This window comes from Micromonospora sp. NPDC007208 (assembly GCF_042869175.1).
In the GTDB taxonomy this organism is placed as follows: Bacteria; Actinomycetota; Actinomycetes; order Mycobacteriales; family Micromonosporaceae; genus Micromonospora; species Micromonospora foliorum.
This window is the reverse complement of record NZ_JBIAFG010000003.1, coordinates 94,923-151,725: the sequence shown is the minus strand read 5'-3', so window position 1 is coordinate 151,725 and position 56,803 is coordinate 94,923. Positions and strand designations below refer to the sequence as shown.

Here is a 56,803-nt window from a genome sequence, read left to right as displayed (position 1 = left end):
CCGGCTCGGTGCCGAGGTGTCCGAGCTGGTCGCGGCGTTCCCGGCGTACCCCCGTGGCTGAGCCCGGGGTGGTCGAGCCGGGCACCGACCGGCGGTGGCGGCTGCGGCACCTCCCGGTGCTGCTGGCCGCGTCGGCGGCGCTCGCCGCGGTCGCCGCCGTGGTGGGTGGGGTGACCGGCGGCGGGACGGCCGCGCTCGGCGCGGCGGCCGGCGTGGGCGTCACGGTGCTCAGCTACACCCTCACCACGGTGGTGCTGGCCCGGGCGGATCAGATCAACCCGCAGTTGCTGCTGCCGCTCGGCCTGGGCCTGTATGTGCTGAAGTTCAGCCTGCTGGGTGTGGTGCTGGTGGCGGTGGCGTCGACCGGTTGGCCCGGTTTGATCCCTCTCTGCCTCGGCATCGTCGCCGGGGTGGCAGTGTGGACGGCGGTGCACATCTGGTGGCTGACCACGGTGCACGCCCGCCGGGCGCCCAACTGACCTGGCGGTCGTCCCACCCTTCGGACGCGCCGAAATGTGTCGGCCTCCGGTCATTTTCCGACGGGCGGAAGGGGAGTAGCGTGCCCACAGACGACGGCGCCCACGAGAAGCCCACACAACGACGGTTGTGCGGGGGGTGAGGCACAGCCTCGTCTTCCCGGCTGATATCGTTCGCCCCGTCATGGCTGGTGACCAAACCCCCCGTCCCGCCGGCGAACCGGACGATATTCCGTCCGGCGCCGGTCAGGGTTGGACCGCGCTCAGCTACCTCATCGGAGGAATGCTCGTGTGGGGTTTCATCGGCTGGCTGGTTGACCAGTGGCTCGACACCGGCGGCGTCGCCACCGGGATCGGCGTCGTGCTCGGTATGGCCGGGGGAATCATCCTCGTCGTCCGCCGGCTCGGCACGCCTACTTAGGAAGGGACGCGGTGTTCGGACAGGCGAACGTTCTGGCAGCGGGCCAGGCGGCATTCCCACCCACGGTGGAGGACTTCTACCTGCCCAGCATCCTGCCCTGGGGTGCACACGACTCCTACTGGGTCACCAAGATCACGGCGATGGTCTGGATCGCGGTCGGCGTCCTGATCATCTTCTTCCTGGCGAGCTACCGGAACCCGCAGCTGGTGCCGACCAAGAAGCAGTGGTTCGCCGAGTCGATCTACGGCTTCGTGCGTAACAACATCGCGGTCGACATGATCGGGCACCAGGGCGTGCGGTTCGCCCCCTACTTCACGACGCTGTTCTGCTTCGTGCTGCTGACGAACGCGTTCGCGATCATCCCGTTCTTCCAGATCTCGCCGAACTCGCACATCGCCTTCCCGGCGATCCTCGCGATCATCAGCTACGTGCTGTTCAACTACATCGGCATCAAGAAGCACGGCTTCGTCAAATACTTCAAGAACTCGCTGATCCCGCCGGCACCCTGGTACATCCTGCCGCTGCTGATCCCGATCGAGCTCTTCTCGACCTTCATCGTCCGGCCGTTCTCGCTGGCCGTCCGTCTCTTTGCGAACATGTTCGCCGGTCACATGCTCCTGCTGGTCTTCACGCTCGGCGGCTTCGCGATGCTGAGCGCCAACGCCTGGCTGGCCCCGGTCTCGGTGCTCTCCTGGGTGATGACCATCGCGCTCACCTTCCTGGAGTTCCTGGTGATCGTCCTGCAGGCCTACGTCTTCACCGTCCTCACCGCCAGCTACGTGCAGGGCGCGCTCGCCGAAGAGCACTGATCCACCCGCACCATCCGTTGTCGTCCCGCGTGAGAGTCACGCGTGATAACCAGGAGGAACCACACCAATGGACGCTAGCGTTCTCGCCGAGGTCACCGGTAGCACCGCTGCCATCGGCTACGGTCTCGCCGCCATCGGCCCGGGCATCGGCGTTGGCCTGGTCTTCGCTGCCTACATCCAGTCGACCGCCCGCCAGCCGGAGTCGTCGCGCATGACCCTGCCGTACGTCTGGATCGGCTTCGCCGTCATCGAGGCGCTCGCGCTGCTGGGCATCGCCTTCGGCTTCATCTGGGCCGGCTCCGCAGCCTGATCCACCCTTTGACCGGGAGGTAACCATGATTTTCCTCGCCGCTGAGGGTGGTGAGTCGACCCACAACCCGATCATCCCGCTCTGGCAGGAGATCGTGGTCGGTTCGGTCGCCTTCGCCGTGCTCTGCTTCGTGCTGATGAAGTTCGTCTTCCCGCGCATGGAGCAGACGTTCCAGGCTCGGGTCGACGCGATCGAGGGCGGCATCAAGCGCGCCGAGGCCGCCCAGGCCGAGGCGAACCAGCTGCTCGAGCAGTACCGTGCCCAGCTTGCTGAGGCCCGGACCGACGCCGCCAAGATCCGTGACGACGCGCGGGCCGACGCCGAGGGCATCCGGCAGGACATCCTCGCCAAGGCGCGGGAAGAGTCCGACCGGGTCATCCAGGCGGGCAAGGACGCGCTCGCCGCCGAGCGGGCCACCATCGTGCGCGAGCTGCGCGCGGAGGTCGGCACGATCGCGGTGGACCTGGCCAGCAAGATCGTTGGCGAGTCGCTGGCCGACGAGGCGCGGCGTAAGGGCACCGTCGACCGGTTCCTGAACGGTCTCGAGAGCACGGGGGCCCGCTGATGCAGGCCGCCAGCCGGGAGTCGTACAAGGTCGGGGCCGAGCATCTCGACGCGTACGTCCGCGGCAATGACGCGGTCGCGGTGGCACACACCGCGAACGACCTGCTCGCCGTCGGCGGGCTGCTGCGACGGGAGCCGCGGCTGCGCCGGGCGCTCTCGGACCCGGCCCGATCCGGCGCGGACCGCGCCGACCTGCTCGGCGGGATGCTGCGCGGCAAGGTTGGCGACGGTGCGGTCGAACTGCTCGCCGCGCTGGTGTCCGGCCGTTGGTCGACGCCGTCGGAGCTGCTCGACGCCGTCGAGCGACTCGGCGTGGAAGCGGTGCTGGCCAGCACCGAGGCCGCCGGCGACCTGGGCGAGGTCGAGGACGAGCTGTTCCGTTTCGGGCAGGTCGTCGCCAACGAGCCCGAGCTTTCGGCGGTGCTGTCCAACTCCGCGGCACCGGTGGACCAGCGCGGGGTCCTGGTCGGCCAGCTGTTGGCCGGCAAGACCCGCCTGGCCACCGTTCGCCTCGTCGAGGTGGCGCTGTCCGGCTTCGGGGGGCGTTCCTTCAGCGGATCGCTCACCCGGCTCGTGGAACTCGCCGCCGAACGGCGGGACCGTCAGGTGGCGTACGTCACCGTGGCGGCCCCGTTGAGTGACGAGGAGGAGCGCCGGCTGGGTGCGAGCCTCGCTGCGATATACGGTCGAGAGGTCTCCGTCAAGCAGACGGTGGACCCCCACGTCCTGGGTGGCGTGAGCGTGCGGGTCGGCTCCGACCTGTACGACGGCACCATCCTGCGCCGCCTCAACGAGACCCGCAACGCGCTCGCGAAGCGCTGATCGGCTCGCCGTCCAGCGGCTGAGCGGCTCCGCCGCCCAGCGTTGGGGGCGGCTCCGTCGCTCAGCGCTCGGATTGACAGACGCCATTCGGACCGGTCGGTACTAGGTATCCCGGGCCCCTGAATTTTAAGGAAGCAGAGGATGGCCGAGCTGACCATCTCGACGGAGGAGATCCGCGGCGCCCTGGAGCGCTACGTCTCTTCCTACTCGTCCGACGTCTCCCGCGAGGAGGTCGGCACCGTCGCCGACACCGGTGACGGTATCGCCCACGTCGAGGGCCTCCCTTCGACCATGACCAACGAGCTCCTGGAGTTCGAGGACGGCACGCTCGGCGTGGCGTTGAACCTCGACGTCCGGGAGATCGGTGTCGTCGTTCTCGGTGACTCCGCCAAGCTCGAGGAAGGGCAGCGCGTCAAGCGCACCGAGCGGGTTCTCTCCGTTCCGGTCGGCGACGCCTTCCTCGGTCGCGTGGTCAACGCGCTCGGCGAGCCGATCGACGCGCTCGGCGACATCGCCAACGAGGGCTTCCGCGAGCTGGAGCTGCAGGCTCCGAACGTGATGTCCCGGCAGTCCGTCGACGAGCCGCTGCAGACCGGCATCAAGGCCATCGACGCGATGACCCCGATCGGTCGGGGTCAGCGGCAGCTGATCATCGGTGACCGGAAGACCGGTAAGACCACTGTCGCCCTGGACGCCATCCTCAACCAGCGGGACAACTGGCGCACCGGCGACCCGAAGAAGCAGGTTCGCTGCATCTACGTCGCCATCGGCCAGAAGGCCTCCACGATCGCCTCCATCAAGGGGCAGCTCGAGGAGGCGGGCGCGATGGAATACACCACCATCGTCGCCTCGCCGGCCTCCGACCCGGCTGGCTTCAAGTACCTCGCCCCGTACACCGGCTCGTCCATCGGGCAGCACTGGATGTACGGCGGCAAGCACGTCCTGATCGTCTTCGACGACCTGAGCAAGCAGGCCGAGGCGTACCGAGCCGTGTCGCTGCTGCTGCGTCGTCCGCCGGGCCGTGAGGCGTACCCGGGTGACGTTTTCTACCTGCACTCCCGCCTGCTGGAGCGCTGCGCGAAGCTCTCCGACGAGCTGGGTGGCGGCTCGATGACCGGTCTGCCGATCATCGAGACGAAGGCCAACGACATCTCGGCCTTCATCCCGACCAACGTCATCTCGATCACCGACGGCCAGATCTTCCTGGAGACCGACCTGTTCAACCAGGGCGTCCGTCCGGCGATCAACGTCGGTACCTCGGTCTCCCGGGTCGGTGGCGCCGCACAGGTGAAGCCGATGAAGAAGGTCGCCGGTTCGCTGCGGCTCAACCTGGCCCAGTACCGCGAGCTGGAGGCGTTCGCCGCCTTCGCCTCCGACCTGGACCGGGCCTCCCGCGCCCAGTTGGACCGCGGTTCGCGTCTGGTCGAGCTGCTCAAGCAGCCGAACTACTCGCCGTTCCCGGTGCAGGAGCAGGTCGTCTCGGTCTGGGCCGGCACCGAGGGCAAGCTGGACGACGTTCCGGTCGGTGAGGTGCGGCGCTTCGAGTCCGAGTTCCTCCAGTACCTGCGGCACAAGCACCAGGGTGTGCTGGCCGGCATCGCCGACAACCAGTGGAACGATGACATCATCGGCTCGCTGGACAGCGCGATCGCCGAGTTCAAGCAGGTCTTCCTCAACAAGGACGAGGATCGTCGGGTCAACGACGCGCCGGCCGCGCCGCTTGAGGGCGACGAGAACCGCGAGACGGTGACCCGCTTCCGCGACGGCGCGACCGACCGCCCGGCCGAGAGCTGATCCCATGGCGGCCCAGGTACGCGTTCTTCGTCAACGGATCCGCTCGGCGAAGTCGATGAAGAAGATCACCAAGGCGATGGAGCTCGTGGCGACGAGCCGGATCGCCAAGGCTCAGGCCCGGGTGCAGGCGTCCCTGCCGTACGCCCAGGCCATCACCGGTGTGCTCACGGCGCTGGCGTCCAACGCGCGGATCGACCACCCGCTGCTCACCCCGCGCGAGCGGGTGCGGCGGGCTGGCGTCCTGTTGGTCACCAGCGACCGTGGCCTGGCCGGCGGTTACAGCTCCAACGCGATCAGGATGGCCGAGTCGCTGATCGCGCGGCTCAACGCGGACGGCAAGGAGCCGGTGCTCTACGTCATCGGGCGTAAGGGCGTCGGGTTCTACCGGTTCCGCGACCGGCCGATCGAGGCGAACTGGACCGGGTTCAGCGAGCAGCCGTCGTTCGAGGACGCCCGTACCGTTGGTGAGACGCTGATCAAGGCGTTCACGGCCGGTGCGGACGACGCCGACGGCGGCGCAGGAGCGGACGGGGTGCTCGGCGTCGACGAGTTGCACATCGTCTACACCGAGTTCCACTCGCTCATGACGCAGAGCCCGGTCACCAAGGTCATCGGTCCGATGCAGGTGGAGGACCGGCCGCGCTCCGAGGGGTTGCTGCCGGCGTACGAGTTCGAGCCGGAGGCGGAGGCGCTGCTCGACGCGCTCCTGCCGAGGTACATCAACACGCGGATCTACGCGGCGTTGATCGAATCGGCGGCGAGTGAGTCGGCGTCGCGTCGGCGGGCGATGAAGAGCGCCACCGACAACGCCGAAGAGATGATCGAGAAGTACACGCGCGAGATGAACTCGGCTCGCCAGGCCGGGATCACCCAGGAGATCAGCGAGATCGTCGGCGGCGCCAACGCGCTGGCCGCGTCGGGAAGTGAAGTGTGATGACTGCACCAGTAGAGACCAAGACGGCCACGGGTCGCGTGGTCCGGGTCATCGGCCCGGTCGTCGACGCCGAGTTCCCGCGCGACGCCATGCCGCCCCTGTTCAACGCCTTGAACGTGAAGGTGAACCTGTCCGGCGGTGAGAAGACGCTGACCCTGGAGGTCGCCCAGCACCTGGGTGACAACCTGGTCCGTGCCATCTCGATGCAGCCGACCGACGGCCTGGTCCGTGGCGCCGAGGTGCGCGACCGCGGCGAGCCGATCACGGTGCCGGTGGGCGACGCGGTCAAGGGCCACGTGTTCAACGCGATCGGCGAGGTGCTCAACCTCAAAGAGGGCGAGACCCTGACCCCGGACGACCACTGGGGTATCCACCGCAAGGCCCCGGCCTTCGCGGACCTGGAGCCGAAGACCGAGATGCTGGAGACCGGCATCAAGGTCATCGACCTGCTCGCCCCGTACGTCAAGGGCGGCAAGATCGGCCTGTTCGGCGGCGCGGGCGTGGGCAAGACGGTGCTCATCCAGGAGATGATCACCCGTGTTGCCCGTAACTTCGGTGGTACCTCGGTGTTCGCCGGCGTGGGTGAGCGCACCCGTGAGGGCAACGACCTCATCGCCGAGATGACCGAGTCCGGCGTCATCGACAAGACCGCGCTGGTCTACGGCCAGATGGACGAGCCGCCGGGCACCCGGCTGCGGGTGGCGCTCTCGGCGCTGACCATGGCCGAGTACTTCCGGGACGTGAAGAAGCAGGAGGTGCTGCTCTTCATCGACAACATCTTCCGCTTCACGCAGGCCGGTTCGGAGGTGTCCACCCTGCTCGGCCGTATGCCGAGCGCCGTGGGTTACCAGCCGACCCTGGCCGACGAGATGGGCGAGCTCCAGGAGCGGATCACCTCCGTCCGGGGCCAGGCCATCACCTCCATGCAGGCGATCTACGTGCCGGCGGACGACTACACCGACCCCGCCCCGGCCACCACGTTCGCCCACCTGGACGCGACCACCAACCTGGAGCGGTCGATCTCCGACAAGGGCATCTACCCGGCCGTGGACCCGCTGGCGTCCTCGTCCCGGATCCTCGCCCCGGAGTTCGTCGGCAACGAGCACTTCCAGGTGGCCACCGAGGTGAAGCGAATCCTGCAGCGCTACCGCGACCTGCAGGACATCATCGCCATCCTCGGTATCGAGGAGCTCTCCGAGGAAGACAAGATCACCGTGCAGCGCGCGCGGCGAATCGAGCGCTTCCTCTCGCAGAACACCTACGCGGCGGAGCAGTTCACCGGCGTGCCGGGCTCGACGGTTCCGATCAAGGAGACCATCGAGGCGTTCCGGAAGATCAGCGAGGGTGAGTACGATCACTTCCCCGAGCAGGCGTTCTTCATGTGCGGCGGTCTCGAGGACCTGGAGCGCAAGGCTGAGGAGCTGATGAAGGGCTGACCAGCCCCCATCCAACCCGTAGCAAAAAGACTGCCCCGGCAATGCCGGGGCAGTCTTTTGTTCATGTTCGCGCCTTACCATCGTCGCGGTCCGTTACTCGTGGTCGTCACCCCCACGGCTCCCGAGCTACGGTTCGTTCCGCGCTCACCTGAACGAGCGTTGATCTTTGCAACCTTTCGGCGACGTGCGCCCGTCTTCCTCGTCGTGGGCGTAACGAACGGAGATGCTCGTGGGTAAGGCCGGCAAGAGTGGCCGCAAGCCGTCCATCTGGCGAGGTGTGCCGCGATGGGCCAAGATCTGCACGGTGTTCGGCACCGTGCTGACCGTGCTCAGCGGCGCCGTGCTGGTCGGCACCGAGGTGCTCATGGCCCGCTACGAGGGGTCCGTCGGCAAGGCCGACCTCTTCGGCGACCAGGCGGCGGGTGCCCAGGCGAAGAAGAGCGACATCAAGGGTCCGCTCAACATCCTGCTCGTCGGCATCGACCCGCGTACGCCGACGGCCGCGCCACTGGCCGACTCGATCATGGTGCTGCACGTGCCGGCATCGATGGACCGGGCCTACCTGTTCTCGCTGCCACGTGACCTCTACGTGCAGATCCCGGCTTTCAAGAAGGCCGACTTCCCGGGCGAGACCACCAAGATCAATGCCGCCATGTCGTTCGGCAGCAAGGTGCCGGGGGCCAACCCCGACGCGGCACGGGGCTTCGAGCTGCTGGCCGCCACCGTGCAGAAGGTGACAGGCATCAAGCGCTTCGACGCCGGCGCGATCATCAACTTCACCGGCTTCCAGAAGATCGTCGACGCCATGGGTGGTGTCGACATGTACATCGAGCGTGACGTGAAGTCCGAGCACAAGCAGCCGGACGGCAAGCCGCGGCCCGGCAACACCCGTGGTGAGGGCTACGTCGGCCCGCAGGCCCTCTACAAGAAGGGCAACCGGCACCTGAGTGGGTGGCAGGCGCTTGACTACGTTCGGCAGCGCTACCCGAAGAACGGCGTCCCGGATTCCGACTACGGCCGGCAGCGCCACCAGCAGCAGTTCGTCAAGGCCATGGTCGGCCAGGCGTTCAGCGCCGACGTGGTGTCCAACCCGATCAAGCTGGACAAGGTGCTCCGCGCCGCCGGCCAGTCGCTGATCTTCAACGGTCGGGGTAACAGCGTGGTCGACTTCGGGCTCGCCCTGAAGGACATCCGCCCGAACACCATCGAGATGATCAAGCTCCCCGGTGGTGGAGTCTTCGACGGTAAGAGATATCTCGGCGAGCAGTTCCAGGAGGGCGTCCCGGACTTCTTCGACGCCCTGCACAACGAGCAACTCGACCCGTTCCTGCTCGAGCACCCGGAATTCGTCAACAAGGGCAAGTAGCACAAGGGCAAGTAGTCAGGGCGCCGTTGTCCCCACCCGCGTTGGGCGGGCCGCGTCGTCAGGCTAGACTTTCGGCAATCCGTAGCCGCAGCAAGGAGACAGCGTGGCACAGCAGCTTCACGTCGAGCTCGTCGCCGTCGAGGAGAAGGTCTGGTCCGGTGACGCCGAGATGGTCGTCGCCCGGACGACCGAGGGCGAGCTCGGTGTCCTGCCGGGGCACGCGCCGCTGCTCGGCCAACTCGCCGAGCCCGGCCAGGTCCGCATCAAGCTCGCTGGCGGTGAGCAGGTCGCCTACGAGGTGGCCGGCGGCTTCCTCTCGGTGAGCGCCGACGGTGTCACCGTGCTGGCCGAGAGCGCAACCCCGGTCTCCGCACAGAGCCGCTGAGCCACACCGGGGATGGAGATCGTCGAAGGATTCGGAATCGGCGTTGTCGTCATCCTCGGCGCGCTTCTGATCCTCTTCGTCCGGCGAGCTCTGGTCACCCGCAGCGGTGGCATCATCCGGCTCAGCGTCCGGGTCTCCACCATGCTCGACGGCCGTGGCTGGTCGCCCGGCTTCGGCCGGTTCGCCGGTGACGAGCTGCGCTGGTACCGAATGTTCAGCTTCGCGATCCGGCCCAAGCGGGTGCTCTCCCGCAAGGGGCTGGCCGTGGAGCGCCGCCGGTTGCCCGAAGGTCAGGAACGGTTCTCCATGCCGGCCGACTGGGTGATCCTCCGCTGTACCAGTCACCACGCACCGGTGGAGATCGCCATGGCGCGATCGACCGTGACCGGTTTTCTCTCCTGGCTCGAGGCCGCCCCTCCGGGGGCGGTCTCGCCGCGTATGGCCTCCCAGGACTGGCCGGCCGCCTGAGGGTGCGGGTTGATCCTCACCGTGACAAGGCCGGCCCCGGGGCGAGGCGGGCCTGGGCAAGGCAGGTTTGACCCGGCTAGCCGTTAGGTTGTAGCGCGCGCCGGCAGTGGTAGACCAGCGCAGGGGGCAGGTTGCGCCAGACCGTCCGCCCCACGGTCACCTCCTCAAACCGGTCGTCGAGCAGCCGGCGGAACCGGCGCGCGGCCGGGGTTGGCAGAGCGTGTCGGTAGGCGAAGGTGGTGAACACTCCGCCCGCGCCCAACGCACGGCATACCGCGCCCATGACAGTCCTTTGCCGCTGCGCGGTGAACACCGCCCACGGCAGCCCACTGACCACGACGTCGGCGTACGGACTGCGTTGGGTGGCGAGCAGGCCGTCGAGTGCTGCCGCGTCACCGTGTACCACCTCCACCGCCGGGTACCGGTCAGCCAGTCGGGCGGCGAACCGGGGGTTCAGCTCCACTGCCAGGTGGTGCCCGCGTCCGTCGAGTCGCCGCTGGATTTCCCGAGTGAAAGGGCCGGTGCCTGGGCCCAGCTCCACCACCAGGGGATGCCCGGTGCGGGGGATCGAGGCGGTGATGTCCCGGGCCAGCCCCGTCCCGCTGGGTAGTAGTGCGCCGACCAAGAGGGGGTGCCGGGCGAACTGGGTCACGAAGCTCCCGCTGTCGGTGATCATGTCGACCGAGGCTAGGCCGGGAGCGGCTGGAGAAGATCGTTCGGCGAGCCGGTCCGCCGGCCACTCGGAGGAGGCACCCGCCCGCTGGGCGGAGCGACCACCCGGAGGAGGTGGCCGGGCCAACGGGAGGACCGGAGGATGGCCGATGGCTCCGTATGGTGGCCAGGTGACGGCTGGTCGACGCGGTTGGTGGCCCGAGCTGCTGCTCGGAGTGGTCGCGGCCGGGCTCGGTCTGGCGACCACTCGCCTGGTCGCGCCGGTCGTGCCCCGCGAGGTGTGGGCCGGTGTCTTCGCCGTGCTCGCCGGACTGGGTCTGGTAGGGGTACGCCGCCTGCCCTGGCCGGTGCTGGTCGCCGAGTGTGCGCTGTTGGTCATCGCCGACGCCACCACCAGGACCGGCACCGACACCCCGCAGCTCGCGGCGGCGATCGCGCTCGGTTTCGTCGCCTACCGGGCCGGCTGGCCGGCTACCGCGGTGGCGTTCGCGCTGTTCTGTTCGGTGACTCTCGTCAACGTCCTCGACCCGGGTAACGCCGTGGTCCTCACCGGCGCGCAGGGCGTACTCCGGTTCATCATGCTGACCGGTATCGCCGCCGCTCCGGTGGCTTTCGGCCGCTACCTGCGCGGGGTACGCCATGGGGCGTTGGTTGCCGAGGAGCGGGCTCGGGAAGCTGAGGTTCGTCGGGCCGTGGAGACTCGGGCCGCCCGTCTGGCCGAGCGCGCTGGCATCGCACGAGACCTACACGACATCGTGGCGCACCACATCGCGGCGATCGCTCTGCGCGCCGGCTCCGCCCGGTACGCGGTCGAGCGTACCGGCGACGCGGGCGAGGCTGTGCTGGCGTTGGGCGACCTGCGGGACACCGCTGGGCACGTGCTGGACGAACTGCGCGAGCTGCTGGAGGTGCTGCACGACCCGGACGCGGTCGAGTCGGGTGCCCCGCAGGTGGAGCCGGAGCAGGTGATCGCCGACGCGGCCCGCCGGGTCCGAAAGGCCGGGGTGCTGGTCCGGGTGACCGTCGCCAAGACGCTGGCGGGTGTCCCACTGGTGGTCGGCACCACCGCCGCCCGGGTGGTGCAGGAGGCGCTGACCAACACGCTCAAACACGCCGGTCCTGGCGCGACCGCGTCGGTCGAGGTGCGGTCCGCCGAGGGAAGCCTTGTGGTTGAGGTACGCGACAGCGGCCCGTCCCGGCCCCGGCCGGCGCTGCCACCGTCGGGGTACGGACTCAGCGGTATGCGCGAGAGGGTCGGGCTGCTCGGTGGCACGCTGAGCGCGTCGGCCACCGTTGACGGCGGGTGGCTGGTTCAGGCCCGGTTACCGATCAGGGAGAACGCGTGATCAGAGTACTCGTGGTCGATGACCAGACGTTGGTCCGGGCGGGCGTCGGGCTGCTGCTGCGGACTGCCGGGGAGTTCGAGGTGGTGGGTGAGGCCGGGGACGGGCTGGAGGCGGTTCGGCTCGCCGAGCGGCTGCGTCCGGACGTGGTGCTGATGGACCTGCGGATGCCCCGGATGGACGGCATCGAAGCGACCCGCCGGATCCTGGACCGGCAGCCAGCCGCCCGGGTGCTGGTGCTCACTACCTTCGCCGACGACGCGAACGTCTATGGCGCGTTGGGTGCTGGCGCGATCGGTTACCTGGTCAAGGACGGCGAGCCGGAGGAGCTGATCGACGCCGTGCGCCGGGCAGCCGCGGGCGAGTCGCTGCTCGCCCCACCGGTGCTGGCCCGGATCGTCCAGCGGGCGATCGTCGCGCATGAGCAGGAACACCGGCCGGCGCCGGACCGGCCCGGTCCGGGGCTGACGCTCCTCAGTCGACGGGAGCGCGAGGTGCTCGCGCTGGTCGGCGCCGGGCTCTCCAACGCGGAGATCGGTGCCCGGCTCCATCTGGGTGTCACCACCGTCAAGACGCACGTCTCGGCCGCGATGGAGAAGCTTCACCTGCGTAACCGGGTGCAGTCCGCGGTGGTGGCACACCGGCTGGGTCTGGTCGACGACGACTTCAACCCGGTGACCGGGATGGGCGGCACCGCTGAGCACCATCCGGGGGTTACCTAGGGGCAGCGGCGGCCACCCGGAGGATCTGGGCCGGCCGGCGGGAGGACGTCAGGATGCGTCGTGCGCAGGACAGTTTGCCTGTGACCTTCGACTTCCTTCCTGACCTGCTCAGCCGGCTCCCGCCCGGCCCGGTGCTGCTGGTCGCCGCCGCAGTGCTAGCGGGGGAGGTCGGCCTGCTCGCCGGCCTCGTGTTGCCGGCGGCCACCACCATGCTGACCGTTGGCCTGCTGGCTCGCACAGGGCAGCCGCACCTCGGCGTTGCGCTGGTCGTGACCACGCTGGCCGCCTTCGTCGGCGATCAACTCGGCTACCTGGAGGGACGTCTGCTCGGGCCCCGACTGCGGACCGGGTGGATCGGACGGCGGATCGGGATCGAACGCTGGGGCCGGGCGGAGTCGCTGGTGGCCACCCGGAGCGGCATGGCCATCCTGTTCGGCCGGTGGACCGCGTTCGTTCGGACCCTGGTACCCAGGGTGGCCGGTGCGGTCGGCGTGCCGTACGGGCGGTTTGTGGTGTTCAACGCCATTGGGGTGCTGACCTGGGTGCCGGGCACCGTGCTTGTCGGTTACACGGTCGGGGGTCTACCTACCGGGGCTCTCACCGGTGCCGGCGCGCTGCTGGCCGTGGCCGCCGCCGCACTGCTGATGGCCCGGCGTGCCCGGCGGGCTCGGGTCCGCCGGGCGACGTCGGCCCGGTCCTGTGCCGGGTCGGCCCACCGACGTGGCGGGCCGGGCGGCCGATCGGACAGCTCCCTTCGACCCGGCCCGGGCCGGGGTGTTCGCAGCCGGCGGGGCGCGTTCGACGGCACCTGCCGTTGACCGGGGTCCGGTCGGGGTCGCCTGAGCGCTCCGAGGAGTCGGCCTCAACCGTGCGTGGGGGCGGTCAGAGTGGGAACCCACACCTCGACGTGGTGCGGAGCACCGACGTTCAGCGCTTGCCGCCCGGCACCCATAGCACGTCTCCTGCCGGATTTGCCGTTCTTGACAGGATAAAGAGCAGATCGGAGAGCCGGTTGAGATACTTTGCCGGGAGCGTGCTGGTTCGTTCCGGATCGTGGCTGACCAGCGCCCACGCTGCCCGTTCGGCACGCCGGGCGACGGTCCGCGCCACGTGCAGCAGCGCCGCGCCTGCGGTGCCGCCGGGGAGGATGAAGGAGTCGAGCTTGCTCAGGCGTGCGTTGTACTCGTCGCACCAGCCCTCCAGGCGCTCGACGTACTCCTCGGTCACCCGCAGCGGCGGGTACTTCGGCTCCGGCTCGACCGGGGTGGACAGGTCGGCACCGACGTCGAACAGGTCGTTCTGCACCGACGCCAGCACGCCGCGAAGCTCCTCGTCGAGGTTCCCCAGCGCGAGCGCGACGCCGAGCGCCGCGTTGCACTCGTCGACGTCCGCGTACGCGGCGATCCGCGGATCGGTCTTCGGCACCTGCTCGTTGTTGCTCAGCCTGGTCATGCCGGCGTCGCCGGCCTTGGTGTAGATGCGCGTGAGGTGGACGGCCATGACGCACAGCCTACGGATTCCCGACCTGACGATCCCGGCGCGGCCGGACAGCACCGCCGGCTGGCCGCTGGTGGTGGGCCCCGGCGACGCCGGCGATCCGGCGGTCAACGATGTCGACGTCATCCGGGTCCACGGTGACGCCCGGCTGGCCGGCACCGTGCACGTGGTCGGTGCCAAGAACTCGGCGTTGAAGCTGATGGCCGCCGCGCTGCTCGCGCCGGGCCGCAGCGTGATCACCAACGTCCCCCGGATCACCGACATCGCGATCATGGGGGAGGTGCTGCGTCGGCTGGGCTGCGACGTCCAGTTCGACGCGGACGACCCGGTCGACCCGATGGTCGCCCGGGGCGGCGTGGCCCGGTCCCGGTCGGTGACGATCGACGTGCCCGAACAGCCGGGCGCGGAGGCCGACTACGACCTGGTCCGACGGTTGCGCGCGTCGATCTGCGTGCTCGGCCCACTGCTGGCCCGTCGGGGGTACGTGCGGGTGGCCCATCCCGGCGGCGACGCGATCGGGTCGCGGGGGTTGGACATGCACATCTCCGGGCTGACCCGGATGGGCGCGGAGATCTCCGGTGAGCACGGGTTCGTCATCGCCTCCGCCCCGCACGGGCTACGCGGCGCGGACATCGTGCTGGATTTCCCCAGCGTCGGCGCGACCGAGAACCTGGTGATGGCGGCGGTGCTGGCCCAGGGCACCACGATGATCGACAACGCGGCCCGGGAGCCGGAGATCGTCGACATCTGCACGATGCTCAACCAGATGGGCGCGCGCATCGTCGGCGCGGGCACGTCCACCTTGCGGATCACCGGCGTGCCAGGTCTGCGTCCGGTGCGTCACGCCACGGTGGGGGACCGGATCGTCGCCGGCACCTGGGCGTTCGGCGCCGCGATGACCCGGGGCGACGTGACGGTGACCGGGCTGGACCCGGCCTTCCTGGAGGTCGCCCTGGACAAGGTGGTGGCCGCCGGCGGGCTGGTGGAGACCCGGGGGGACGGCTTCCGCGTACGGATGGACGAGCGGCCCCGGGCGGTGGACGTGGTGACGCTGCCGTACCCCGGCTTCGCCACCGACCTGCTGCCGATGGCGATCGGCCTGGCGGCCGTCAGTGACGGCGCCTCCCTGATCACCGAGAACATCTTCGACGGCCGGTTCATGTTCGCCAACGAGATGATGCGGCTCGGCGCGGACATCAAGACCGACGGGCACCACGCGGTGGTCCGGGGACGGGATCGCCTCTCCGGTGCCCCGGTGCGGGCCACCGACATCCGGGCCGGAGCGGGGTTGATCATCGCCGGGCTCTGCGCCAAGGGGTTCACCGAGGTCTCCCACGTGCACCACGTAGACCGGGGCTACCCGGACTTCGTGGCCGACCTGCGGGCGCTCGGGGTGGCGGTCGAGCGGGGCACCACGCCGGAGGAGCCGGCACTGGAGATCTGAGGCCGGCCGCCGCGATCCGGCCCGACCGCCACTTAGCCATCGTTCAGGCTCGCCGACTAGGGTGCAGGCAGGCACTCAATCGCAGCGAGGGAGAAGTAGATGGCGGGTCGACTCGCGGTCGTCGGGGCCGGGTTGATGGGTTCCGGCATCGCCCAGGTGGCGGCGCAGGCGGGCTGGCAGGTGACGCTGCGCGACCTGGACGACGCGGCCACCACCCGAGGTCTGGGCGGCATTCGGAAGTCACTGGAGAAGTTCGCTGAGAAGGGCAAGATCGAGGCGTCCGAGGTCGAGGCGACGTTGGCTCGGATCACCCCGACCACCGACCTGGAGGCGGCGGCGGACGCGGACATCGTGGTCGAGGCGGTCTTCGAGCGGCTGGAGATCAAGCACGAGGTGTTCCGCGCCCTGGACAAGGTCTGCAAGTCGGACGCGGTGCTCGCCACCAACACCTCGGCCATCCCGGTCACCCAGATCGCCGCGGTGACCGAGCGGCCCGAGGCGGTCGTCGGCACCCACTTCTTCTCCCCGGTGCCGATGATGCAGCTCTGCGAGCTGGTGCGCGGTTACAAGACCAGCGACGCCACGCTGGACACGGCGCGGGCCTTCGCCGAGGAGATCGGCAAGACGGTCGTCGTGGTCAACCGGGACATCGCCGGCTTCGTCACGACCCGGCTGATCTCCGCCCTGGTGATGGAGGCGGTCAAGCTGGTGGAGTCCGGCGTGGTGTCCGCGGAGGACCTGGACACCGCCTGCCGTCTGGGCTTCGGGCACGCGATGGGCCCGCTGGCCACCACCGACCTGACCGGGGTGGACGTGCTGTTGCACGCGTCCAAGAACATCTACACCGACACCGCCGACGAGAAGTTCTTCCCGCCGGAGCTTCTCCAGCGGATGGTCACCGCCGGCGACCTGGGCCGCAAGACCGGCAAGGGCTTCTACACCTACTGAGTTGTGGCGGCCGGGGCGGCTTCCGCCCCGGCCGGCCGCTCAGCCGTCGCGCTTGGTGGTCCAGCGGAAGGTGGTCAGGCAGAGCACCACGCCGATCACGCACCACAGGGCCAGCACCACCGCCACCCGGCCCAGCTCGAACGAGCCGCCCGGCTCCTGGGCGCCGAAGCTCTCCGGCAGGAACACCGACCGCAGGCCCTGGCACATCCACTTGAGCGGGAACAGGGCCGCCACCTGCTGCATCCAGGTGGGCAGGTCGGTGAAGACGAAGAACACCCCGGAGATGAACTGGAGCACCAGGGCGACCGGGGTGACCACCGCCGAGCCGCTGCGGGCGGTGCGGGCCAGCGACGAGATCGCGATGCCGCACAGGGTGCACGCGGTCACCCCGAGCACGGCGACCCAGCCGAAGGTGAACCACTTCTCGGCGGTGCCCGGGAGGTCGAGGTCGAACAGCGCCACCGCGACGGCCAGCAGTAGGGCCGTCTCGGCGATGCCGATCGCCACCACCATGATCACTTTTCCGGCGAACCAGACCCACTTCGGCATCGGCGTGCCCCGGTAGCGCTTCAGCACGCCCCGGTCCCGCTCGATCGGGATCCAGATGCCGAGGTTCTGGAAGCTCACCGTCATCAGGCCGGTCGCGATCATGCCGGTGATGAAGTACTGGGTGAACTTGACCCCGCCGCCGATCGTCCCGCCGAAGATCGACGCGAAGATCAGGATCATGATGATGGGGAAGCCCATCGTGAAGACCACCGACTCCCGGCTGCGCAGGAACTGGGTGATCTCCAGCCGGCCCTGGCGCAGGGCGAGCGCGCCGGCACCCGGCCGGCGGCCCGGGGTGGCGGCGACCGGTGTCGGCGGCTTCGTCGTGGTCGTCATCGCGCGTGTCCGATCATGGTGAGGTAGACGTCCTCCAGGGTCGGCCGGGTCACCGTGAGCCCGGGGACCTCGCCGCCGTAACGCGCGGCGAGGTCGGCCACGAAGGCCGTCGGCGTCGCGCTCTGCGCGCTCTCCAGCGCCCCTTCCGGGGTACGCCAGGAGACCGTCGCGAGGGCCTCCTGGCGATTGCCCAGCCGGTTGGGAGCGGCGACCTCGACCAGCCGACCGCCGGCGATCACGCCGACCCGGTCGGCGAGGGCCTCGGCCTCGTCCAGGTAGTGGGTGGTGAGCACGATTGTGGTGCCGGCGGCGGCGAGGTCGCGGATCAGCTCCCAGAACTCGCGGCGGGCCTCCGGGTCGAAGCCGGTGGTCGGCTCGTCGAGGAAGAGCAGCTCGGGACGGCCGATGATGCCCAGGGCCACGTCCAGCCGGCGCCGCTGCCCACCGGAGAGGGTGTGCGTACGGGCTTTCGCCTTGCCGGCCAGCCCGACCCGCGCGATCACCTTGGCCGGGTCGTCGGCGTCGGGGTAGAAGCCGGAGAAGTGCCGGACCACCTCGGCCACGGTCAGCTCGTCGAACTCGCCGGTGCCCTGGAGCACGATGCCGACCCGGGACCGCCAGTCGGCATCCGGTTGGGCCGGGTCCACGCCGAGGACGGTGACCTCGCCGGCGTCGCGGCGGCGGTAACCCTCCAGGATCTCCACCGTGGTGGTCTTGCCGGCGCCGTTCGGGCCGAGCAACGCGAACACCTCGCCGCGGTGGACATCGAGGTCCACGCCCGCCACCGCCACGTTGTCGCCGTACGCCTTGCGCAGCCCACGGACGGAGATGGCCAGCTCGTCTTCCATGCCGTCCAGTGTGCGTCCTGACCGGGGCGGCTCGCTGCCCGGGGTGTGGTGGTCAGCCCCACTGCGCGTACTTGACACCCGGACGTCCGCGACATGGACCTGTGTGGTTTTCCACAACCCGTTTTACTGAACGGTAACTTAGACTCCGGCCATGGATGAGACGCCATCTGCGAGCCGGTTGCCCGAGCGGGACCGCCCGTGGGTGATGCGCACGTACGCCGGCCACTCGTCGGCCGCCGCCACCAACGCGCTCTTCCGCCGCAACCTCGCCAAGGGGCAGACCGGCCTGTCGGTCGCCTTCGACCTGCCCACCCAGACGGGGTACGACCCGGACCACGAACTCGCCGCCGGTGAGGTCGGCCGGGTCGGCGTGCCGGTGGCCCACCTCGGCGACATGCGGGCGCTCTTCGACGGTCTGCCGCTCGCCGACACGAACACCTCGATGACCATCAACGCCCCGGCGATGTGGCTGCTCGCCCTGTACGGCACCGTCGGCCTGGAGCAGGGCGCCGACCTGGCCCGCTGCGCCGGCACGACCCAGAACGACATCATCAAGGAGTACCTGTCCCGGGGGACGTACATCTTCCCGCCGGCGGCCTCCCTGCGACTCACCGCCGACGTGGTGGCGTACACGCTGCGGGAGATGCCCCGGTGGAACCCGGTCAACATCTGCTCGTACCACCTCCAGGAGGCTGGCGCGACGCCCGTGCAGGAGGTCGGCTTCGCGCTGGCCACCGCGGTCGCCGTGCTGGACGCGGTCCGTGACTCCGGCCAGGTGCCGGCCGAGCGGATGGGCGACGTGGTGCAGCGGATCTCGTTCTTCGTCAACGCCGGGGTGCGCTTCGTCGAGGAGATCGCCAAGATGCGCGCGTTCGGCGTGCTCTGGGACGAGATCACCCGGGACCGGTACGGGGTCACCGACGCCCGGCAACGGCGGTTCCGTTACGGCGTGCAGGTCAACTCGCTCGGCCTCACCGAGGCGCAGCCGGAGAACAACATCCAGCGCATCGTGCTGGAGATGCTCGGCGTGACGATGTCCCGCGACGCCCGCGCCCGCGCGGTCCAGCTGCCCGCCTGGAACGAGGCGCTCGGCCTGCCCCGCCCGTGGGACCAGCAGTGGTCGCTACGTATGCAGCAGGTCCTGGCGTACGAGTCGGATCTGCTCGAATATCCCGACCTCTTCGCCGGCTCGCACGTGATGACGGCGCTGGTCGACGAGGTCGTCACCGGGGCGCGGGTCGAGCTGGACAAGGTGCTGGAGCTGGGCGGCGTCGTCGCCGCCGTGGAGACCGGCTACCTCAAGAGCGCGCTGGTCGCGTCGCTGGCCGAACGCCGCCGGCGGATGGAGTCCGGCGCCGACGTGGTGGTCGGCGTCAACCGGTACACCGAGACCGAGTCCTCCCCGCTGACCACCGCCGGTGCGGGCGCCGTCGAGCAGGTCGATCCCGCCGTCGAGGCGGCCGCCACGGACGGCGTACGCCGGTGGCGGGCCGACCGGGACGCGGCCGTCGTCGACGCGGCGCTGGCCCGGCTCCGCGCGGACGCCGCGACCACCACCAACCTGATGCCGGCGACCCTGGAGTGCGTGCGGGCCGGGGTGACCACCGGCGAGTGGGCCGGCGCGCTGCGCCAGGTCTTCGGCGAGTACCGGGCGCCGACCGGCCTCGCCGGCGCCACCGGCGGCGGCGGTGAGCCGGGCCTCGTGGCGGTCCGCGAGCGGGTCGCCGCCACCGCGCGGGAGCTGGGCAGCGGCCGGCTGCGGCTGCTGGTCGGCAAACCCGGCCTGGACGGCCACTCCAACGGCGCGGAGCAGATCGCGGTACGCGCCCGCGACGCCGGTTTCGAGGTCGTCTACCAGGGCATCCGGCTGACCGCGGGGCAGATCGTCGCCGCCGCCGTGGAGGAGGACGTGGACCTGGTCGGGCTCTCCGTGCTCTCCGGCTCGCACCTGGCCGCCGTGCCCGCGGTGCTCGACGGGCTGCGCGCCGCCGGCCGGGCGGACCTGCCGGTGGTGGTGGGCGGCATCATCCCGGCCGGTGACGCGGACACCCTCCGGGCGGCCGGGGTCGCCCGGGTCTTCACCCCGAAGGACTTCGCCCTCACCGGCATCATCGACGACCTGGTGACTGTCATCCGTCGCGCCAACGACCTGCCCTGATCGAGCGCTGTCCCGGCCGGTCGCCGACCGGCGTAGGCCGCCGGCCGGCGTTGGTCAGCGGCCGGCGTAGGTCATGCAGTCGGCCATGTCGTTGTCCGGGCCGACCCGGATGGACGCGGCGTGGCACTCCAACTGCTCGTTGTGCCGGCAGTCGGAACGCTGGCAGGCACCCACCTGCGCAGTCAGGTTCTCCACCCCGCCCCGCACGGGCGACTCGACGAAGGTGTGGCAGTGGGCGTGATCCATGCTGCCGATGGTGATCGCGAAGGCGTGGCAGTCACCCGACCGGTTGTACGCGCACGCGGCGACCACACATTCCTGGACTCGGGGCATCTCCAACGCTGCGGTCATGCCGACCTCCTCTAGGCTCTTGCCCCGATCCTAGGCTTTTGTCGGCCCGGGGAACCCGGTATGGCGGGCCGCCGATCAAGGGTCAGACGCGGAAGCCGGCGGCGCGGGCGGCCTCTCGTTCGCGGCGTCGTTCGGAACGACGGCGGACGAACCAGAAGGTGAAGAAGACCAGGCCCACCAGGAAGACGAGCACCAGCACCGGCAGGATGATCGCCACCAGGGAGACCACCACACTTGTGGCGTCCTCGGCGGTGCTGGCGACCGGGGCGCCGAACCCGGCGGTGGTCGCGTTGATCACCGGGCGGGCCGCGGACTTGAGCAGGTGCACGCCCAACGCCAGCAGGACGCCGGTGACGACCGGCACCCACTGGTGGGACGAGAAGAAGCTCCCCGGGTCGCTGACCGTCACCGTCTCCGACGAGGAGCCGGCACCGAAGGCCAGACCACCGGCGGTGGGCCGGACCACGGTCTGCACCACGTCGTTGATGTGGTCGACAACGGGGACCTTGTCCGCCACCATCTCCACGGCGAGCAGCACTGCCATGATGGCGATGACCCAGCCGTTGCCGAGCCAGGTCCAGCCGCTGGGCAGGTCGATCAGATCGGTGTAACGGCCGAGCAGACCGAGGATGAGCAGGGGTATGTAGGCGTTCAGCCCCGCCGAGGCGGCGAGACCGGTGCCGGTGAGGACTTCGAACACGAGTTCAGCATCGCATCGACGCGCCAGTGCCGCTCGCTGGCGACCGGGGGGTGCTCGGCTACCCTCGTCGGGTGCGGTTGGTCATTGCGAAGTGCTCGGTGGACTACGTCGGACGGCTCTCGGCTCACCTGCCGCTGGCCACCCGGTTGCTGATGGTGAAGGCGGACGGGTCGGTGTCCATCCATGCCGACGACCGGGCGTACAAGCCGTTGAACTGGATGAGCCCGCCGTGTCGGCTGGAGGAGGCCCCCGGTGTGTGGCGGGTCGTCAACAAGGCTGGCGAGGAGCTGCGGATCACCCTGGAGGAGATCTTCCAGGACACCTCGTACGAGTTGGGTGTGGATCCGGGCCTGCGCAAGGACGGGGTGGAGGCGCACCTACAGGAGTTGCTGGCCGCCAACCCGTCTGCCCTGGGTGAGGGGTTCACGCTGGTCCGCCGCGAGTACATGACGGCGATCGGCCCGGTCGACCTGCTGTGCCGGGACGCCAACTCGGGCTCGGTCGCCGTTGAGGTCAAGCGGCGTGGCGACATCGACGGCGTGGAGCAGTTGACCCGCTATCTCGAGCTGATGAACCGTGACCCGCTGCTCAGCCCGGTCGTCGGGGTCTTCGCCGCCCAGGAGATCAAGCCGCAGGCCCGGGTGCTCGCCACCGACCGGGGCATCCGGTGTGTGGTGGTGGACTACGACAAGCTGCGCGGCATCGTGAAGGACGAGCTGACCCTCTTCTGACCCGCGCACTATCCGGTGCGCACCGCGATCAGTGACTTCGGCAGGCCGAACACCCGCTCCACCAGCATGGTCGAGTCGGGGAAGTAGTGGCGCATCTGCGAGCGGTCCAACAGCTCGGTCCAGAGCACCTGGTGGATGGCGGCGTCGTGGCTGCGGGTCGGCTTGTGCCCCAACGGCCAGCGTCGGGCGAGCGCGGTGCGCAGTCGTACCGGCAGGAACTGCATTCCCGGGGCGATCCAGTGTGGCTCGATCGGGAAATAGCGGTAGGGCGTCTGCACCCAGTGCCGGTCGGCCAGTGAGCGGGCGGCGGCGGCGAAGCGGATCCGGCGTTCGTGCCCGCCCACATGCTCCAGCACGGAGTTGGAGAAGACCAGGTCGTAGCTGCCCTTGGCGAGGTGCGGGGGCAGGTCGCAGGCGTCGGCCTGCTCGACGTGGGCCCAATCGGGGACGACGGCGGGCGGCTGCTCCAGGTTGACGACGGTCACCCGGGCCGGCCGGACGGCAGCGCGGTGCCAGGTGCCGAGCCGACCACCGAGGTCGACCACGTGCATGTCGCCGATGTCGGGAAAGGTGCGTGCCAGCCAGTCCGAGCGGTGCCGACGCCGCCGGGCGGCCCACGACTGCTCACTGTCGACAAGGCGGTAGCGCAATCGATTGGGGCCCATTTAACGCAATGTACCGCCGTGCTCACTGCGTATAAACATGCGGATACGCCGATCTTTCTTGATGATCGGTTATCCGACACTCACCTTCCGTACAACGCCTTGATCGTCTTGACGAGCCGGGCCACATCCGTGGGGGTGCGGTCGAAGGTCATCGACGGCAGCAGCGACCGGGCGCGACGTCGGGTGATGGCCTTGGACCGGCCGAACTCACGCAGGCCGTCCTCCCCGTGGATCCGGCCGAAGCCGGAGTCGCCGACACCACCGAACGGCAGGGTGGACATGCCGGCGAAGGTCAGCGTGGAGTTGATCGAGGCCATCCCGGAGTGCAGCCGCCGGGCGATGGCCACCGCACGCCGCCGGCCGAAGACCGAACCCCCGAGGCCGTACGACAGGGCGTTGGCGCGGCTGACGGCCTCGTCGGCGTCGCGGACCCGGCTGATGGTCAGCGTGGGGCCGAAGGTCTCCTCGCGGACCGCGGCGGACTCCTCCGGGACGTCCACCAGCACGGTGGGGTGGACGTACGGCGGCTGGACGGCGCTCGGGCCGCCGAGCACGGCGCGCCCGCCGGAGGTGATCGCGGCGTCGATGTGCCGGCGGATCACGTCGATCTGCTGGGGCATGGTGATCGGGCCGATGTCGGTGCCCTCCGGCCCCACCGTCAACTGACCGGCGCGGGCCACCACCTTGTCGACGAAGGCGTCGAAGACGGCGTCGACGGCGTACACCCGCTCGATGCCGATGCAGGTCTGGCCCGCGTTGGTCATGCCGCCCCAGACGCACGCCTCGGCGGCCGCGTCCAGGTTGGCGTCGCTGTCGACGATCATGGCGTCCTTGCCGCCGCCCTCGATGAGTACCGGGGTCAGCGTCTCCGCGCAGGCGGCCATCACCTTCCGGGCGGTGGCGGTGGAGCCGGTGAAGGCCAGCTTGTCGACGCCGGAGCGGCACAGCGCCGCGCCCACGTCGCCCAGCCCGTGCACGGCGGTGAACACCGGCTGCTCGGGCACCACCTCGGCGAAGCTGTCCACCAGCCACTGGCCGACGGCGGGCGTGTACTCGCTCGGCTTGAGCACCACGGCGTTGCCGGCGGCGAGGGCGTACGCGGCGGAGCCGATCGGCGTGAAGACCGGGTAGTTCCACGGGCCGATCACGCCGACCACCCCGTACGGCTGGTATTCGAGGTGCGCGGAGAACTCGGCGAGGATGAGCCGGGACCGCACCCGGCGTGGACCGAGCACCCGGCCGGCGTTGCGGGCGGCCCAGTCGATGTGCTCGATAGCGGTGACGATCTCGACGATGGCGTCCGCGACCGGCTTCCCGCCCTCGACGTGCACCAGCTCGGCCAACTGCTCGATGCGCTTGGCGAGCAGGGCACGCCAGCGCAGCATCCGCTGGCGGCGGCCGGTGAAGCCGAGACCGGCCCACCACTCGCCGGCGGTGCGGGCGCGGGCGACGGCCTGCCGCACGTCGGCGTCGGTGGCGACCGGGAGGCGACCGGCCTCAGCGCCGGTCGCCGGGCTGGTGGAAACCAACTGGCCCGCGTCGATGACCGGAACGCCCGGGATATGCACTGCCGTCATGGCGGAAGTCTAGACCCGAGGATTACTCGCCGGTAGGGTCCCCGATTCGGGACCGGGGGACCGGCGTCGCACCGACCCGACCGATCGTTGATCCATGCAGGTCAAGGCGTTGGTGACGGATGCGGCCCGCCCGAATCGTCGAACGGCAGGTGGCCGGGAGGTGACGAGAGGCTGACCGGCCGGTCGGTACTGACGACTACCGTCTGATGGCAGGCTGACGCGCGGAGTGACGGTGTGGGGTGGAGGGCTGACTGTCCATGGAGGAACATCCAGAACTGATGCCGCTGTTGACGGTCTCGGGTGGACCGATGCGCGGAGCGAGCTTTCGCATGCGAACCGAACCACAGGTGATCGGCCGCGCGCCGACCGGTCAGGTGGTCATCAACGACCCGCACCTGAGCCGTCGTCACGCCGAGGTGTGGCTGGCACCGGAGGGCCCCTCGCTACGGGACCTGGGCTCCACCAACGGCACCTGGCTCAACGACCGGCGGATCAGCGAGGTGGAGCGACTCTCCGACGGTGACGTGATCCGGCTGGGCCGTACCGAGCTGCGCCTCTTCGACCCCGGCGTGGCGCTCACCGATCCGGTGGGGCTGAGCTTCGGGCCGTCCCGGCGCGACGTCCGACCGACGCTGCCGCTGCCGCTGGCCGCGCCACCGGGCACGCGTCGCTGACCGCCTGGCGGTCGACCACACCGGGCGGCACCACCGGATGGCGGTCCGACACCTGGACCGGCGGGGACACGCGTGGCACCATGCCGCGGATGGAGACCGAGCAGCGGACCGTGACGGCGAACGGCATCACCCAGGCGGTACGGGTCGCCGGCCCGCCGGACGGCACGCCGGTGCTGCTGATCCACGGCAACTGCTCGTCCGCGCTGTTCTGGGAGCCGCTGGTCCGGCGGCTGCCACCGACGCTGCGGGTGGTCGCCCCCGACCTGCGGGGGTACGGCGACTCCGCGACCGCCCCGGTGGACGCCACCCGGGGCCTGCGGGACTTCGCCGACGACGTGGCCGCCCTGCTCGACGACCCGACGCTCTTCGACGCCGACGTGCGCCCGGTGGTGGTCGGGCACTCCCTCGGCGGCGGAGTGGCGATGCGCCTGCTGGTCGACCATCCGCACCGGGTGGGGGCCTTGCTGCTCGCCGCGCCGGTCTCCCCGTACGGCTTCGGTGGCACCCGCGACCTGACCGGCACGCCGACCACAGCCGACTTCGCCGGCACCGGCGCCGGCACGGCGAACCCGGACTTCGTCGCCCGACTCGCCGCCGGCGACCGGAGCGCGGACGCGCCGGCCAGCCCGCGCGCCGTGTTGCGAGCCACCTATGTGGCCGATCCCGCCTCGCTGGGCGCCGACGAGGACCTGCTGCTGGACACCGTGCTCTCCACCGCCACCGGGGACGACAACTACCCGGGCACGGCGGTGCCCTCGGAGAACTGGCCGGGCACCGCACCGGGGGAGCGCGGGGTGCTCAACGCGCTCGCGCCGACCTGGTTCCGGCTCGCCGACGAGCTGGTGGCCGTCGCCGAGAAGCCGCCGATCACCTGGGTACGCGGGGACGCCGACGTCATCGTCTCGGACACCTCGCTGTTCGACCTGGCGTACCTGGGCTCGCTGGATCTCGTGCCCGGCTGGCCCGGCGCGGACGCCTGCCCGCCGCAGCCGATGGTCGGCCAGACCCGGGCGGTGCTCGACCGGTACGCGGCGGCCGGCGGCGCGTACCACGAGGTGGTGCTGCCCGGCTGCGGTCACAGCCCGCACCTGGAGCGCCCGGCGGAGTTCGTCGCGGAGTTGCTGGCCCTGACCAGCGTGGCGGCGGCGTAGGGGCCCTGCTGCGCCGTGGGTGAAATATGCCACGGCGTCTCGACAACTCACCGTCACGTGGCAGACTCGCGCGCATAACCTTAGCGGCCGTTCAGTGGTCGTGCGGAGTCTCTGGGGAGGCCGGTCGTGGCGCGCGAGTTCAGCACCGTTGGTGTGGTGGGGCTGGGCACCATGGGTGCCGGCATCGTCGAGGTCTTCGCCCGCAACGGCATCGACGTGGTGGCCGTGGAGATCTCCGTGCCGGCGCTGGAGCGCGGCCGGGCCACCCTGAAGGGCTCCACCGACCGGGCGGTCGCCAAGGGCAAACTCGCCGAGGCGGACCGCGACGCCCTGCACGAGCGGGTGCACTTCGAGGTCGGGCTGGACGCGCTGCACTCCGTCGACCTGGTCATCGAGGCGGTGCCCGAGCACCTGGACCTCAAGCAGCGGATCTTCGCGGAGCTGGACCGGGTCTGCCGACCGGAGACCATCCTCGCCACCAACACCTCGTCGTTGAGCGTCACCGAGATCTCGGTGGCCACCAGCCGACCCAACCAGGTGATCGGCATCCACTTCTTCAACCCGGCCCCGGTGATGAAGCTGGTCGAGGTGGTCCGCACGGTCGTCACCGCACCCGAGGTGGTCGCCGACGTGGAGGCGCTCTGCGCCCGGCTCGGCAAGGTCGACGTCACCATCAACGACCGGGCCGGCTTCATCGCCAACGCGCTGCTCTTCGGCTACCTCAACCACGCGGTCGGCATGTTCGAGTCGCACTACGCGACCCGGGAGGACATCGACGCCGCGATGAAGCTCGGCTGCGGCCTGCCGATGGGCCCGCTGGCGTTGATGGACCTGATCGGCCTCGACACCGCGTACGAGATCCTGGACACCATGTACCGGCGCGGCGGGCGGGACCGCCGGCACGCCCCGGTGCCACTGCTCAAGCAGATGGTGACGGCGGGGCTGCTCGGCCGGAAGTCGGGCCGGGGCTTCTACACCTACGAGCGGCCCGGCTCTCCGGTGGTCGTACCGGATGAGGCGACGCCGCTGGCCACGGAGGTGGCCGCCGGCGACGGGGCGCGCGCCATCACGAAGGTGGGCGTGGTGGGCTCCGGGACGATGGCCACCGGGATCATCGAGGTCTTCGCGAAGGCCGGCTACGAGGTCGTGTCGGTGACCCGCGGCATGGAGAAGTCCGCGACGGTCTGCGAGGCGGTGAAGACCTCGCTGAACAAGGGCGTGGTGCGCGGCAAGCTCGCCGAGGCCGACCGGGACGCCGCCCTGGGCCGGATCAGCTGGTCCGCCACGCTGGACCATCTCGCCGACGTCGACCTGGTGGTCGAGGCGGTCGTCGAGGAGTTGAGCGTCAAGAAGGCCCTCTTCGCGAGCCTCGACGAGATCTGCAAGCCGGGCGTCGTCCTGGCCACCACCACCTCCTCGCTGCCGGTGATCGACGTGGCGATGGCCACCCAGCGCCCGGCCGACGTGGTGGGGCTGCACTTCTTCAACCCGGCGCCGGTCATGCCGCTGGTCGAGGTCGTCCGCACCATCCGCACCTCCCCGGAGGCCACCGCCACCGCCCGCGCCGTCTGCGCCGCGCTCGGCAAGACCGGCGTGGTCTGCGGCGACCGGTCCGGCTTCATCGTCAACGCGCTGCTCTTCCCGTACCTAAACGACGCGGTGAAGATGCTGGAGGCCAGCTACTCGACGGCCGACGACATCGACCACGCCATGAAGCTGGGCTGCGGCTACCCGATGGGCCCGTTCGAGCTGCTCGACGTCGTCGGGTTGGACGTCTCCCTGGCCATCCAGCGCGAGCTGTACCTGGAACTGCGCGAGCCGGGCTTCGCGCCCGCGCCGCTGCTGGAGCACCTCGTCACCGCCGGATACCTGGGGCGAAAGACCCGCCGCGGCTTCCGCGACCACTCGCACCGCTGACCGGTGTCAACAGTGGGCGCCGGTGACGGCGTCTGAGTGGTGTGACCTTCGAGGAGTACGTCAGCAGTCGCGGGCCGGCGCTCGTCCGGCTGGCCCGGCTGCTGACCGGTGACGAGCACCGAGCCGAGGACCTCACCCAGGACGTGTTGGCACGCGCCTACGTGCATTGGCGGAAGATCGCCCGTGTCGACCACCCGGACGTCTACGTACGCCGGATGATGGTCAATGCCAACACCTCCTGGTGGCGCCGCCGATCCAGCAGGGAGTTGGTTACGGCCGAGTTTGCCGACCGGCCGGGGCGCGGGGACCTGGGCGGCGACGCGGCCGACCGGGACGAGATGTGGCGGCTGATCCTCGGCCTGCCCGGCCGGCAGCGCGCGGTGCTCGTGCTGCGCTACTACGAGGACCTCGACGACCCGACCATCGCCCAGATCCTCGGCTGTTCCCCGGTCACCGTCCGCACCCATGCGATGCGGGCGCTCAGCCAGCTGCGGGAGCGCCACGGCGTTCCCACGACGAACGGGAGCCGGCCGTGACCAACCTCGACGAGCGGATCGCACGGGCACTCCGGGAGCAGGCCGACGGGCCCGTGGACACCGACCGCCTGCTGACGGCGGCGGTGAACGGGGGACGGGCCCGTCGGCGGCGGCGACGTGCCGTCATCGGGTCAGCGCTCGGCGTCGCGGTGCTGCTCGGGGCCGGTGTGGCCCTGCGTACGCCGTCGGCCGTGCCGCCCCAGCCGGCCCTCACGCCCAGCCCGGTCGTGGTCACACCGCCTCGGGCACCGGGGGTTGCGGGGGCAGCGCAGCGCCCCGACTCGATCGGCACGGACCCACAGTTGCTGCACTTCGGGGTCGATCCGTCAGCGGCGAAGCCGGTCGCCTGGCGCTCCGCGGGCCAGGTCGAGAGCATGCGACTGGACCTGGGTGGCGGCGTGCAGGCGATGGTGATCGTTGCCGCTGACCCACGGACGGCCGAGACCGGTGACCTGAGCCAGCTTCGTGACATCGGCCCCGACAAGGCAGGCACCGTCACCAGCGACACGGATCTTGCCTCGCCCGGCCAGGACGTCGACGCCCCATCGCGGTTCAACGGGGTGATACGTCAGCTCGACAGCGTCGAGAAGGGCTGGGTGCTGCGCTGGCAGCCCGTCCCGGGCCTGTACGTCCGGGTCGCGGCTCTCGGGGAGACCAGCGCCGAGGTCCGCCGGGCGGCGGAGGCGCTTCGATTCGACGAAGCCCGGCGCTGTGTCGCGCCGATCCAACTGACCGCCTTGCCCCCGGGTGCCCGGATCAGCGCGTGCGAGGTGGCGGTGCGGCAGCTGTACTGGCCCCGCCTCGTGAATGTGGCGGGAACCACGACACCGACGCAGATGCCCGTTGCGGCTTCGGACCACACCGAAGCGGCGTTGACGGTCGCACTGAAGGGCGCGGCCACCTTGCCGGTGCGGCTTCACTACTCGCCCCGTCCATCCTCGCCCGATCGGACCAACGCCAACCGCACGATCGCCGGTAGGCCGGTGTTCGACGCGGGCGACTTCTGGAATGTGCTCGGCATTCCGAAGACCCTGCTGTCCATGGGGCACGAGAACCGCTGGGAGCGCTCGCCCACGGACGCGGAGGTCAGCACGGTTATCGGCGGGCTCCGGGTCGCCGACGACCTTGGCGAGCCGGCGAGCTGGGAGTGACCGTAACCTTGGTGACTGTGAGCCCCCGTCGCAACCGCCCTCGCCGGGACGAGAACGCCAACCTGGACGCCGACCGGGTCCGGCAGGGCGTCGCCTCGGTGCAGCAGTGGACCGACGGCGCCTGGCAGGTACGCGGCATCGGCGCGGGCGCGTCGGTCAAGACGTACCGCTGCCCCGGGTGTGACCAGGAGATCCGACCCGGGGTGGCGCACCTGGTGGCCTGGCCGGCGGACGGCCTGGGTGACCTGACCGACCGGCGGCACTGGCACAGCGGCTGCTGGCGTGCCCGGGACCGGCGCGGCCCGGCGGTGCAGCGCGGCCGGGGCACCCCGCGGTACTGAGTGGCGGGCCCGGCGCGCCGCCGCGTCAGGGCTGAGCGGCCCGGGGCGGGACGGCTCGTGCTCGCGGCCGGAGCGACCCGGGGCGGGGTCGGTTAGCGACCTGGGTCACCCTGTTCCTGCCTGGGCGGGCGTCGACGGCGACTTCGCGACAGACTTGAGCGGTGAGCACAGCGATCCGCGCGTCGTCGATCCTGCCCGGCCGCCGGGAGGACATCGAGCTGCACACCGCCGACGGCCTGCGGCTGGTCGGTGAGCTGGCCCTGCCGGCCGACCGACCGCCGGTGGCGACCCTGGTCTGCCTGCACCCGCTGCCCACCCACGGCGGAATGATGGACAGCCACGTGTTCCGCAAGGCGGCCTGGCGGCTGCCCGCCCTGGCCGACCTGGCGGTGCTGCGGTTCAACACCCGGGGCACCAGCAGCGTGCGCGGCACCAGCGAGGGAGCGTTCGACGGCGCGGTGGGCGAGCGGTACGACGTGGCCGCCGCCATCGAGTACGCGGAGTTCGCCGAGCTGCCCAACATCTGGCTCGTCGGCTGGTCGTTCGGCACCGATTTGGCACTGAAGTACGGCTGCGACCCGTCGATCGCCGGGGCGATCCTGCTCTCCCCGCCGCTGCGCTTCTCCGCCCCCGAGGACCTGGCCACCTGGGCCAACTCGGGTCGGCCGCTGGTGGCGCTGGTGCCGGAGTTCGACGACTACCTGCGCCCCACCGAGGCGCGGGAGCGGTTCGCCGCCGTGCCCCAGGCCGAGGTGGTCGGGGTGCCCGGCGCCAAGCACCTCTGGGTGGGTGACGCGGAGACGGTGCTCGACGAGATCGTCCGACGGGTCAACCCCGCCGTCGAGGTGCCGTTGCCGACGACCTGGGACGGCCCGATGGAGGCCGGCGACGTCAGCGCGTACGCCGACCGGACGGTGGCCGCCTTCGCCGACACCCCCGTCCCCGGCCCGGCCGCTGGCCAGGCCGGCTGACGCTCAGCGGCGCTCCTGGCGGGGCAGCACCACCTCGCGAAGGATCAGTTGCAGCGCGGCGACCGTGGGGATGGCGATCAGCGCGCCCACCACGCCCAGCAGCGCCACCCCGAGCAGCGCGGCCAGTAGGGCGGCCACCTCGTTGACCTCCACCGAGCGGCGCATCACCTTCGGGTAGATCAGGTAGTTCTCCACCTGCTGGTAGATGAGGAAGAACACCGCGCAGGCGATGCCGGTGGGCAGATCGGCGGCGAAACCGACCAGGCTCACGATCACCGCGCCCAGCGTCGCGCCGATCTGCGGAATCAGGTCGGTCACCGCGACCACCACGGCCAGCGCGAACGGGTACGGCAGGTCGACGATCAACGCGAACACGAAGGTCGTCGCACCGGCCAGCACCGCGATGCTCAGCGCACCGACCATGTAGGCGCCAACCTTGGCCAGAATCTCATCGCCGATCAGTTGCACCCGCTGCCGCCGGGACCGGGGCACCAACGAGTAGCCCAGCGAACGCAGCCGGTCGAAGTAGGCCAGGAAGTAGATCGTCAGCACCAGCACGGTCAGCGTCCGGAACACCGTGCCGAAGATCAGTTGTGCGCCGCCCAGCACCCCGCCGAGCGCCCGTCCGACCGTCTCCGCGTTGGCCGCGCCCTGCACCCGCTCCACCACGTCGTACCGCTCCACCAGGTCATTGACCGTCGGATTGCGGCGCAACTCGTCGAGCAGGCTCGGGATCTGGTCAATGAACTGCCCCGACTGGGTGACGATCGGTGGGACCAGCGCCACGATGCCGCCGCAGAGCAGCAGTACCACGGTGAGGGCGACCGCCGCTACCGCCAGGCCGTGCGGCACACCCCAGCGGCCCAGTCGGACCACCGCCGGGTTGAGGCCGACCGCGAGGAAGAGCGCAATCACCACAAGCACGAGGATGCCGCCGGCATTGCGAATCCCCAGATAAAGGGTGTACGCCAGCAGCACGCCCAGCGCACCGGTGAAGCCGAGCAGGAAACTGCTGCGGCGCAGTGGCCGCCCCGGTGTGCCGAACTTTCCGGACGGAACCGCCGGCGGCTCCTCCGGGTCGGTCCCCGGGGCGGGAACCGGCACCGGCGGTGGCGTCTCCGCCGATGGTGGTGTGTTCGCCGGCGGCGTCTCCGCCGACCGTGGCGTGTTCGCCGGCGGTGGGTTTTCCGCTGGCGGGGGGCCGGGGGTCACGTCCGGGTCGTCGCCGGACGGGTCGTGCTGTGGCACCAGGGACCTCCCGGCTCAGGCGGTGGGACGACGGGCGACGGCCACGAACGCCCGCCACGCGGCAGGCGCGAACACCAGCACCGGGCCGGTCGGGTCCTTACTGTCCCGCACCCCCACCATCCCGGGCAGGTTGTCCGCCACCTCGACACACTCTCCGTTGCCGCTACGGCTGGACGTGCGCCAGAGCGCGCCGGTCAGGTCCATGAGGTCACAACTTCCTTCATAAGCTCGATCGACTGGCGGCGGGACAACGCGCCGTTTCTGATCATCTCCCAGCGCGCCAGCAGCGTAGCCACCTCATGGTCGCCATCGACCACGAGACCGTCAATCTGATGCTCCATGTGCCCCACCCAACCACCGTCGGCGCCCCGGGCCAGGTTGAACAGGGACCGTTCCGTCGCCCGATCATCGACCCGCCCCCGGACGTCGGCCAGAACCTGCAGATCTTGGACAGTTTCCGTTACGACGTAACGGAAACTGTCCAAGATCTGGTGGTGAGGCGGCGCGCCACGGCGGAAGCTGTCGGGATGCTGCCCGCCGATGACGCCGACGCACTTGACTGGCTCGCCTTCGAGCAGGCGGGCGTGCTGACGACCGCGCAGGTCGCCGGGTTGCTCAGCGAGGGGGCGGTACGGGGCCGGATTCGCTCCGGTCGGTGGCGGGCTATCAGCCGTGGGCTTCTGCTGGCCGGCAATGGCCGACTCACCCGCGACCAGCAGCTCTGGGTGGCGGTGCTGGCGGCCGGGCCGGGGGCGGTGCTGGCCGGGGTGTCCGCCGCCGCCGAAGCCGGGGTACGGGGATTACGGCGCGAGCCGCTGCACGTGCTGGTGCCGGCAGCCCGCCGTGCCGCGCGGACCAGCCTGCGTCGGCTTCCGATCGACATGCCCGCCGTCCTGGTCCACCGCGCCACGGTCCTCCCCGAGGCCCATCTCCAGCGTGCCCGCCCGCCGCGTACCACGACGGCGCGGGCTCTGGTGGACGCGGCGGGCTGGGCGGCCGGCGTGGACGAGGCGCAGGCGGTGCTGGCCGCCGGTTGCCAGCAACGCCGGGTGCTGCCCGAGGAGTTGCAGGCGGTCCTCGACGTCCTTCCTCGGGCTCCCCGTCGGCGGTTGATCGGGCAGACCATCAGCGACATCGCGGGTGGCGCGCAGGCGCTCTCCGAGATCGACTTTGTGCGGCTGTGCCGCCGGCATCGGCTGCCCGCCCCCGACCTGCAAAAACACCGCGTCGACGCGGCCGGCCGGAACCGCTGGCTGGACGCGTACTGGCGGGAGTGGCGGGTGCAGGTGGAAATCGACGGCGCGCACCACATGGACGCCAAACAGTGGGCGGCGGACATGCGTCGGCAGAACGACGTGTGGACCAGCGGCGATCGGATCCTGCGCTTTCCGGCCTGGCTGGTCCGCGCCCGCCCGGACGAGGTCGCCGAAACCGTCCGCCGCGCCCTCATCGCAGCCGGCTGGACCCCCGCCTCTGTGCCATCTTCCGCGTAAGTGAATCTTGGACACTTTCCGTCAGCAGTTGACGGAAAGTGTCCAAGATTTCGAGGCTTGGGCGGGCGGTGCCCATACGCGGCCAGCCGCAGCGTGAGCGCGAACGACGACGACTCGCCGTGGCCGGCGTACCGTCACTCCTTGTCGATGGTGACCTTGCTGGGCTTGGCGCTGCGCTCGTCGGTGGTCGGCTTGGTGGGTCGCTTGCCGTTCTCACCGGTGCTAGTGATCTTGGTGGGCTTGGCGCCCCGGCCACCCTCGCCCGGAACGGCGGCCACGGTCGGCTCCCCGTCCACCCCGGCGCTCGCCGTGCCACCGTCCACGGTGGTCACCGGCTCGGCCACCGGCCGCGTCGTGGACTGCCCGGACTCCTCGGCGCCCGCGTTCACCGGCTGCCTGGTGTCGGCGGGCTCCGTCTTCAGCCCGGTGCCCGTCCCCGACTCCGAGGTCGCGCCGGCGGAAACGCTCACGCCGTCGTCCCCAGCGCCGGGGGCGCCCCCGCTCGCGTCGTCTGACGCGGCCGGCGCAGTCGGGCCGTCGATCGGGCCGGCGACACTCTGCAACCGCAGCTCGGACATCTGACGCTGGAGCTCGTCGGACTCCTGCCGGGCCTTCCAGGTCTCCTGCCGCAGATCCGCGAGCTGCTGCTGGGCCTGGGCGATCTCCAGCATCACCTGGGCCAACTGCTGCCGGCCCGCCGCCGACTCCTGCTGGGTCGCCGCCAGGTGCTGCTGGGTGGTGGCCAGGTGCTGCTGGGTGGTGGCCGCGTACTCCTCGAACTGCCGCCGGGACGCCGCCACGTGCTCGTCGGCCTTGCGGCGCTTGTCGCCGGCCTCGGTCTCGGCCCGGCTCAGCAGCTCGGCGGCCTCGGTCTCGGCCCGCTGGCGCAGCGCCGCCGCGTCCTGCTCGGCGGCCTGACGGATGCCGGCCGCGCCCTGCTCGATCTCGTTCTTGCGAGCGGTGTACTCGGTCTCCAACTCGTTCTTCCGGGTGGAGTACTCGGACTCCAGCTCGTCTTGGCGGGTGGTGAACGCGCTCTCCAGCTCCTGCTGGCGGCTGGAGAACCCGCTCTCCAGCTCCTGCTGGCGCGCCGTGTGCTGCTTGTCCAGCTCGTCGCGACGCTTGGCGAACTCCTGCTCGGCCGTGGAGCGTCGCTGCGCCAACTCCCGGTCGGCCGCCTCCCGACGGGAGTTGACCTCCTGCTCCACCCCGGCCCGCCACGCGCCCAGCTCCTGCTGGGTCTGCGCCCGGGTGTGCTGGACGTACGCCTCGGTCTCGGTGCGCATCCGCTGCACGTACGCCTCGGTCTCGGCGCGGCTGCGCTTCGCCGACTCGGTGGCCTGCGTCGTCAGCCGCTCGGCCTCCTGCTGCGCCTTGGCGCGGGTGGCCCGGCCGGCCATCGACGCGTCGTCGATGATCTGCTTGGCCTCCTGCTGCGCCTTGGCGTGGGTGGCCCGCCCGGCCTCGGTCGCTGTGTCGGTGAGCCGCTTGGCCTCCTGGAGGGCCTTGGCATGCACCTCCTTGGCGGCGTCGCGCAGATCGCTGGCCTCCTGCCGGGCGTTGACCAACGTCTCGCGGGCCGTCTCGCGCAGCTTGGTGGCCTCCTGCTGGGCCCGGTTGTGGATCTCCTTGGCGGAGTCCCGCAGCTGGGTGGCCTCCTGCTGGGCCTTCGCCAGTGCGTCCTGCGCCGCCTTGCGCAACTGCGCCGACTCGTCCTTGGCCGACCGCAGGGTCGCGTCCGCCTCGGCCCGCTGGGCGGCGCTGTGCCGCTCCTCCTCGGCGCGTCGGGCGGCGAGGGCGATCTCGAAGTCCTTCAGGGCCCGTGCGGCTTGCTCGCGGGCCTCCTCGATGATGTGCTCGGCCGCGGCACGACGGGCCTCGATCTCCCCGTTCGCGTCGGCGAGGATCTGCTCGGCCTGCTCCTCAGCAAGGGTGAGGATCGACTCGACCCGCGGGCCGAGATGCCGGAACGACGCCCGGTCGACCACGTTCATCTGCTTGCGCACCTGGGTCAGGTCGCGCTGGAGAACCTCGACCTGGCCGGCGAGCTTGTGGATCTGTGTGTACGCCTGTTCCCGTTCCGAAGCGAGGGTCGCGATCTCGTGCTCAGCACGCGCGACATAACGGTCGACCTGTTTCTTCTCGTACCCCCGCAGAGCGGACTCGAAGCTGGGCTCCGTCGTCACGTCCCCGCCGAGAGCGAACAGTTCCTCGCCGTGCGACATGCCCCCATCCTCACACGCAACGGGCCCTGCTGGGGCGATACGGACGGGCCTTGTGGGAGCTACTTCACTCCGTTGCGGCCGCCGGATACCACGGGCTGGGAAACGCACACGGCGCGAGGTGGCACCGGTTACCCGGTGTCACCTCGCGCCGTCGATGCCCCGACCTGACGCCTCGCGTCAGCCGGCGGTCTCCGCGGGAACCCGCTCCTGACCGCCATCGGTCTTCTTGGCGTCTGGCTTGGCAGCCGGAGCGGCCTGCGCCGCCGGCATTCCCGGAACGATGCCGGCGAGCCCGGAGAGCATCTGACCCAGCTGCGAGGTGACCGCGTCCTTCTGCCGGGTGAGGTCCTCGACCTCGCGGCGGGCGGCCTGCGTGGTCAGCTCGGCCTCGGTGCGAGCCTCGGTGAGCAGGCGCTGCGACTCGGCCTTCGCCTCGTTGAGGGTCTTCTCCGAGTGCGCCTTGGCCTTGTCGACCGTCTCGGCGGCGTTGCGCTCGGACTCGACCCGCCGCGCCTCGGCGCGCTGCTCGATCTCCTTGGCCCGCTCCTGTGCGGCCCGGGCACGCTGCTCGGCCTCGCTGACCATCTTCTGGGTCTGCGCGACCTGGGCGGCGTGGCGCTCGGACTCCTCGCGCTCGGCCTTCTCCCGCCGCTCGGCCAACTGGAGCTCCAGGGCCTGCAGGTCCTTGTCGCGCTTGTCCCGCGCATCGGTGAGCAGCTTGGTCGCCTCGGCGCGCTTCTCCTCAGCCTCACGGGCGGCCTTCGCCCGCTGCTGGGTGATCTCCCGCTCCGCGGTGGCCCGCAGGGTGGCGACCTCGCGCTCCACGGTCGACTTCAGCTCGGCCACCTCGTGCGCGGTGACCGTACGCAGCTGCTTGGTCTCCCGGTCGGCGTCGGCGCGCAGCGTGTCAGCCTCGCGCCGGGCCTGCACCCGGACCTCGGCGGCCTCGCGCTCGGCGGCCGTGCGCAGGTTGCCCGCCTCGCGCTCGGCGCTCGCCTTCATGGCGGCGGCCTCGGCGCGGGCCTTGTCGGTGATCTCGCGGGCCTCGAGGCGGGCGGCGGAGAGGATGCCCTCCGACTCGCGCTTGGCCTCGTTGCGGTGGTCGTTGGCCTGCTCCTCGGCGAGCCGGAGGATCTGCTCAACGCGGGTGCCGAGCCCGGAGAGGGTGGGCCGGCTGTTCTCTTCGAGCTGCTTGTTCGTGTCGGTGAGCTTCTGCTCCAGCGCACTCATGCGCTGCTCGGCCTGGCGGAGACGACGCTGGGCGTCGTTCATCCGCTGCTCGGCCTCGGCACGGGCCTGCTCGGACTGGGTCAGCGCGGCGGTCATCCGGCCGAGGAAGTCGTCGACCTGATGGGTGTTGTATCCGCGCAGGCCAACGGTGAAATCTGGCTGCGAGTTCGCGTTATCGAAGAACGCGAGAGGGGAGGACTGCTGCTGGGGCATTGGGACATACTGGCAGACGCCCCAGGGTGCTTCGCAAGAGCGGTGCGAAGCTTTCGTGCCCTCTTTACATGGTCAACTCCTGCGATCGGCGTGGTTGGACCAATCGGCGATCTTGGCAGGTCTTGGCCGGTCGGACGCCACGCAGAGTGACGCGGAAAAGGGCCCCGGGGTTGCCCCGAGGCCCTTTGTTCGATCCGGGTGGGTTATCCGCTAATGGGGGCGGAAGAACAATGAGCGATCAGCGCAATGGTCATCCCGCGTTCCACCGTCCGGCCGGGGCCCCGCAACCGGCGGTGCCGGTCAGAGGGCCCTGGCGGCCGGCGGTGCCGGTCAGTGACCCCGGAAGCGGTTGATCGCGTCCTCGTGCCGGGCGCGCAACTCGCCGTCGCGTACGCCCAGTCCGTCGGTGGGTGCGAGGCAGCGCACGCCGACCTTGCCCTGGTGGGCGTTGCGGTGCACCTCGTACGCGGCCTGGCCGGTCTGCTCCAACGGGTAGGTGCGGGACACCGTCGGGTGCACCTTGCCGAGCGCGACGAGGCGGTTGGCCTGCCACGCCTCGTGGTAGTTGGCGAAGTGACTGCCGACGATCCGCTTGAGGTGCATCCACAGGTAGCGGTTGTCGTACTGGTGCTGGAAGCCGCTGGTGGAGGCGCAGGTGACGATGGTGCCACCGCGCCGGGCCACGTAGACGCTGGCGCCGAACGTCTCCCGACCCGGGTGCTCGAACACGATGTCCGGGTCCTCGCCGCTGGTCAGCTCACGGATGCGCTCACCGAAGCGCCGCCACTCGTCCGGGTCCTGGGTCTCCTCGTCCTTCCAGAAGCGGAAGCCCTCCGCGGCCCGGTCGATGACCAGCTCCGCGCCCATCCTGCGGCACAGCTCGGCCTTCTCCGGTGAGGACACCACGCAGACCGGGATCGCGCCGCCGTTGAGCGCCATCTGCGTGGCGTACCCGCCGAGGCCGCCGGAGGCGCCCCAGATCAGCACCACGTCGCCCTGCTTCATGTTGGCGCCGTGGTGCGAGACGAGCTGGCGGTACGCGGTGGAGTTGACCAGCCCCGGGCTGGCCGCCTCCTCCCAGCTCAGGTGCCGCGGCTTGGGCATCAGCTGGTTGGCCTTGACCACCGCCAGCTCGGCCAGCCCGCCGAAGTTGGTCTCGAAACCCCAGATCCGCTGCTGCGGGTCGAGCATGGTGTCGTCGTGGCCGGCCGCGTCCTCCAACTCGACCGAGAGGCAGTGCGCCACCACCTCGTCGCCGGGGGCCCAGCGGGTCACCCCGGGGCCGGTGCGCAGCACCACGCCCGCCGCGTCCGAGCCGACCACGTGGTACGGCAGGTCGTGCCGGCGGGTCAGCTCGGAGACCCGGCCGTAGCGCTCCAGGAACTTGAAGGTGGGCAGCGGCTCGAAGATGCTGGTCCACACCGTGTTGTAGTTGATCGCGCTGGCCATCACCGCGACCAGCGCCTCGCCCGGCGCCAGCTCCGGCGTCGGCACCTCCTGCACGTGCAGTGCCTTGCGCGGGTCCTTGTCCCGGGTGGCCATGCCGTCGAACATCCGGGCCTCCTCGGCGCGGACCACCACGCCCCGGTAGCTCTCCGGTACGGGCAGCCCGGCGAGGCCGGCGAGTTCGCGGTCCGGATCGTTCGATTCCTCCGCCGCCATGATCGCTTCGAGGATGTCCTGCACGGTGACCTCCGGTTCATCCGCACCCGCACGGGCCCGGGTGCTGCCATCGTCGGCGCCGGTGGGCACGACCGCCATGTCGGCATTCGACACATCCCGCACCGGTCGCGCTCTGGTGGGGCCGGACGTTACTGAACGGTAGCTAGGCCGGGAAGTCCTCTGTGAAAAACTGCATCCGCCGATGCGTGAAGGTGTCCGACCACCCCGCCAACCGCGCACTGACGTGCGCGCCGCCCGGCCCCACCGGCCGCCACCCCTGGTTGATCAAGAGCTTTCGGTCACCTTCGTGGCGCAGCCTGACGCAAATCTCTTGATCAACCAGGGGGGTGGGGCAGGGGGGGCAGGGTGGGGCAGGGGGCCGCAGGTTAGTGGGGGGTGGGGGCGGGTTGGACCAGTTCGATGAGGACGCCGCCGGCGTCCTTGGGGTGGACGAAGTTGATCCGGCTGTCCGCGGTGCCGCGCCTCGGTGCGTCGTAGAGGAGGCGCATGCCGCGCTCCCGTAGCGCCGCGCAGGCCGCGTCGATGTCCACCACGGTGTACGCGACCTGCTGCACGCCCGGCCCGTTGCGGTCCAGGAACTTCGCGATCGTCGACTCCGGGGTGAGCGGGGCGAGCAACTGCACGCAGCCGCCCTCGGTGGTCGGCCCGACGGCCAGCATCGCTTCCCGAACGCCCTGCTCGGTGTTGGTCTCCACGTGTACGCAGCGCATCCCGAACGTCCGCTGGTAGAAGTCGATCGCGGCGTCCAGGTCGGCCACGGCGATCCCGACGTGGTCAATCTTGCGAAGTCCGATGTCTGTGACGTAGTCCGCACCGGGCTCGACGGGGGAGTTCTCTGCCATGGCGCTAGTCTGACCGAACAATCGTTAAGGCGTACAGCTCGGCACCCCCTCGGAGGCAGGCATGGCTTCGGTGATCGTCAGCGGCGCGCGGACCCCGATGGGCCGGCTGCTGGGCAACCTCAAGGACCTCCCGGCCACGAAGCTCGGCGGGATCGCCATCAAGGCGGCGCTGGAGCGTGCCGGCGTCAGCCCGGACCAGGTCCAGTACGTGATCATGGGGCAGGTGTTGCAGGCCGGCGCCGGTCAGATCCCGGCTCGGCAGGCGGCGGTCGAGGCCGGTGTGCCGATGTCCGTGCCGGCGCTGACCATCAACAAGGTCTGCCTCTCCGGCCTGGACGCGATCGCCCTGGCCGACCAGCTGATCCGCGCCGGCGAGTTCGACATCGTGGTGGCCGGCGGCATGGAGTCGATGACCAACGCCCCGCACCTGCTGTTGGGCCAGCGCACCGGCTACAAGTACGGCGACGTGGTGGTCAAGGACCACATGGCGCACGACGGCCTCAGTGACGCCTGGGACTGCTGCTCGATGGGTGAGTCGACCGAGCGGCTCGGCGCCAAGCACGGCATCTCCCGCGAGGAGCAGGACGCCTTCGCCGCCGCCAGTCACCAGCGGGCCGCCGCCGCGCAGAAGAACGGCCACTTCGCCGACGAGATCGCCCCGGTGGTCATCCCGCAGCGCAAGGGCGACCCGCTGGTGATCAGCGAGGACGAGGGCATCCGCCCGGACACCACCGTCGAGTCGCTGGCCAAGCTGCGCCCCGCCTTCGCCAAGGACGGCACCATCACCGCCGGCAGCTCGTCGCCGATCTCCGACGGCGCCGCCGCGGTGCTCGTGATGAGCAAGGCCAAGGCGAAGGAGCTGGGGCTGACCTGGCTGGCCGAGATCGGTGCGCACGGCAACGTGGCGGGCCCGGACAACTCCCTGCACTCGCAGCCGTCCAACGCGATCAACCACGCCCTGAAGAAGGGTGGCCTGAGCGTGGCGGACCTGGACCTCATCGAGATCAACGAGGCGTTCGCGCAGGTCGGTGTCCAGTCCACCCGCGACCTCGGGATCAGCCCGGACAAGGTCAACGTCAACGGCGGCGCGATCGCGCTGGGGCACCCGATCGGCATGTCCGGCGCGCGCCTCGTACTCACCCTCGCTCTGGAGCTGAAGCGGCGCGGTGGTGGCACCGGCGCGGCGGCGCTCTGTGGCGGCGGTGGCCAGGGCGACGCGCTGATCATCCACGTGCCGGGCAAGGCTCCGGCCGGCCAGTGAGTGCGAGGAGTGAGCCGGTTTTGCGAGCCCCGCAGTCGCGAACAAAGATGATGCAGTGAGCGAGGCTGAGCACGTCCCGGCCGCGGGCACCACGTCGGTGCGTCGCAGCCGGGACGTACCGCTGCTGGTCGAGCGGGCCCGCGCGGGCGACCCCCGCGCGGTGGCCCGCCTGATCACGTTGGTGGAGAACGGTGACGCGCTGTTGCCGGCGATCGCCGCGGCGCTGGCGCCGTACGCCGGGCAGGCCCAGGTGGTCGGGCTGACCGGCTCACCCGGGGTAGGCAAGTCGACCACCACGAACGAGCTGGTCCGCGCGCTGCGGGCGCGCGGGCACCGGGTGGGCGTGCTGGCGGTCGACCCGTCCAGCCCGTTCACCGGCGGAGCGATCCTCGGTGACCGGGTGCGGATGCAGGACCACGCCACCGATCCGGGCGTCTACATCCGGTCGATGTCCAGCCGGGGGCACCTCGGCGGGCTGGCCGCGGCGACGCCGCAGGCGGTCCGGGTGCTGGAGGGCGCCGGCTGCGACGTGGTGCTGGTGGAGACCGTCGGCGTCGGGCAGGCCGAGGTGGAGGTCGCCTCGCTGGCCGACACGACGCTGGTGCTGCTCGCGCCCGGCATGGGTGACGCGATCCAGGCGGTCAAGGCCGGCATCCTGGAGATCGCCGACGTGTTCGTGGTCAACAAGGCGGACCGGGACGGCGTCGACGCCACCGTCCGTGACATCCAGGGCATGATCGCTCTCGGTGAGCGCGGGCCCGGGCAGTGGCGGCCCCAGGTGGTCCGGTCGGTCGCCGCGCGCGGCGAGGGCATCGACGACATCGCCGCCGCCATCGACAAGCACCGGGGCTGGCTGGTCGAGCACGGCGAGCTGCGCCGCCGCCAGGAGAAGCGGGCCGCCGCCGAGATCGAGGCGATCGCGCTCGGCACCCTGCGCGCCCGGATCGGCTCACTGCGCGACGGTACGCAGTTGGCCACGCTCGCCACCAAGGTTGCCGAGGGTGCGGTCGACCCGTACACGGCGGCGGACGAGTTGCTCGCCCAGCTCGCCCGCTGACCCGGCGTCCCGCCGGCCGGCGCGTCCACGCTGGACGTACCGGATCGGCACGGTCCGACGTCGTCGCTCGTGCGCCGGTCCGAGCGCGCCTCCCGCCGGCACGCGAAGGTCACTCCGGTTTTAGTAGGCTCGCGGCGCGTGGCCGGCAGTGAGCTGCCGCGAAGCGGGCTGACGAGTCGGTCGGTCCACAGTGCACCGGGACCAGGGGAGATGTGATCATGACGGACGCGGTGGAGAACGCCGGCGCAGTGCAGCCCGCGACGGGTGCGGCCCGGGGTGTCACGTCGGTTTCCGACGAGGTCGTGGAAAAGATCGCCGGGGCGGCCGCTCGCGCGGTGCCCGGTGTCGCCGATCTCGGCGGTGACGTGGCCCGGTTCTTCAACAGCGTGCTGGACAAGGTCGGCCTGGACGCGGTGGGCGACGCTCGCCGGGGTGTCTCGGCCGACGTGAAGGGCAGCTCGGCCGTCATCAACGTGGTCCTGGTGATCGACGCCGGGCACGTCGTGGCCGACGTGACCGAGGCGGTGCGGGCCGCGGTGATCGAGGCCGTGGAGAAGTACGGCCTGACGGTCACCCAGGTCAACGTCACGGTGGACGACATCGAGCTGAACCAGCCGGGAACGGCAGCCGGCGCCTGAGACGTAGGTGCGCAACGGCCTGACGGCTGCCGGACCGCCCATTGGCTGTCCGCCAGGAAAATCCGGGGACGCATCGTCCCAGTAGGCTCGCTCCGCCCCATCTTCACTGGGTGCCGGACGTGTCCAGACGTGGTGTGCGAGGAGCAGGGGGCGACTGTGGACCTGGAAGCAACGCAGGAGTTGACCAGGGCGTCGGTTCCGGTCGGCGGGACGACGCAGGTCGCCGACGAGGTGATCGAGAAGATCGCCGTCGCGGCGGCCCGCGCGGTGCCCGGTGTGGCCGACCTCGGTGGGGACGTCGCCCGGTTCTTCAACGCGGTTCTCGACCGGGTCGGGCTGGACCAGGTGGGTGACGCCCGACGGGGTTGCTCGGCCCACGTGACCGGGGACGCCGCAGTGGTCAACCTGGTGTTGGTGATCCAGGCCGGTCGACAGGTGGCAGAGGTCAGCGGTCAGGTCCGCGCTCGAGTGACCGAGGCGGTCGAGACATTCGGGCTGCGGGTCGATGAGGTCAACATCCGGGTCGACGACCTGGCGATCAGCGAAACCCCCACCACACCCCCAACCTGACCAGTCCACCCCCCGCCCCGCCCCGCCTCCCTCCCTCCCTCCCTCCGTCCGTCGATCATGCAGTCGTGGTGGTCATTTTGGCCCCGGCTGCGGGATTTGTGCACCACCACAACTCCATGATCGACGCGGGCGCTCGCCGTTACTCGCCGGTACGGCGTGACTTAGCGATCGTTCAGGTGGGGGCCTTACACTCGACGTGCAGTCGAGGACCCGAGGAGGAGCCCTGCTCATGGACGCCGACGAGATCGACGCCGGACGGGCGCGCTGGCAGGCCCGGTACGACGCCGCGCGCAAGAGGGACGCGGACTTCACCACGCTCTCCGGGATGCCGGTGGAGCCGGTGTACGGGCCGCCGGAGGGCGCCACCTATCCGGGCTTCGAACGGATCGGCTGGCCGGGCGAGTATCCGTACACCCGGGGTTTGTATCCGACCGGATACCGGGGGCGGACCTGGACGATCCGGCAGTTCGCCGGCTTCGGCAACGCCCAGCAGACCAACGAGCGCTACAAGATGATCCTCGGCGCCGGTGGCGGCGGCCTCTCGGTGGCGTTCGACATGCCGACGCTGATGGGCCGCGACTCGGACGACCCGCAGGCGCTCGGCGAGGTCGGCCACTGCGGCGTGGCCATCGACACCGCGACCGACATGCAGGCGCTCTTCGACGGCATCGACCTGGCCGGCGTCACCACCTCGATGACCATCTCCGGCCCGGCCGTGCCGGTGTTCTGCATGTACCTGGTCGCCGCCGAGCGGCAGGGCGCCGACCTGTCCAAGCTGGACGGCACCCTGCAGACCGACATCTTCAAGGAGTACATCGCGCAGAAGGAGTGGCTCTTCGACCCGGAGCCGCACCTGCGCCTGATCGGCGACCTGATGGAGTACTGCGCTCGGGAGATCCCGCGCTACAAGCCGCTGTCGGTCTCCGGCTACCACATCCGGGAGGCAGGCTCGACCGCGGCGCAGGAGCTGGCGTACACCCTGGCGGACGGCTTCGGCTACGTCGAGCTGGGTCTCTCGCGTGGGCTGGACGTGAACGTCTTCGCGCCCGGGCTGAGCTTCTTCTTCGACTCGCACCTCGACTTCTTCGAGGAGATCGCCAAGTTCCGTGCCGCCCGCCGGATCTGGGCCCGCTGGCTGCGCGACGTCTACGGCGCGACCAGCGAGAAGGCCCTGTGGCTGCGGTTCCACACCCAGACCGCCGGGGTGTCGCTGACTGCGCAGCAGCCGGTCAACAACGTCGTACGCACCGCCGTCGAGGCTCTCGCGGCGGTGCTCGGCGGCACGAACTCGCTGCACACCAACGCGCTGGACGAGACCCTGGCGCTGCCCACCGACGAGTCGGCCGAGATCGCCCTGCGTACCCAGCAGGTGCTGATGGAGGAGACCGGGGTGGTCAACGTGGCCGACCCGCTCGGCGGCTCCTGGTACGTCGAGGCGCTGACCGACAAGATCGAGGCCGAGGCGGAGGAGATCTTCGCCCGGATCCGGCAGCTCGGCGGGGACGGGCCGCACCAGATCGGCCCGATGACCTCGGGCATCCTGCGCGGTATCGAGGACGGCTGGTTCACCGGGCACATCGCCGAGTCGGCCTTCGTCTACCAGCAGGCCCTGGAGAAGGGCGACAAGAAGATCGTCGGGGTCAACTGCCACACCGGCACGGTCGCCAAGGAGCTGGAGATCCTGCGCATCTCGCACGAGGTGGAGCTGGAGCAGCGCCGGGTGCTCGCCGAGCGCAAGAGCGCGCGGGACGAGTCGGCGGTCCGCGCGGCGGTGACCCGGATGATCGAGGCGAGCCGTACCGACGAGAACATGATCCCCGCCATGCTCGACGCGGTCCGCGCCGAGGCGACCCTGGGCGAGATCTGCGACGCCCTGCGCGCCGAGTGGGGCACCTACCGGGAACCAGCCCGCTTCTAACCCCCCGCCCTCACTCTCACCCCCACCCCCGTCGATCTTGCAGTTTCTGTGCCGACATAAGGCATGAATGTGGCGTACCGGCGACAGAATGTGCAAGATCGCGGGGGGTGGGGGCGGGGCGTGAGAGTTGCAACGTCGGGGTTGCGGGTGAGCTGAGATCGGGGGCTCACGTGCGAGACTAGGTAACCATGAGCGACCCACGGATCACCTCGTCGATCTTCACCCGCGGCGCGGTCGACCTCAGCACGCTGCGTGGCCCCGCACCAGCAAGTACCCGCCCCGGCACGCCCCCGCAGGGCGGCCCGTCCAACGGCGCCCCCGGCGCGCCCACCGCCGGCGGTGACACCGCCATCGTGGACGTCACCGAGGCGACCATCCAGTCCGACGTGCTCGAACGCTCGATGGTCACGCCCGTCGTCGTGTTCTTCGGCGCGGCCGGCTTCCCGGAGAGCGACGAGTTCGCCCCGGTCCTGGAGCGGCTGAACGCCGAGGGCGGCGGCACCTGGGTGCTGGCCCGGGTCGACGTGCAGGAAAACCCCCGAATCGCCCAGATGTTCCGGGTGCAGGGCATTCCCATGGTCTACGCGGTCGTCGGCGGCCAGCCGGTCGACGCCTTCTCCGGAGTGGTGCCCGAGGCGCAGTTGCGGCAGTGGCTCCAGGCCGTACTCAAGGCCGGTGGCGTGACCGTGGCCGAGCCGGAGGACCCCCGCCTCGACGAGGCGGACGACGCGCTGATGAGCGGCGATCTGGACGCCGCCGAGCAGGCGTACCGGAAGATCCTGGCCGACGCCCCCGCGGACGCCGCGGCCACGGCGGGGCTGGCCCAGGTCGGGGTGGCCCGCCGGGTGGCCGGCGCCGACCCGTCCACCGCGCTGGCCGCCGCCGAGAGCGCCCCCGACGACGTCAACGCCCAACTGCTGGCCGCCGACATCGAGGTGCTCAGCGGCCTGGCCGAGCAGGCGTACGCGCGGCTCGTCGGTCTGGTCCGGCGCACCGCCGGTGAGGACCGTGAGACGGTCCGCCAGCACCTGGTCTCGCTCTTCTCCATCGCCGGCCCAGACGATCCGGCGGTCGCCTCGGCGCGTCGGGCCCTGGCCAGCGCCCTGTTCTGAGTTCGTAGCACGCCAGCGCGGGCCGGCGTTCCGGCCGGCCCGCCCGACCACCGAGGACGGGAGCTCATGATGCGCCGGATCGCCGTCCTCGACGCGCCGACAAATCTCGGTCTACGGCCGCCGACGCCCACGTCGGTCCCGGGGTGCGCCAAGGCGCCCGGGGCGCTGCGTGACCACGACCTGCTGGCCCGGCTCCGCGCCCGCGACGCCGGCTGCGTCACCCCCGCCCGGTACGACCCGGGCGACTGGCGGCCCGGCGACGGGGTGTGCCACGCCCGGGAGATCGCCGACTACTCGCTGGCCCTCGCCGAACGCATCGGCTCGATCATCGACCGGGGCGAGTTCCCGGTGGTGCTGGGCGGCGACTGCTCCGTACTCCTCGGCTCGGCCCTGGCCATGCACCGCCTCGGCGAGGCCGTCGGCGGGCGGATCGGGCTGGTCTTCGTCGACGGGCACTCCGACTTCCGGCACCCCGGCAACGCCTCGTACGTCGGCGCGGCCGCCGGTGAGGACCTGGCCCTGGTCACCGGGCGAGGGCAGGCCGACCTGGCCGCGCTGGAGGGCCGCCGGCCCTACTTCCGCGACATCGACGTGGTGGTGCTCGGCATCCGCGCACAGGACGAGTACCGGCTCGACCTCCAGGCCGCCGGGATCACCACCCGACCGGTGCCGGCGCTGCGTGCCGAAGGCGCCGCCCGGACCGCCCAGTGGGCGCACGAGCAACTCGCGGACTGCGCGGGCTACTGGGTGCACATCGACGTGGACGTGCTCGACCCCGCGGTGATGCCCGCCGTGGATGCCCCCGACCCGGGTGGAATCGCCTTCGCCGAGCTGGAGATCCTGCTCGCCGGCCTGGTCGACACCCCGCACTGCCTCGGCGTGGAGCTGACCGTCTTCGACCCCGACTACGACCCGGACGGCTCGTACGCGGCCGAGATCGTCAACACCGTGGTCGCCGGTCTGGCACCGGTGACCGCCCCGGAAGCCGTCCCGCCCCGACTGCTGTCGGCCCGCCCGACGCCCTCCCCGCGACGCGGCAACGGCCGGGCCCCGACCGCCACCACCGACCGCTCCGACCGTGCCGACCGTGCCGACCGTGCCGACCGTGCGGAGCGTCTCGACCGTGCGGAGCGTCCCGACCGTGCGGAGCGGGTTGCGAGGCTCGAATTCCCCGCCGACGTCGACGCCGCTGACCTCGACCCCGCCGATGTCGGGCCCGTTGCGCTCGGGTCTGCTGCGCTCGGGCCTGCCGGTGTCGGGTCCGCCGGTGTTGGCGTCCCCGGCGTCGGTTCGTCGGTGAGCGCGGCGCCGTACGACATCCCGGCCGAGGGGGAGTCACCCGGCACGGGCGGACGGGCCCACTCCGAGCCATCGGGCGGTGTCGCGGCCGGTGTCGCGCCCCTGGTCGAGCGCGAACCGGTCGGCCCGCCGGCGTCGGCCGGCCCAGGTCTCCTCCGGCGCACCGCCCCGTCGACCCAGAACCCACCCGAGCGGCGCGAAGCCGACACCGCCTGACCGGGTGGTGGGTCAGCGGGCCGGGAGGGCGCGGAGGAAGCGCTCGGCGATCGGGACGGCCGAGGCGGTGCTGGCCCCGCCCTTCTCCACGAAGACGGCGAACGCCACATCTCCCCGCCAGCCGACGAACCAGGCGTGGGTGTGGGCCGGGTTGTCGTCGTACTCGGCGGTGCCGGTCTTGCCGTACACCTCGCCCGGCACATCCTTGAGCGCGCTGCCGGTGCCGGCGGTGACCACCTCGCGCATCATCGTGCGCAGCGCCGCGACGGACTCTGGCTTGAGTTGCTCGCCGGCCGGGGCCGGCTTGGCCGGGGCCGGGTCGATCAGCAGCTTCGGCTGCTCGAAGCGGCCGCGGGCGACGGCGGCGGTGGCGCCGGCCATGGCGAGCGGGCTGACCAGCGTGGTGCCCTGCCCGAACGACGCGGCGGCCTGCTCGGTCGGGCTGCCGCCCGTCGAGACCTTGCCGGTGAAGGCGTCCGTGCCGAGGTCCCACTGACCCTCCAGGCCCAGCGAGCGGCCAGTGACGGCCAGCCCGTCGCCGCCGAGCTTCGGGGCCAGCGCGGCGAACGCCGTGTTGCAGGACTTGGCGAAGTCGGTGCGGAAGGGCACCGAGCCGAGTTCGAAGTTGTCCGAGTTCTTGAAGGACCGGCCGTCCACGGTGAAGGTCTTCTTGCAGTCGACCGGCCCGTCCAGGGTGACCGCGCCCCGGTCCAGTAGGCCCAGCGTGCTGACCATCTTGAACGTGGAGCCCGGCGGCACCTGGGCGTTGAAGGCCAGGTTCTCCCCGGCCGGGCCGGGGCCGTTCGCGGCGGCGAGCACGGCGCCGTCGCTGATCCGGAGCGCCACCAGGGCGGAGCGGCGCGACTCGGCGCGCAGTGCCCCGTCGGCCGCGTTCTGGACGGCGACGTCCAGCGTGGTCTTCAGCGCCTGCCCGGGCTGCGGCTCCCGGCGGAACAGTTCGGTGCCTGTGGGTTCGAGTTTGCCGCCCTCGGCCGGACGCTCGACCACCACGGTCAGCCCGGGGCCGCCGCGCAGTCGTTCGTCGTAGCGGCCCTGCAGCCCGCCGTGCCCGACCAGGTCGCCGACGACGTACCGGTCGGGGTGTGCGGCGAGGTCGTCGGCCTGCGCCGGGTCGACCGTGCCGAGCAACGCGCGGGCGAACTCGCGGGTGGGCGCCAGGTCGATCTTGTCGGAGACGAACTTGGTGCCGGGCAGGTCGTAGATCCGGGGCTTGATCTGCTGGTACGCCTCCTCGCGGAGCGACACCACCTCGACGAACGCGCCCGGCTCGGCCTTGGCCACCCGATCGGGCAGGTCGGCCAGGTCGACGCCGGGGACCAGCGCGGGGCGGATGGCCTTGAACGCCGCGTCGAGGTCCTTGACGAGCTTCTTGATGTCGGCGACCCCGTTGGGCTGCACACCCACCCGGACCACCGGGCGCGGGGTCACGATCGGCTTCCCGGCGTTGTCCAGCACCGCGGCGCGGGCACCGGGGTCGCGGCGCAGCGCCAACCGGTCACCCTTGGTGAGCTGCTCGTGCACCACCTTCGGCTCCCAGATCACCTGCCACTGGTCGTCGTCGCCGTGGGCGAGCCGCACCTCCCGGTCGTACGCCCAACGGGTCTGACCGGGCAGGGCCCACTCCACCTGGACGGTCGTGGTCGCGATGTCCTTCGTGATCTTCGGCTCGCCGCGACGCGTCAGCGTGGGCGGGGTGGCCGCCAGCTCACCGGAGAGGTCCTTGATCTCGCGCGCCACGTCGGCCGACGGCAGTTTCGAGCCGAGCGGGTCGATCAGACCGACCGCCTGGAGGTCACCGCTGCGCCAGCCCGCGAGGAAGGCGTCGACGGTGCGCTGCGGCCCGTCGTCACCCGAGCAACCGACCAGGACACCCGCCGCGAGGAGCGCTGTCGTGGCGGCGGCGGCCAGCCGGCGGGCGGGGTTCGGCCGGTGGGGCCGGGGGTACGACAAGGGCATGAAGCTGGTCCTTCCGATCTCGGACTGCCCTCGCACGGTAGTACGCGAATGGCGTCCCCAACGTCCCCCAGGTGCTCGGCCGCGCTCAAAGACGGGCCGCGCCCGTGTGATGAACATCGCGTGGCGGGGTATCCCGCAGCCGGCCAACCTCGGACCCGCAACGGGTGAAAGGACAAAGTCCCGATCCGGACGTCTGGCCAGTGGTCCGCCGACGAAGGCGCACAACGGCAGGGCCTAGGCTGGGCGGCAGAGTGACCCACAACGCGGTGGGTCGAGGGGAGTGGCACCGATGGACCGGCGTCCGGCGATCAAACCGGAACCCGACCTCCGGCAGGATGACTCCGGCCGGGACGATGACAGCTTCGATTCGGCGACCGACGGGGACGGCTACGGCCGGCTCGACACGGGAGTCACCGGGCTGACCGGGTCGAGCATCGACACCATCTACGATCTGGGTCTGCCAACCGAGGCGTTGGCCGACGACGTGGAGGACGCCGAGCTCGACGAACCCGTCCCCAACGCGGAGCGCCTGGTGGCCCAGGCCGTCGCGCTCGCGGGGGACGACCACGACGCGGCGACACTTGTCGGCCGTTTCTGGCGGTTCGCCCCGGACGAGGAGCTGGTCGGCTTCACGGCGGAGGAGATGCTCGACGCGGCCCGGGCACACCGGGATCTCGCCCAGCAACGGGTCCCGGGCGAGTTGAAGCTGCGGATCCACGAACCGCACGCGGACCAGCACCACACGGTCGTCGAGATCGTCACGGACGACATGCCGTTCCTTGTCGACTCGGTGACGGCGCTGCTCAACTCGTACCACCTCGACGTGCACCTGCTGGTGCACCCGCTGGTGGTGGTGCGGCGTGAGCCGCTGGGCCGGCTCACCGAGGTCTCCGCGGATGTGGAGCCGGACGACGCGATCTCCGGCGACATCATCGAGAGCTGGATGCGGATCGAGATCGACCCGGTCCGGGACGCGGCCGAGCGGGACCGGCTGCGCCGCGAGTTGCAGCGGGTGCTCACCGACGTGCGGGAGGCGGTGGAGGACTGGCCGAAGATGCGTCAGCGTGCCCTCGCGCTCGCCGACGAGCTGGCGTCCGCCCGTACGTCCGACAACCGCCCACCGGTGCCGGAAAAGGACATCACCGACTCGGTGGAGCTGCTGCGCTGGCTCGCCCAGGACCACTTCACCTTCCTCGGCTACCGCGAGTACCGGTTGGTGGACGCCGACGGCGGAGACGCCACCGACCCGGTCGACGGAAAGGCGTTGGAGGCGGTGCTCGGCACCGGCCTGGGCATCCTGCGCTCGGATTCGCCGGACGCGCGGTCGCTGTCGTCGATGACTCCGGAGGCGCACGAGAAGGTGCTGGAGAAGCGCCTGCTCATCATCACCAAGGCCAACTCGCGTGCGACCGTGCACCGCTCGGCGTACCTGGACTACATCGGCTTCAAGATCTTCAACTCCGCCGGTGACGTGATCGGTGAGCGGCGTTTCCTGGGCCTGTTCTCGACGGCCGCCTACCGGACCAGCGTCCGCGAACTGCCGGTGGTACGCCGCAAGGTGGCCGAGGTGCTGGACCGCTCCGGCCTGAGCCAGCGCAGCCACTCCGGCAAGGATCTGATCCAGATCCTGGAGACGTACCCGCGCGACGAGCTGTTCCAGATCAAGACCGACGATCTCTACCACGCGGTGGTCGGTGTGCTGCGGATGGCGGGCCGCCGGCAGCTGCGGGTGTTCCTGCGTCGGGACGCGTACGGGCGGTTCATCTCCTGCCTGATCTACCTACCCCGGGACCGGTTCACCACCCAGAACCGGCTGCGCATGCAGGACATCCTGCTGCGTGAGCTGAACGGCGTCGGGGTGGACTACACCACCCGGGTCACCGAGTCGATGCTGGCTCGGGTGCACTTCATCGTCCGTACCGACCCGACGCGGCCGCCCGGCGACATCGACGCCGACCTGCTGGCCGAGGAGTTGGCCGACGCCACCCGGCTCTGGGACGACGACTACCGGTTGGTGCTGGAGCGCAAGCTCGGCGATGAGCAGGCCAAGCACCTGTTCACCCGGTACGCCGACGCGTTCCCGGAGGGCTACAAGGACGGGCACACGCCGTACGAGGCGATGAAGGACCTGGCGAAGCTGGAGCTGCTGGAGGAGCCCGGCCAGCTGGAGATGCACCTGTTCCGCAAGCAGTTGGCGCCCCGGCCGGGCACCCGGGTACCGGGTGCGGACCTGGCCGAGGCGATGGACGTCCGGTTCAAGGTCTACCGGTACGGCGAGCCGATGATGCTCTCCGCCGTGCTGCCGGTGCTGCACTCGCTCGGCGTACGCGTGGTCGACGAGCACCCGTACGAGGTGGACCGGATCGACGGTCGGGTCTACCTGTACGACTTCGGCCTCATGCTGCCCGAGGGGCATCACGAGCTGGCCGAGGTGCGCCCGCATGTGGAGAATGCCTTCGCGGCGGCCTGGCGCGGCGAGGCCGAGGTGGACCGGTTCAACGAGCTGGTGCTGCGCGGCGGGTTGACCTGGCGGCAGGTGGTGGTGCTGCGGGCGTACGCGAAGTACCTGCGGCAGGCCGGCACGGTCTTCTCGCAGGACTACATGGAGCAGACCTTCATCGCGTACCCGAAGCTCGCCGCGTTGCTGGTGGAGCTGTTCGAGACCCGGTTCGCGCCGGGCGAGTTGAGCACCGAGCAGCGGCAGCAGCGCAGCGGTGAGCTGGTGGAGACGATCCGGGCCGCGCTGGACGACGTGGCGAGCCTCGACCAGGACCGGATCCTGCGCTCGTACCTGACGCTGATCGAGGCGACGCTGCGGACCAGCTTCTACCAGAAGCGCGCCGACGGGCGGCCCAAGGCGTACGTGGCGTTCAAGCTCGACCCGCAGGCCATTCCGGACCTGCCCGCGCCGCGACCGAAGTTCGAGATCTTCGTCTACTCGCCCCGGTTCGAGGGTGTGCACCTGCGGTTCGGGCCGGTGGCCCGGGGCGGGTTGCGCTGGTCCGACCGTCGGGAGGACTTCCGCACCGAGGTACTGGGCCTGGTCAAGGCGCAGATGGTGAAGAACACCGTGATCGTGCCGGTCGGCGCCAAGGGCGGCTTCGTGTTGAAGCAGAAGCCGGGTGACCGGGACGAGGCGGTCGCCTGCTACCAGGAGTTCGTCGGCGCCATGCTGGACGTCACCGACAACATCGTCAGCGGGCAGATCGTGCCGCCCGAGGACGTGGTCCGGCACGACGGCGACGACCCGTACCTGGTGGTGGCGGCCGACAAGGGCACCGCGACGTTCTCCGACATCGCCAACGAGATCTCCAAGGCCCACAACTTCTGGATGGGCGACGCGTTCGCGTCCGGCGGATCCGCCGGCTACGACCACAAGAAGATGGGCATCACCGCCCGGGGCGCCTGGGAGTCGGTCAAGCGGCACTTCCGGGAGTTGGGCCTGGACACCCAGACCCAGGACTTCACGGTGGTCGGCGTCGGTGACATGTCCGGCGACGTGTTCGGCAACGGAATGCTGCTCTCCGAGCACATCCGGCTGGTGGCCGCCTTCGACCACCGGCACATCTTCCTCGATCCGGAGCCGGACGCCGCCACCTCGTACGCCGAGCGTCGGCGGTTGTTCGACCTGCCTCGTTCCTCCTGGGAGGACTACAACCCGGAGCTGATCTCGGCAGGTGGCGGCATCTTCCCGCGTACCGCGAAGTCCATCCCGATCACGCCGCAGGTCCGGGCGGCGATCGGCCTGGACGACGACGTCACGCAGATGTCGCCGCAGGACCTGATGAAGGCGATCGTCACCGCCCCGGTGGACCTGTTCTGGAACGGCGGCATCGGCACCTACGTCAAGGCCTCCACCCAGACCAACGCGGAGGTGGGCGACAAGTCCAACGACGCGATCCGGGTGGACGGGCGCAGCCTGCGCTGCCGGGTGGCGGGCGAGGGCGGCAACCTGGGCTGGACCCAGCTCGGCCGGATCGAGTACGCGTTGACCGGTGGCCGGATCTACACGGACTTCATCGACAACGCCGCCGGGGTGGACACCTCCGACCACGAGGTGAACATCAAGATCCTGCTCAACACGGCGGTGGCCGACGGGGAGCTGACCACGGCCGACCGGGACGAGTTGCTGGCCGGGATGACCGACGAGGTCGCCGAGCTGGTGCTGCGGGACAACTACGACCAGGCCCGGGCGATCAACAACGCCCAGGCCCAGGCCGCCTCGCTGCTCCCGGTGCACCGCCGGATGATCAACGAGCTGGAGCGTTCGGGCGGCTTGGACCGGGCGTTGGAGGCGCTGCCTCCGGACGAGGAGCTGGCGGTCCGCAGCGAATCCGGCCTGACCGCGCCGGAGTTCGCGGTGCTGCTGGCGTACGTGAAGATCGTCCTGGAGCGGGAGATCCTCACCGAGGGGTTGGCCGACGAGGAGTGGACGACCGAGGTCCTGGTCAACTACTTCCCGACGCCGATGCGCGAGCGGTTCGCCGACCGGATGGGCCGGCACCGGCTGCGCCGGGACATCGTCACCACCGTGCTGGTCAACGAGGCGATCAACCGGGGTGGCATCTCGTTCATCTTCCGGGTGGTCGAGGAGACGGCGGCCAGCGCGGCGGACGTGATCCGGGCGTACGTGGTGGTCAGTGAGGTGTTCGGCCTGCGCGACCTGTGGGACGCGGTCGAGGCGCTGGACAACAAGGTGGCACCGGAGCTGCAGACCAGCGTCTACCTGGACACCCGCCGGCTGCTCGACCGGGCGGTGCGTTGGCTGGTCTCCAACCGGCGCTCGCCGATCGACGTGCCGGCCGAGATCGCCCGGCTGCGGGACGGGGTCACCCGGCTGCTGCCGGGGCTCGAGGATCTGTTCTACGGCAACGAGCGCCAGGGCATCGCCGCGCACATGGACTCGATGACCGAGCGTGGGCTGCCCCGCGAGCTGGCGGAGCGGGCGACCCGGCTGATGTACAGCTTCGGCCTGATGGACGTGGTGGAGACCGCGAACGCCAGCGGGCGGGACGTCAGCGAGGTGGCCTCGGTCTACTTCGTGCTGTCCGACCTGTTCCGGGTGGACTCGCTGCTGTCGAAGATCTCCCTGCTGCCGCGGGAGGACCGTTGGCAGACGCTGGCCCGGATGGCGCTGCGGTACGACCTGTACGCCGCGCTGGCCGCGCTCACCGCGGAGGTACTCGACTCCACCCCGGGCGACCTGCCGCCGCACGAGCGGGTGCAGCAGTGGGAGCAGTCGAACGCCACCTCCATCCATCGCGCCCGACGGGCGATGGGGGAGTTCGACGAGTCGCGGGCAGACCTCGCCGCGCTGTCGGTGCTGCTGCGCCAGATCCGCACCCTGGTGCGGACCTCCGCAGCCGCCTGAGTTCAGGTACGCCGGACGCGGTCCGGCCGGTCGGGTCACCCCGACCGGGCGGACCGCTTTCGTTCGTCGCCGGTCACGCCGCCAGGGTGGCGAAGACGACGATGTTGTCCGGGTAGCTCTTCGCGGCGGCGTCGAACTGACCGCCGCAGGTGACCACCCGCAGGCTGGGCCGGTCGCTCGGTCCGTACACCAACTCGGTGGGGAAGGCCGTCTTCGGGTACGACTTCACCGAGTCGACAGTGAAGGTGGCCGGCACCCCGTCGGCGCGGCGCACGGTGACGGTGTCGCCAGGGGTGAGAGCGCCGAGGTCGAAGAAGACGGCAGGGCCGAGCACCGCCGAGTCGACGTGCCCGACGATGACCGCGTTACCCGTCTCGCCGGGGCTCGCGCCGGGCTCGTACCACCCGGCCTGGTCGGCCTTGTCCAACGGAGGGACCTGGACGGTGCCGTCCGGGTTGGTGCCCAACGACATGATCGTCGCGTCGACGCCGATCCGGGGGATCTCGATGCTGGTCGGTGCCGAGCGGGCCAACCCGGTCGGAGCCTCTCCCTGACCGGCCGGCTGCCCGTCGTCGGCGGTGCTCGCCGGCCCGGTCGCCTCGGGGCCGGCCTGGGCCAGCGGCTGCGGCGGTCGGGGACTGGGCGTTGTCTTCAGGGAGGCGCCGATCATGCCGGCGCCGATCATGGCCATGGTGACGACGACGGCCGTGCCGGCGGCACGCCACGGTCTCCCGTGGCGGCCGCCGGCCGGTGTCGCCGTCACGTCAGACGAGCGAACCATCGGTCCGCCGACGACGCATCAGCACGATCCCGCCCAGCGCGGCAGCGCCGAGCACGCCCGCCCCGCCGGTGGCCAGACCCCGGTCGGTGCCGGTGCTCACGCCACCGTCACCACCGTCGACCCCGCCGTGCGGCAGCACGACGAGCTCGCCCTCGCCGCAGGAGCCCTTGAGCTCGTAGCGGCCCGGCTTGGCGTCCTTGTCGACCTTGGCCTCGCCGTAGTAGACGAACTCGCGGTCGTCGCCCCGGTCACGCTCGTCCGAGCCGTGCTCGTCCTTGCCGTAGCCGCCGCGCTCGTCCGAGTCGCGCTCGTCCTTGCCGTAGCCGCCGCGCTCGTCCGAGTCGCGCTCGTCCTTGCCGTAGCCGCCGCGCTCGTCCGAGCCGTGCTCGTCCTTGCCGTAGCCGCCACGCTCGTCCGAGCCGTACTCGGAGCCGTGCTCGTCCTTGTTCTCCCAGCCCTTGTCGGAGCCGTATTCCGAGCCGTGCTCGTCCTTGCCGTAGCTGCCGCGCTCGTCCGAGCCGTACTCGGAGCCGTGCTCGTCCTTGTTCTCCCAGCCCTTGTCGGAGCCGTATTCCGAGCCGTGCTCGTCCTTGCCGTAGCTG

52 protein-coding genes and 2 pseudogenes (1 of these 54 running past the window's edge) are annotated in these 56,803 nt (G+C 70.8%); 36 read left to right on the top strand and 18 right to left on the bottom strand.

Going from position 1 to position 56,803, the window contains the following annotated elements; translation table 11 throughout:
- The 13 genes from glyA to ACFYL6_RS07045 all read left to right on the top strand — a co-directional run.
- Positions 1 to 61 carry the final stretch of a serine hydroxymethyltransferase gene (gene glyA, locus ACFYL6_RS07105; RefSeq protein WP_091405895.1) on the top strand. It extends 1,229 nt beyond the left edge of the window, so 61 of the gene's 1,290 nt are visible here — the last part of the coding sequence; its start codon lies beyond the left edge, outside the window; its stop codon occupies positions 59 to 61.
- Positions 54 to 479 carry a hypothetical protein gene (locus tag ACFYL6_RS07100; protein ID WP_387168598.1) on the top strand — a complete coding sequence of 142 codons (426 nt, stop codon included), beginning with the start codon at positions 54 to 56 and terminating at the stop codon, positions 477 to 479. The genes glyA and ACFYL6_RS07100 overlap by 8 nt, the downstream gene beginning before the upstream one ends.
- Before the next feature lie 181 nt (positions 480 to 660).
- Positions 661 to 897, top strand: coding sequence for an AtpZ/AtpI family protein (locus tag ACFYL6_RS07095; protein WP_030488045.1), 237 nt, complete (start codon positions 661 to 663; stop codon positions 895 to 897).
- An 11-nt stretch (positions 898 to 908) separates the two neighbouring features.
- Positions 909 to 1,706, top strand: coding sequence for a F0F1 ATP synthase subunit A (gene atpB / locus ACFYL6_RS07090; RefSeq protein WP_238659271.1), 798 nt, complete (start codon positions 909 to 911; stop codon positions 1,704 to 1,706).
- 67 nt (positions 1,707 to 1,773) lie between these two features.
- Entirely contained in the window at positions 1,774 to 2,016 is a 243-nt protein-coding gene (locus ACFYL6_RS07085) for a F0F1 ATP synthase subunit C (protein WP_130404096.1), read from the top strand.
- Between the two features lie 25 nt (positions 2,017 to 2,041).
- Positions 2,042 to 2,581 (top strand): F0F1 ATP synthase subunit B, encoded by a 540-nt coding sequence (locus ACFYL6_RS07080; RefSeq protein WP_387168593.1) that lies wholly within the window; start codon positions 2,042 to 2,044, stop codon positions 2,579 to 2,581.
- Entirely contained in the window at positions 2,581 to 3,402 is an 822-nt protein-coding gene (locus ACFYL6_RS07075) for a F0F1 ATP synthase subunit delta (protein ID WP_387168590.1), read from the top strand. The genes ACFYL6_RS07080 and ACFYL6_RS07075 overlap by 1 nt, the downstream gene beginning before the upstream one ends.
- Positions 3,403 to 3,543: 141 nt before the next feature.
- Complete coding sequence (gene atpA / locus ACFYL6_RS07070) at positions 3,544 to 5,196, top strand: F0F1 ATP synthase subunit alpha (RefSeq protein ID WP_387168587.1); 1,653 nt, start codon at positions 3,544 to 3,546, stop codon at positions 5,194 to 5,196.
- 4 nt (positions 5,197 to 5,200) lie between these two features.
- Complete coding sequence (locus ACFYL6_RS07065; protein WP_238659267.1) at positions 5,201 to 6,130, top strand: F0F1 ATP synthase subunit gamma; 930 nt, start codon at positions 5,201 to 5,203, stop codon at positions 6,128 to 6,130.
- Complete coding sequence (atpD, locus tag ACFYL6_RS07060) at positions 6,130 to 7,566, top strand: F0F1 ATP synthase subunit beta (protein ID WP_238659266.1); 1,437 nt, start codon at positions 6,130 to 6,132, stop codon at positions 7,564 to 7,566. The genes ACFYL6_RS07065 and atpD overlap by 1 nt, the downstream gene beginning before the upstream one ends.
- 223 nt (positions 7,567 to 7,789) lie before the next feature.
- Positions 7,790 to 8,932, top strand: coding sequence for an LCP family protein (locus ACFYL6_RS07055; protein ID WP_387168585.1), 1,143 nt, complete (start codon positions 7,790 to 7,792; stop codon positions 8,930 to 8,932).
- Between the two features lie 103 nt (positions 8,933 to 9,035).
- Positions 9,036 to 9,317, top strand: a complete 282-nt coding sequence (locus ACFYL6_RS07050) for a F0F1 ATP synthase subunit epsilon (protein ID WP_030333186.1) — start codon at positions 9,036 to 9,038, stop codon at positions 9,315 to 9,317.
- Between the two features lie 12 nt (positions 9,318 to 9,329).
- Positions 9,330 to 9,785, top strand: a complete 456-nt coding sequence (locus ACFYL6_RS07045; protein ID WP_124857610.1) for a DUF2550 domain-containing protein — start codon at positions 9,330 to 9,332, stop codon at positions 9,783 to 9,785.
- 76 nt (positions 9,786 to 9,861) lie between these two features.
- Here ACFYL6_RS07045 and ACFYL6_RS07040 read toward each other — a convergent pair whose 3' ends face one another.
- A complete protein-coding gene (locus ACFYL6_RS07040; RefSeq protein ID WP_387168582.1) occupies positions 9,862 to 10,461 on the bottom strand; it encodes a class I SAM-dependent methyltransferase in 600 nt (199 codons plus the stop codon).
- 145 nt (positions 10,462 to 10,606) lie between these two features.
- Here ACFYL6_RS07040 and ACFYL6_RS07035 point away from each other — a divergent pair, with 145 nt between their 5' ends.
- From ACFYL6_RS07035 to ACFYL6_RS07025, 3 genes are all read left to right on the top strand, one after another.
- A complete protein-coding gene (locus ACFYL6_RS07035) occupies positions 10,607 to 11,803 on the top strand; it encodes a histidine kinase (protein ID WP_387168579.1) in 1,197 nt (398 codons plus the stop codon).
- A complete protein-coding gene (locus ACFYL6_RS07030) occupies positions 11,800 to 12,522 on the top strand; it encodes a response regulator (RefSeq protein WP_387168576.1) in 723 nt (240 codons plus the stop codon). Before ACFYL6_RS07035 ends, ACFYL6_RS07030 begins: the two co-directional genes overlap by 4 nt.
- An 80-nt stretch (positions 12,523 to 12,602) precedes the next feature.
- Positions 12,603 to 13,340: a DedA family protein gene (locus ACFYL6_RS07025; RefSeq protein WP_387168573.1), complete on the top strand. Its 738-nt coding sequence runs from the start codon at positions 12,603 to 12,605 to the stop codon at positions 13,338 to 13,340.
- A gap of 109 nt (positions 13,341 to 13,449) precedes the next feature.
- On the opposite strand, the gene ACFYL6_RS07020 is transcribed toward ACFYL6_RS07025, so the two are convergent.
- Positions 13,450 to 14,022, bottom strand: a complete 573-nt coding sequence (locus ACFYL6_RS07020) for a cob(I)yrinic acid a,c-diamide adenosyltransferase (RefSeq protein WP_355429777.1) — start codon at positions 14,020 to 14,022, stop codon at positions 13,450 to 13,452.
- Here ACFYL6_RS07020 and murA point away from each other — a divergent pair.
- Positions 14,021 to 15,463, top strand: coding sequence for a UDP-N-acetylglucosamine 1-carboxyvinyltransferase (gene murA / locus ACFYL6_RS07015; protein WP_387168570.1), 1,443 nt, complete (start codon positions 14,021 to 14,023; stop codon positions 15,461 to 15,463). The genes ACFYL6_RS07020 and murA overlap by 2 nt on opposite strands.
- 99 nt (positions 15,464 to 15,562) lie before the next feature.
- Complete coding sequence (locus ACFYL6_RS07010; protein ID WP_387168567.1) at positions 15,563 to 16,411, top strand: 3-hydroxyacyl-CoA dehydrogenase family protein; 849 nt, start codon at positions 15,563 to 15,565, stop codon at positions 16,409 to 16,411.
- A gap of 39 nt (positions 16,412 to 16,450) precedes the next feature.
- On the opposite strand, the gene ACFYL6_RS07005 is transcribed toward ACFYL6_RS07010, so the two are convergent.
- Both ACFYL6_RS07005 and ACFYL6_RS07000 read right to left on the bottom strand, forming a co-directional pair.
- Entirely contained in the window at positions 16,451 to 17,296 is an 846-nt protein-coding gene (locus ACFYL6_RS07005) for an ABC transporter permease (RefSeq protein ID WP_387168564.1), read from the bottom strand.
- Positions 17,293 to 18,144, bottom strand: a complete 852-nt coding sequence (locus tag ACFYL6_RS07000) for an ABC transporter ATP-binding protein (RefSeq protein ID WP_387168561.1) — start codon at positions 18,142 to 18,144, stop codon at positions 17,293 to 17,295. Before ACFYL6_RS07000 ends, ACFYL6_RS07005 begins: the two co-directional genes overlap by 4 nt.
- 151 nt (positions 18,145 to 18,295) lie before the next feature.
- On the opposite strand from ACFYL6_RS07000, the gene ACFYL6_RS06995 reads away from it, so the two are divergent.
- A complete protein-coding gene (locus tag ACFYL6_RS06995; protein ID WP_387168558.1) occupies positions 18,296 to 20,302 on the top strand; it encodes a protein meaA in 2,007 nt (668 codons plus the stop codon).
- A gap of 54 nt (positions 20,303 to 20,356) precedes the next feature.
- On the opposite strand, the gene ACFYL6_RS06990 is transcribed toward ACFYL6_RS06995, so the two are convergent.
- Together ACFYL6_RS06990 and ACFYL6_RS06985 are read right to left on the bottom strand one after the other, a co-directional pair.
- Complete coding sequence (locus tag ACFYL6_RS06990) at positions 20,357 to 20,653, bottom strand: DUF1540 domain-containing protein (RefSeq protein ID WP_387168555.1); 297 nt, start codon at positions 20,651 to 20,653, stop codon at positions 20,357 to 20,359.
- A gap of 82 nt (positions 20,654 to 20,735) precedes the next feature.
- Positions 20,736 to 21,353 (bottom strand): DUF4126 domain-containing protein, encoded by a 618-nt coding sequence (locus tag ACFYL6_RS06985; RefSeq protein WP_387168552.1) that lies wholly within the window; start codon positions 21,351 to 21,353, stop codon positions 20,736 to 20,738.
- A 71-nt stretch (positions 21,354 to 21,424) separates the two neighbouring features.
- Between ACFYL6_RS06985 and nucS the strand changes: the two genes are divergently transcribed.
- Positions 21,425 to 22,084 (top strand): endonuclease NucS, encoded by a 660-nt coding sequence (gene nucS, locus ACFYL6_RS06980; protein WP_030333204.1) that lies wholly within the window; start codon positions 21,425 to 21,427, stop codon positions 22,082 to 22,084.
- An 8-nt stretch (positions 22,085 to 22,092) separates the two neighbouring features.
- Here nucS and ACFYL6_RS06975 read toward each other — a convergent pair whose 3' ends face one another.
- The gene (locus ACFYL6_RS06975) at positions 22,093 to 22,749 is read right to left on the bottom strand and encodes a methyltransferase domain-containing protein (RefSeq protein ID WP_387168548.1); all 657 of its coding nucleotides are present in this window, start codon (positions 22,747 to 22,749) and stop codon (positions 22,093 to 22,095) included.
- An 80-nt stretch (positions 22,750 to 22,829) separates the two neighbouring features.
- The gene (locus tag ACFYL6_RS06970) at positions 22,830 to 24,326 is read right to left on the bottom strand and encodes an aldehyde dehydrogenase family protein (protein WP_387168545.1); all 1,497 of its coding nucleotides are present in this window, start codon (positions 24,324 to 24,326) and stop codon (positions 22,830 to 22,832) included.
- A 257-nt stretch (positions 24,327 to 24,583) separates the two neighbouring features.
- Between ACFYL6_RS06970 and ACFYL6_RS06965 the strand changes: the two genes are divergently transcribed.
- From ACFYL6_RS06965 to ACFYL6_RS06935, 7 genes are all read left to right on the top strand, one after another.
- On the top strand, positions 24,584 to 25,000 hold the full coding sequence (locus tag ACFYL6_RS06965; protein WP_387168542.1) for an FHA domain-containing protein: 417 nt from the start codon (positions 24,584 to 24,586) through the stop codon (positions 24,998 to 25,000).
- Between the two features lie 80 nt (positions 25,001 to 25,080).
- On the top strand, positions 25,081 to 26,151 hold the full coding sequence (locus ACFYL6_RS06960; protein WP_387168539.1) for an alpha/beta fold hydrolase: 1,071 nt from the start codon (positions 25,081 to 25,083) through the stop codon (positions 26,149 to 26,151).
- Between the two features lie 126 nt (positions 26,152 to 26,277).
- Positions 26,278 to 28,068: a 3-hydroxyacyl-CoA dehydrogenase family protein gene (locus tag ACFYL6_RS06955; protein ID WP_387168536.1), complete on the top strand. Its 1,791-nt coding sequence runs from the start codon at positions 26,278 to 26,280 to the stop codon at positions 28,066 to 28,068.
- Between the two features lie 41 nt (positions 28,069 to 28,109).
- Entirely contained in the window at positions 28,110 to 28,604 is a 495-nt protein-coding gene (locus ACFYL6_RS06950; protein WP_387168533.1) for a SigE family RNA polymerase sigma factor, read from the top strand.
- Positions 28,601 to 29,755: a hypothetical protein gene (locus ACFYL6_RS06945; RefSeq protein ID WP_387168530.1), complete on the top strand. Its 1,155-nt coding sequence runs from the start codon at positions 28,601 to 28,603 to the stop codon at positions 29,753 to 29,755. The genes ACFYL6_RS06950 and ACFYL6_RS06945 overlap by 4 nt, the downstream gene beginning before the upstream one ends.
- 11 nt (positions 29,756 to 29,766) lie before the next feature.
- Positions 29,767 to 30,096, top strand: coding sequence for a hypothetical protein (locus tag ACFYL6_RS06940; RefSeq protein ID WP_036411703.1), 330 nt, complete (start codon positions 29,767 to 29,769; stop codon positions 30,094 to 30,096).
- 161 nt (positions 30,097 to 30,257) lie between these two features.
- A complete protein-coding gene (locus ACFYL6_RS06935) occupies positions 30,258 to 31,067 on the top strand; it encodes an alpha/beta hydrolase (protein WP_387168527.1) in 810 nt (269 codons plus the stop codon).
- A 3-nt stretch (positions 31,068 to 31,070) separates the two neighbouring features.
- Here ACFYL6_RS06935 and ACFYL6_RS06930 read toward each other — a convergent pair whose 3' ends face one another.
- From ACFYL6_RS06930 to ACFYL6_RS06920, 3 genes are read right to left on the bottom strand one after another with little or no spacing between them, the layout of a single operon-like run.
- Entirely contained in the window at positions 31,071 to 32,315 is a 1,245-nt protein-coding gene (locus ACFYL6_RS06930; protein ID WP_387168524.1) for an AI-2E family transporter, read from the bottom strand.
- Positions 32,316 to 32,330: 15 nt separating this feature from the next.
- Entirely contained in the window at positions 32,331 to 32,519 is a 189-nt protein-coding gene (locus ACFYL6_RS06925) for a DUF397 domain-containing protein (protein WP_387168521.1), read from the bottom strand.
- Positions 32,510 to 32,800, bottom strand: coding sequence for a Scr1 family TA system antitoxin-like transcriptional regulator (locus tag ACFYL6_RS06920; protein ID WP_387168518.1), 291 nt, complete (start codon positions 32,798 to 32,800; stop codon positions 32,510 to 32,512). Before ACFYL6_RS06920 ends, ACFYL6_RS06925 begins: the two co-directional genes overlap by 10 nt.
- Before the next feature lie 42 nt (positions 32,801 to 32,842).
- On the opposite strand from ACFYL6_RS06920, the gene ACFYL6_RS06915 reads away from it, so the two are divergent.
- Positions 32,843 to 33,808 carry a DUF559 domain-containing protein gene (locus ACFYL6_RS06915; protein ID WP_387168516.1) on the top strand — a complete coding sequence of 322 codons (966 nt, stop codon included), beginning with the start codon at positions 32,843 to 32,845 and terminating at the stop codon, positions 33,806 to 33,808.
- 134 nt (positions 33,809 to 33,942) lie between these two features.
- Here the strand turns inward: ACFYL6_RS06915 and ACFYL6_RS06910 are convergent, their stop codons facing one another.
- The 4 genes from ACFYL6_RS06910 to mce all read right to left on the bottom strand — a co-directional run bounded on the left by ACFYL6_RS06910 (position 33,943) and on the right by mce (position 40,001).
- Complete coding sequence (locus ACFYL6_RS06910) at positions 33,943 to 36,033, bottom strand: hypothetical protein (protein WP_387168513.1); 2,091 nt, start codon at positions 36,031 to 36,033, stop codon at positions 33,943 to 33,945.
- Between the two features lie 177 nt (positions 36,034 to 36,210).
- Complete coding sequence (locus tag ACFYL6_RS06905) at positions 36,211 to 37,476, bottom strand: DivIVA domain-containing protein (protein ID WP_387168510.1); 1,266 nt, start codon at positions 37,474 to 37,476, stop codon at positions 36,211 to 36,213.
- 330 nt (positions 37,477 to 37,806) lie between these two features.
- Positions 37,807 to 39,162, bottom strand: a complete 1,356-nt coding sequence (gene ccrA / locus ACFYL6_RS06900; RefSeq protein ID WP_238659313.1) for a crotonyl-CoA carboxylase/reductase — start codon at positions 39,160 to 39,162, stop codon at positions 37,807 to 37,809.
- 362 nt (positions 39,163 to 39,524) lie between these two features.
- Entirely contained in the window at positions 39,525 to 40,001 is a 477-nt protein-coding gene (gene mce / locus ACFYL6_RS06895) for a methylmalonyl-CoA epimerase (protein WP_354948872.1), read from the bottom strand.
- A gap of 61 nt (positions 40,002 to 40,062) precedes the next feature.
- Here mce and ACFYL6_RS06890 point away from each other — a divergent pair, with 61 nt between their 5' ends.
- From ACFYL6_RS06890 to ACFYL6_RS06860, 7 genes and pseudogenes are all read left to right on the top strand, one after another.
- Positions 40,063 to 41,262 (top strand): acetyl-CoA C-acetyltransferase, encoded by a 1,200-nt coding sequence (locus ACFYL6_RS06890; protein ID WP_387168506.1) that lies wholly within the window; start codon positions 40,063 to 40,065, stop codon positions 41,260 to 41,262.
- Between the two features lie 55 nt (positions 41,263 to 41,317).
- Complete coding sequence (gene meaB / locus ACFYL6_RS06885) at positions 41,318 to 42,319, top strand: methylmalonyl Co-A mutase-associated GTPase MeaB (protein ID WP_387168503.1); 1,002 nt, start codon at positions 41,318 to 41,320, stop codon at positions 42,317 to 42,319.
- 218 nt (positions 42,320 to 42,537) lie between these two features.
- Positions 42,538 to 42,957 carry an Asp23/Gls24 family envelope stress response protein gene (locus ACFYL6_RS06880; protein WP_387168500.1) on the top strand — a complete coding sequence of 140 codons (420 nt, stop codon included), beginning with the start codon at positions 42,538 to 42,540 and terminating at the stop codon, positions 42,955 to 42,957.
- 156 nt (positions 42,958 to 43,113) lie between these two features.
- Positions 43,114 to 43,527 carry an Asp23/Gls24 family envelope stress response protein gene (locus ACFYL6_RS06875; RefSeq protein WP_387168498.1) on the top strand — a complete coding sequence of 138 codons (414 nt, stop codon included), beginning with the start codon at positions 43,114 to 43,116 and terminating at the stop codon, positions 43,525 to 43,527.
- 229 nt (positions 43,528 to 43,756) lie between these two features.
- Positions 43,757 to 45,445, top strand: coding sequence for a methylmalonyl-CoA mutase (locus ACFYL6_RS06870; RefSeq protein ID WP_091405796.1), 1,689 nt, complete (start codon positions 43,757 to 43,759; stop codon positions 45,443 to 45,445).
- A gap of 188 nt (positions 45,446 to 45,633) precedes the next feature.
- Positions 45,634 to 46,557, top strand: a complete 924-nt coding sequence (locus ACFYL6_RS06865; protein WP_387168495.1) for a tetratricopeptide repeat protein — start codon at positions 45,634 to 45,636, stop codon at positions 46,555 to 46,557.
- A gap of 66 nt (positions 46,558 to 46,623) precedes the next feature.
- A pseudogene (locus ACFYL6_RS06860) lies at positions 46,624 to 47,625 on the top strand (arginase family protein); the annotation flags it as partial.
- 459 nt (positions 47,626 to 48,084) lie between these two features.
- On the opposite strand, the gene ACFYL6_RS06855 reads toward ACFYL6_RS06860, so the two are convergent.
- Complete coding sequence (locus ACFYL6_RS06855) at positions 48,085 to 50,049, bottom strand: penicillin-binding transpeptidase domain-containing protein (RefSeq protein WP_387168492.1); 1,965 nt, start codon at positions 50,047 to 50,049, stop codon at positions 48,085 to 48,087.
- Between the two features lie 289 nt (positions 50,050 to 50,338).
- On the opposite strand from ACFYL6_RS06855, the gene ACFYL6_RS06850 reads away from it, so the two are divergent.
- Complete coding sequence (locus ACFYL6_RS06850; protein ID WP_387168489.1) at positions 50,339 to 55,420, top strand: NAD-glutamate dehydrogenase; 5,082 nt, start codon at positions 50,339 to 50,341, stop codon at positions 55,418 to 55,420.
- A 73-nt stretch (positions 55,421 to 55,493) separates the two neighbouring features.
- On the opposite strand, the gene ACFYL6_RS06845 is transcribed toward ACFYL6_RS06850, so the two are convergent.
- Together ACFYL6_RS06845 and ACFYL6_RS06840 are read right to left on the bottom strand one after the other, a co-directional pair.
- Complete coding sequence (locus ACFYL6_RS06845) at positions 55,494 to 56,183, bottom strand: class F sortase (RefSeq protein WP_387168487.1); 690 nt, start codon at positions 56,181 to 56,183, stop codon at positions 55,494 to 55,496.
- A gap of 1 nt (position 56,184) precedes the next feature.
- Positions 56,185 to 56,803, bottom strand: a pseudogene (locus tag ACFYL6_RS06840) (hypothetical protein); the annotation flags it as partial.

Excerpts from the sequence above, each read along its gene's own strand:
- ACFYL6_RS07095 (WP_030488045.1), top strand. The coding sequence starts at position 661 with ATGGCTGGTGACCAAACCCCCCGTCCCGCCGGCGAACCGGACGATATT.
- ACFYL6_RS07085 (WP_130404096.1), top strand. The coding sequence starts at position 1,774 with ATGGACGCTAGCGTTCTCGCCGAGGTCACCGGTAGCACCGCTGCCATC.
- ACFYL6_RS07080 (WP_387168593.1), top strand. The coding sequence starts at position 2,042 with ATGATTTTCCTCGCCGCTGAGGGTGGTGAGTCGACCCACAACCCGATC.
- ACFYL6_RS07075 (WP_387168590.1), top strand. The coding sequence starts at position 2,581 with ATGCAGGCCGCCAGCCGGGAGTCGTACAAGGTCGGGGCCGAGCATCTC.
- atpA (WP_387168587.1), top strand. The coding sequence starts at position 3,544 with ATGGCCGAGCTGACCATCTCGACGGAGGAGATCCGCGGCGCCCTGGAG.
- ACFYL6_RS07065 (WP_238659267.1), top strand. The coding sequence starts at position 5,201 with ATGGCGGCCCAGGTACGCGTTCTTCGTCAACGGATCCGCTCGGCGAAG.
- atpD (WP_238659266.1), top strand. The coding sequence starts at position 6,130 with ATGACTGCACCAGTAGAGACCAAGACGGCCACGGGTCGCGTGGTCCGG.
- ACFYL6_RS07055 (WP_387168585.1), top strand. The coding sequence starts at position 7,790 with ATGCTCGTGGGTAAGGCCGGCAAGAGTGGCCGCAAGCCGTCCATCTGG.
- ACFYL6_RS07045 (WP_124857610.1), top strand. The coding sequence starts at position 9,330 with ATGGAGATCGTCGAAGGATTCGGAATCGGCGTTGTCGTCATCCTCGGC.
- ACFYL6_RS07040 (WP_387168582.1), bottom strand. The coding sequence starts at position 10,461 with ATGATCACCGACAGCGGGAGCTTCGTGACCCAGTTCGCCCGGCACCCC.
- ACFYL6_RS07035 (WP_387168579.1), top strand. The coding sequence starts at position 10,607 with ATGGCTCCGTATGGTGGCCAGGTGACGGCTGGTCGACGCGGTTGGTGG.
- murA (WP_387168570.1), top strand. The coding sequence starts at position 14,021 with ATGACGCACAGCCTACGGATTCCCGACCTGACGATCCCGGCGCGGCCG.
- ACFYL6_RS07020 (WP_355429777.1), bottom strand. The coding sequence starts at position 14,022 with ATGGCCGTCCACCTCACGCGCATCTACACCAAGGCCGGCGACGCCGGC.
- ACFYL6_RS07010 (WP_387168567.1), top strand. The coding sequence starts at position 15,563 with ATGGCGGGTCGACTCGCGGTCGTCGGGGCCGGGTTGATGGGTTCCGGC.
- ACFYL6_RS07005 (WP_387168564.1), bottom strand. The coding sequence starts at position 17,296 with ATGACGACCACGACGAAGCCGCCGACACCGGTCGCCGCCACCCCGGGC.
- ACFYL6_RS07000 (WP_387168561.1), bottom strand. The coding sequence starts at position 18,144 with ATGGAAGACGAGCTGGCCATCTCCGTCCGTGGGCTGCGCAAGGCGTAC.
- ACFYL6_RS06995 (WP_387168558.1), top strand. The coding sequence starts at position 18,296 with ATGGATGAGACGCCATCTGCGAGCCGGTTGCCCGAGCGGGACCGCCCG.
- ACFYL6_RS06990 (WP_387168555.1), bottom strand. The coding sequence starts at position 20,653 with ATGACCGCAGCGTTGGAGATGCCCCGAGTCCAGGAATGTGTGGTCGCC.
- ACFYL6_RS06975 (WP_387168548.1), bottom strand. The coding sequence starts at position 22,749 with ATGGGCCCCAATCGATTGCGCTACCGCCTTGTCGACAGTGAGCAGTCG.
- ACFYL6_RS06970 (WP_387168545.1), bottom strand. The coding sequence starts at position 24,326 with ATGACGGCAGTGCATATCCCGGGCGTTCCGGTCATCGACGCGGGCCAG.
- ACFYL6_RS06965 (WP_387168542.1), top strand. The coding sequence starts at position 24,584 with ATGGAGGAACATCCAGAACTGATGCCGCTGTTGACGGTCTCGGGTGGA.
- ACFYL6_RS06960 (WP_387168539.1), top strand. The coding sequence starts at position 25,081 with ATGCCGCGGATGGAGACCGAGCAGCGGACCGTGACGGCGAACGGCATC.
- ACFYL6_RS06925 (WP_387168521.1), bottom strand. The coding sequence starts at position 32,519 with ATGGACCTGACCGGCGCGCTCTGGCGCACGTCCAGCCGTAGCGGCAAC.
- ACFYL6_RS06915 (WP_387168516.1), top strand. The coding sequence starts at position 32,843 with ATGCTGCCCGCCGATGACGCCGACGCACTTGACTGGCTCGCCTTCGAG.
- ACFYL6_RS06910 (WP_387168513.1), bottom strand. The coding sequence starts at position 36,033 with ATGTCGCACGGCGAGGAACTGTTCGCTCTCGGCGGGGACGTGACGACG.
- ACFYL6_RS06905 (WP_387168510.1), bottom strand. The coding sequence starts at position 37,476 with ATGCCCCAGCAGCAGTCCTCCCCTCTCGCGTTCTTCGATAACGCGAAC.
- mce (WP_354948872.1), bottom strand. The coding sequence starts at position 40,001 with ATGGCAGAGAACTCCCCCGTCGAGCCCGGTGCGGACTACGTCACAGAC.
- ACFYL6_RS06890 (WP_387168506.1), top strand. The coding sequence starts at position 40,063 with ATGGCTTCGGTGATCGTCAGCGGCGCGCGGACCCCGATGGGCCGGCTG.
- ACFYL6_RS06880 (WP_387168500.1), top strand. The coding sequence starts at position 42,538 with ATGACGGACGCGGTGGAGAACGCCGGCGCAGTGCAGCCCGCGACGGGT.
- ACFYL6_RS06870 (WP_091405796.1), top strand. The coding sequence starts at position 43,757 with ATGGACGCCGACGAGATCGACGCCGGACGGGCGCGCTGGCAGGCCCGG.
- ACFYL6_RS06865 (WP_387168495.1), top strand. The coding sequence starts at position 45,634 with ATGAGCGACCCACGGATCACCTCGTCGATCTTCACCCGCGGCGCGGTC.
- ACFYL6_RS06855 (WP_387168492.1), bottom strand. The coding sequence starts at position 50,049 with ATGCCCTTGTCGTACCCCCGGCCCCACCGGCCGAACCCCGCCCGCCGG.
- ACFYL6_RS06850 (WP_387168489.1), top strand. The coding sequence starts at position 50,339 with ATGGACCGGCGTCCGGCGATCAAACCGGAACCCGACCTCCGGCAGGAT.